The 55,524-nt window shown below is 42.9% G+C and carries 44 protein-coding genes; 20 read left to right on the top strand and 24 right to left on the bottom strand.

The window, feature by feature from the left end:
* Positions 1-113: 113 nt before the first annotated feature.
* Positions 114-1,352, top strand: coding sequence for a phosphoglycerate dehydrogenase (serA, locus tag QM738_RS24370; protein WP_462279382.1), 1,239 nt, complete (start codon positions 114-116; stop codon positions 1,350-1,352).
* Between the two features lie 141 nt (positions 1,353-1,493).
* Here the strand turns inward: serA and QM738_RS24365 are convergent, their stop codons facing one another.
* The 3 genes from QM738_RS24365 to QM738_RS24355 form a co-directional block, all read right to left on the bottom strand.
* Positions 1,494-4,511, bottom strand: coding sequence for an ATP-binding protein (locus QM738_RS24365; protein ID WP_462279381.1), 3,018 nt, complete (start codon positions 4,509-4,511; stop codon positions 1,494-1,496).
* Between the two features lie 108 nt (positions 4,512-4,619).
* Positions 4,620-5,228, bottom strand: coding sequence for a response regulator (locus tag QM738_RS24360; protein WP_462279380.1), 609 nt, complete (start codon positions 5,226-5,228; stop codon positions 4,620-4,622).
* Positions 5,229-5,294: 66 nt separating this feature from the next.
* Entirely contained in the window at positions 5,295-8,306 is a 3,012-nt protein-coding gene (locus QM738_RS24355) for a gliding motility-associated C-terminal domain-containing protein (RefSeq protein WP_462279379.1), read from the bottom strand.
* A 154-nt stretch (positions 8,307-8,460) separates the two neighbouring features.
* Here QM738_RS24355 and QM738_RS24350 point away from each other — a divergent pair, with 154 nt between their 5' ends.
* Both QM738_RS24350 and QM738_RS24345 read left to right on the top strand, forming a co-directional pair.
* Positions 8,461-11,733: a YCF48-related protein gene (locus QM738_RS24350; protein WP_462279378.1), complete on the top strand. Its 3,273-nt coding sequence runs from the start codon at positions 8,461-8,463 to the stop codon at positions 11,731-11,733.
* A 20-nt stretch (positions 11,734-11,753) separates the two neighbouring features.
* A complete protein-coding gene (locus tag QM738_RS24345) occupies positions 11,754-12,650 on the top strand; it encodes a PorP/SprF family type IX secretion system membrane protein (protein ID WP_462279377.1) in 897 nt (298 codons plus the stop codon).
* Positions 12,651-12,699: 49 nt separating this feature from the next.
* Here the strand turns inward: QM738_RS24345 and QM738_RS24340 are convergent, their stop codons facing one another.
* A complete protein-coding gene (locus tag QM738_RS24340; RefSeq protein WP_462279376.1) occupies positions 12,700-13,158 on the bottom strand; it encodes a c-type cytochrome in 459 nt (152 codons plus the stop codon).
* Positions 13,159-13,293: 135 nt separating this feature from the next.
* On the opposite strand from QM738_RS24340, the gene QM738_RS24335 reads away from it, so the two are divergent.
* Together QM738_RS24335 and QM738_RS24330 are read left to right on the top strand one after the other, a co-directional pair.
* Positions 13,294-14,577, top strand: a complete 1,284-nt coding sequence (locus QM738_RS24335; protein ID WP_462279375.1) for an NAD(P)/FAD-dependent oxidoreductase — start codon at positions 13,294-13,296, stop codon at positions 14,575-14,577.
* A gap of 7 nt (positions 14,578-14,584) precedes the next feature.
* On the top strand, positions 14,585-15,298 hold the full coding sequence (locus QM738_RS24330) for a YqjF family protein (protein ID WP_462279374.1): 714 nt from the start codon (positions 14,585-14,587) through the stop codon (positions 15,296-15,298).
* A gap of 8 nt (positions 15,299-15,306) precedes the next feature.
* Here QM738_RS24330 and QM738_RS24325 read toward each other — a convergent pair whose 3' ends face one another.
* Complete coding sequence (locus QM738_RS24325) at positions 15,307-15,828, bottom strand: hypothetical protein (protein WP_462279373.1); 522 nt, start codon at positions 15,826-15,828, stop codon at positions 15,307-15,309.
* Between the two features lie 129 nt (positions 15,829-15,957).
* The gene (locus QM738_RS24320; RefSeq protein ID WP_462279372.1) at positions 15,958-17,019 is read right to left on the bottom strand and encodes a DUF2279 domain-containing protein; all 1,062 of its coding nucleotides are present in this window, start codon (positions 17,017-17,019) and stop codon (positions 15,958-15,960) included.
* 207 nt (positions 17,020-17,226) lie between these two features.
* Between QM738_RS24320 and QM738_RS24315 the strand changes: the two genes are divergently transcribed.
* From QM738_RS24315 to QM738_RS24290, 6 genes are all read left to right on the top strand, one after another.
* Positions 17,227-18,951 (top strand): phospho-sugar mutase, encoded by a 1,725-nt coding sequence (locus tag QM738_RS24315; protein WP_462279371.1) that lies wholly within the window; start codon positions 17,227-17,229, stop codon positions 18,949-18,951.
* A 51-nt stretch (positions 18,952-19,002) separates the two neighbouring features.
* Positions 19,003-21,084: a carboxy terminal-processing peptidase gene (locus QM738_RS24310; RefSeq protein WP_462279370.1), complete on the top strand. Its 2,082-nt coding sequence runs from the start codon at positions 19,003-19,005 to the stop codon at positions 21,082-21,084.
* 122 nt (positions 21,085-21,206) lie between these two features.
* Complete coding sequence (locus QM738_RS24305; protein ID WP_462279369.1) at positions 21,207-22,235, top strand: LIC11966 family surface protein; 1,029 nt, start codon at positions 21,207-21,209, stop codon at positions 22,233-22,235.
* Positions 22,236-22,314: 79 nt separating this feature from the next.
* Positions 22,315-22,971, top strand: a complete 657-nt coding sequence (locus QM738_RS24300; protein ID WP_462279368.1) for a protein-L-isoaspartate(D-aspartate) O-methyltransferase — start codon at positions 22,315-22,317, stop codon at positions 22,969-22,971.
* 84 nt (positions 22,972-23,055) lie between these two features.
* Positions 23,056-23,304 (top strand): hypothetical protein, encoded by a 249-nt coding sequence (locus QM738_RS24295; protein ID WP_462279367.1) that lies wholly within the window; start codon positions 23,056-23,058, stop codon positions 23,302-23,304.
* On the top strand, positions 23,301-24,083 hold the full coding sequence (locus QM738_RS24290) for a queuosine precursor transporter (protein ID WP_462279366.1): 783 nt from the start codon (positions 23,301-23,303) through the stop codon (positions 24,081-24,083). Before QM738_RS24295 ends, QM738_RS24290 begins: the two co-directional genes overlap by 4 nt.
* A gap of 3 nt (positions 24,084-24,086) precedes the next feature.
* On the opposite strand, the gene QM738_RS24285 is transcribed toward QM738_RS24290, so the two are convergent.
* Positions 24,087-24,656 carry a DNA alkylation repair protein gene (locus tag QM738_RS24285; RefSeq protein WP_462279365.1) on the bottom strand — a complete coding sequence of 190 codons (570 nt, stop codon included), beginning with the start codon at positions 24,654-24,656 and terminating at the stop codon, positions 24,087-24,089.
* Complete coding sequence (locus QM738_RS24280; protein WP_462279364.1) at positions 24,653-25,540, bottom strand: radical SAM protein; 888 nt, start codon at positions 25,538-25,540, stop codon at positions 24,653-24,655. Before QM738_RS24280 ends, QM738_RS24285 begins: the two co-directional genes overlap by 4 nt.
* A gap of 176 nt (positions 25,541-25,716) precedes the next feature.
* On the opposite strand from QM738_RS24280, the gene QM738_RS24275 reads away from it, so the two are divergent.
* From QM738_RS24275 to QM738_RS24265, 3 genes are all read left to right on the top strand, one after another.
* Positions 25,717-28,686, top strand: coding sequence for a PKD domain-containing protein (locus QM738_RS24275; protein ID WP_462279363.1), 2,970 nt, complete (start codon positions 25,717-25,719; stop codon positions 28,684-28,686).
* Positions 28,687-28,731: 45 nt separating this feature from the next.
* A complete protein-coding gene (locus tag QM738_RS24270) occupies positions 28,732-30,678 on the top strand; it encodes a T9SS type B sorting domain-containing protein (RefSeq protein WP_462279362.1) in 1,947 nt (648 codons plus the stop codon).
* Positions 30,679-30,792: 114 nt separating this feature from the next.
* On the top strand, positions 30,793-33,171 hold the full coding sequence (locus tag QM738_RS24265) for a PKD domain-containing protein (protein WP_462279361.1): 2,379 nt from the start codon (positions 30,793-30,795) through the stop codon (positions 33,169-33,171).
* Positions 33,172-33,219: 48 nt separating this feature from the next.
* On the opposite strand, the gene QM738_RS24260 is transcribed toward QM738_RS24265, so the two are convergent.
* The 4 genes from QM738_RS24260 to QM738_RS24245 all read right to left on the bottom strand — a co-directional run bounded on the left by QM738_RS24260 (position 33,220) and on the right by QM738_RS24245 (position 35,928).
* A complete protein-coding gene (locus QM738_RS24260) occupies positions 33,220-33,993 on the bottom strand; it encodes a sulfite exporter TauE/SafE family protein (protein WP_462279360.1) in 774 nt (257 codons plus the stop codon).
* A complete protein-coding gene (locus QM738_RS24255; RefSeq protein WP_462279359.1) occupies positions 33,993-34,667 on the bottom strand; it encodes a YggS family pyridoxal phosphate-dependent enzyme in 675 nt (224 codons plus the stop codon). Before QM738_RS24255 ends, QM738_RS24260 begins: the two co-directional genes overlap by 1 nt.
* 105 nt (positions 34,668-34,772) lie before the next feature.
* Positions 34,773-35,411, bottom strand: a complete 639-nt coding sequence (locus QM738_RS24250; RefSeq protein WP_462279358.1) for an acyl-CoA dehydrogenase family protein — start codon at positions 35,409-35,411, stop codon at positions 34,773-34,775.
* A 19-nt stretch (positions 35,412-35,430) separates the two neighbouring features.
* Positions 35,431-35,928 carry an acyl-CoA dehydrogenase family protein gene (locus tag QM738_RS24245; protein ID WP_462279357.1) on the bottom strand — a complete coding sequence of 166 codons (498 nt, stop codon included), beginning with the start codon at positions 35,926-35,928 and terminating at the stop codon, positions 35,431-35,433.
* A 150-nt stretch (positions 35,929-36,078) separates the two neighbouring features.
* Between QM738_RS24245 and QM738_RS24240 the strand changes: the two genes are divergently transcribed.
* Positions 36,079-37,089 carry a cation diffusion facilitator family transporter gene (locus QM738_RS24240; protein ID WP_462279356.1) on the top strand — a complete coding sequence of 337 codons (1,011 nt, stop codon included), beginning with the start codon at positions 36,079-36,081 and terminating at the stop codon, positions 37,087-37,089.
* Positions 37,090-37,144: 55 nt separating this feature from the next.
* On the opposite strand, the gene QM738_RS24235 is transcribed toward QM738_RS24240, so the two are convergent.
* From QM738_RS24235 to rocD, 4 genes are all read right to left on the bottom strand, one after another.
* A complete protein-coding gene (locus tag QM738_RS24235) occupies positions 37,145-39,280 on the bottom strand; it encodes a T9SS type A sorting domain-containing protein (RefSeq protein ID WP_462279355.1) in 2,136 nt (711 codons plus the stop codon).
* A 640-nt stretch (positions 39,281-39,920) separates the two neighbouring features.
* Positions 39,921-40,622, bottom strand: coding sequence for a VIT1/CCC1 transporter family protein (locus QM738_RS24230; protein ID WP_462279354.1), 702 nt, complete (start codon positions 40,620-40,622; stop codon positions 39,921-39,923).
* A gap of 3 nt (positions 40,623-40,625) precedes the next feature.
* Complete coding sequence (locus tag QM738_RS24225) at positions 40,626-41,612, bottom strand: tetratricopeptide repeat protein (RefSeq protein ID WP_462279353.1); 987 nt, start codon at positions 41,610-41,612, stop codon at positions 40,626-40,628.
* A 53-nt stretch (positions 41,613-41,665) separates the two neighbouring features.
* A complete protein-coding gene (rocD, locus tag QM738_RS24220) occupies positions 41,666-42,898 on the bottom strand; it encodes an ornithine--oxo-acid transaminase (RefSeq protein WP_462279352.1) in 1,233 nt (410 codons plus the stop codon).
* Between the two features lie 175 nt (positions 42,899-43,073).
* Here rocD and QM738_RS24215 point away from each other — a divergent pair, with 175 nt between their 5' ends.
* Positions 43,074-43,559, top strand: coding sequence for a VOC family protein (locus tag QM738_RS24215; protein WP_462279351.1), 486 nt, complete (start codon positions 43,074-43,076; stop codon positions 43,557-43,559).
* Here QM738_RS24215 and ispE read toward each other — a convergent pair.
* The 5 genes from ispE to QM738_RS24190 all read right to left on the bottom strand — a co-directional run bounded on the left by ispE (position 43,556) and on the right by QM738_RS24190 (position 47,893).
* On the bottom strand, positions 43,556-44,383 hold the full coding sequence (gene ispE, locus QM738_RS24210) for a 4-(cytidine 5'-diphospho)-2-C-methyl-D-erythritol kinase (RefSeq protein WP_462279350.1): 828 nt from the start codon (positions 44,381-44,383) through the stop codon (positions 43,556-43,558). The two genes, QM738_RS24215 and ispE, sit on opposite strands and share 4 nt — an antisense overlap.
* Positions 44,384-44,489: 106 nt before the next feature.
* On the bottom strand, positions 44,490-45,074 hold the full coding sequence (locus tag QM738_RS24205; protein ID WP_462279349.1) for a bifunctional nuclease family protein: 585 nt from the start codon (positions 45,072-45,074) through the stop codon (positions 44,490-44,492).
* Between the two features lie 74 nt (positions 45,075-45,148).
* The gene (locus QM738_RS24200; protein WP_462279348.1) at positions 45,149-45,967 is read right to left on the bottom strand and encodes a hypothetical protein; all 819 of its coding nucleotides are present in this window, start codon (positions 45,965-45,967) and stop codon (positions 45,149-45,151) included.
* A gap of 74 nt (positions 45,968-46,041) precedes the next feature.
* The gene (locus QM738_RS24195; protein ID WP_462279347.1) at positions 46,042-47,004 is read right to left on the bottom strand and encodes an electron transfer flavoprotein subunit alpha/FixB family protein; all 963 of its coding nucleotides are present in this window, start codon (positions 47,002-47,004) and stop codon (positions 46,042-46,044) included.
* A 145-nt stretch (positions 47,005-47,149) separates the two neighbouring features.
* Entirely contained in the window at positions 47,150-47,893 is a 744-nt protein-coding gene (locus QM738_RS24190; RefSeq protein ID WP_462279346.1) for an electron transfer flavoprotein subunit beta/FixA family protein, read from the bottom strand.
* 53 nt (positions 47,894-47,946) lie between these two features.
* Between QM738_RS24190 and QM738_RS24185 the strand changes: the two genes are divergently transcribed.
* Positions 47,947-48,330: a tetratricopeptide repeat protein gene (locus QM738_RS24185; protein ID WP_462279345.1), complete on the top strand. Its 384-nt coding sequence runs from the start codon at positions 47,947-47,949 to the stop codon at positions 48,328-48,330.
* A gap of 89 nt (positions 48,331-48,419) precedes the next feature.
* Entirely contained in the window at positions 48,420-49,745 is a 1,326-nt protein-coding gene (gene tilS / locus QM738_RS24180) for a tRNA lysidine(34) synthetase TilS (protein WP_462279344.1), read from the top strand.
* Here the strand turns inward: tilS and QM738_RS24175 are convergent.
* The 3 genes from QM738_RS24175 to QM738_RS24165 all read right to left on the bottom strand — a co-directional run bounded on the left by QM738_RS24175 (position 49,735) and on the right by QM738_RS24165 (position 51,941).
* Positions 49,735-50,355, bottom strand: a complete 621-nt coding sequence (locus tag QM738_RS24175; RefSeq protein ID WP_462279343.1) for a rhomboid family intramembrane serine protease — start codon at positions 50,353-50,355, stop codon at positions 49,735-49,737. The genes tilS and QM738_RS24175 overlap by 11 nt on opposite strands.
* Positions 50,356-50,361: 6 nt before the next feature.
* The gene (locus QM738_RS24170) at positions 50,362-50,835 is read right to left on the bottom strand and encodes a 23S rRNA (pseudouridine(1915)-N(3))-methyltransferase RlmH (RefSeq protein ID WP_462279342.1); all 474 of its coding nucleotides are present in this window, start codon (positions 50,833-50,835) and stop codon (positions 50,362-50,364) included.
* Between the two features lie 62 nt (positions 50,836-50,897).
* On the bottom strand, positions 50,898-51,941 hold the full coding sequence (locus QM738_RS24165; RefSeq protein WP_462279341.1) for a LacI family DNA-binding transcriptional regulator: 1,044 nt from the start codon (positions 51,939-51,941) through the stop codon (positions 50,898-50,900).
* 232 nt (positions 51,942-52,173) lie between these two features.
* Between QM738_RS24165 and QM738_RS24160 the strand changes: the two genes are divergently transcribed.
* Both QM738_RS24160 and QM738_RS24155 read left to right on the top strand, forming a co-directional pair.
* Positions 52,174-53,361 carry a TonB-dependent receptor plug domain-containing protein gene (locus QM738_RS24160; RefSeq protein ID WP_462279340.1) on the top strand — a complete coding sequence of 396 codons (1,188 nt, stop codon included), beginning with the start codon at positions 52,174-52,176 and terminating at the stop codon, positions 53,359-53,361.
* Positions 53,309-55,510, top strand: a complete 2,202-nt coding sequence (locus tag QM738_RS24155; RefSeq protein WP_462279339.1) for a SusC/RagA family TonB-linked outer membrane protein — start codon at positions 53,309-53,311, stop codon at positions 55,508-55,510. The genes QM738_RS24160 and QM738_RS24155 overlap by 53 nt, the downstream gene beginning before the upstream one ends.
* Positions 55,511-55,524 lie beyond the last annotated feature (14 nt).

Here is a 55,524-nt window from a genome sequence, read left to right as displayed (position 1 = left end):
GTTGCCGAATAGCAATAAAGCTGCATTTATTGAATAAGGTCGAAAAAACTGGTATCATAAAAATATTAAGACTTAGATTCGAATATATTTGCACAAAATACGGCGTAAAACTCATGGCAGAAAAAAAAATCACCAGTTATCCCAAAGAAAAAATTAACATTCTGTTTTTAGAAAATATAAGTGATGTGGCAGTAAAATTCTTCAACACTGCAGGATATACAACGGTTAAAAAAATAGGCGGCGCTTTATCAGAAGATGAACTGGTAGCCGCGGTAAAAAATGTACACCTTTTAGGTATCAGGAGTAAAACACAGGTAACAAAAAGAGTGCTGGATGCGGCAGAAAAATTACAGGCCATTGGTTGCTTTTGCATTGGCACCAACCAGGTGGATCTTAGCTACGCTACCGAAAAAGGAGTGGCTGTGTTTAATGCACCTTACAGTAATACAAGAAGTGTGGCAGAACTGGTGATCGGCGCCTCCATCATGCTGATAAGAAAGATCGTGGACAAGAACCGGGCGGCGCACGAAGGCATCTGGAATAAAGATGCCAGCGGCAGTTACGAACTGCGTGGTAAAACTTTGGGCATTATCGGTTATGGTAATATCGGCAGCCAGTTGAGCGTACTGGCAGAAGGGCTGGGTATGAAAGTTATTTTTTATGATGTGGAGACCAAGTTGCCATTGGGTAATGCAGAAGACCGCAAAACTTTGAAAGAACTGGTGAGCCAGTCGGATATTGTAACACTGCATGTACCCGAGCTGCCCACCACAAAAAATCTTATCAACAAGAGCAATTTAAAATATTTTAAAAAAGGCAGCATACTCATCAACTATGCAAGGGGAGAAGTGGTGGACCTGGATGCGCTGGCAAAATCTTTGAAAGATGGTCAACTGGGCGGCGCTGCAATTGATGTGTTTCCATGGGAGCCTGAAAAGAACGGCGATAAATTCACCACACCATTGCAGGGATTGAGTAATGTGCTGCTGACACCTCATATTGGCGGCAGCACCCAGGAAGCACAACAGAATATCGGTGATGATGTGAGCAATAAACTGTTCAATTATTTAGAAAAAGGAATTACCTACGGTTCTCATACGGTGCCTGCACTAAGCCTGCCCCCGCAGGAAGGTACACACCGTATATTGCATATTCATAAAAATGTACCGGGTGTGTTGAGCGAGATCAATACGCAATTGAGCAAGCATCATATCAATATACTGGGCCAGTATTTAAAGACCAATGAAAGTATTGGTTACGTGGTACTGGATGTTGATAAAGGACTGAGCAAAAATGCGGTTGAGTTGCTGAAGAAAGTGAAAGCAACTATTAAAGTGAGAGTGCTGTATTAAGGGGAAGAAGGAATGTTCAATGATCAATTTTCAATGATCAATGTTCAAGGCGTAATGCTTCTTATAAGGGCAACTTTACTAAATACCGGGTTTGTTTTTTATTGAGCATTGAAAGTTGTGCGTTGAACATTGAGCATTTTATTATTGCTTAGTAATACTCATCTTTACAAACACCGTTGTGCCTTTTCCTTTTTCACTATTGATCTGCAGGGTGGCGCCCATCATCTTTACAAGGTCTTTGATAATCAGGTACCCGAGACCGTTACCTTTCCTGTTGTCGATATTTGCGGAGGATACAATGAACTGATCGGCCATGATGTTCTGTATCTGTTCTTTCGTCATGCCTGCACCTTTGTCGGATACTGAAACGGTCAATTGCGTATTGTCTTCTATGGCATCGATCACTATACTTCCTTCTTCAGAAAAATTGATGGCGTTGGCCACCAGGTTGTAGAGCAGTATTTTTAAGGGTTCATAATACTGGAAGATGACGGTGCCGGATTGAATATTATTTTCGAGTACCAATCCTTTTGCTTTGGCAAGTGAGTTGAGTACACTGAATACTTCGTTGCAGAGCTGGTGCAGGTTGAATGCTTCTTTTACCAGGTGCCGGTTCTCATTCTGGTACTTGATCCAGTTCAATATATTGGTGCTGAGTAACTGCAGTTCCCTTGTGGTGCTGGTTATTTCAAACAGGGTCTCATTTTGCAGTTCTTCGCTCATCAGGTGTTTTTTCTCCAACATCTTATTACCGGCAACCGTAACAAATTTCAGGGGTGTCACAATATCGTGGCTGATGATGGATATGAGCCTTGTTTTAATGGCGTCATTCTTTTCCAGTATATCGTTCTGTACTTTTAATTCTTTTGTTTTTTCATCTACCTGGCGTTCCAGCCTGGCCTGCCGTATCTTATACAATCTTGTTCTCAACCGCAGGAAGAGGAGCAGCAGCCCCGTAAAAGCCATTAAGCACAACAGGTAGAACCACCATTGGTTGTACCAGGGCGTACTGATAGTAAAACGGATGGTGGCATACGAAAAATTATTCTGACCATACCCGTTCATTTTTCTTATGCGTATGGTGTACTTACCCTGCGACAGGTTGATGAGCCGTATAGTACCATTGCTTTCGGGTGTTACCCAGTTCCAGTTAGTGGTATCATTTACCTGGTATTGCAGGTAAATGTTCTCACTATTGCACCAGGCTGCAAACTGCGGTTTAATGATTATTTCGCCGGTATGTGCATCCAGCATTATTTTAGAAATGGAATCGGCGGGTATTCTTTTATTGTCGGCGTATATCTCATCGATGTAGATATCACCTGTTGGTAACACTTCCTTTATCTCATCGGGCCGTACCCATATCAATCCATCCATTGAGGGAAAGGAAACGGTTTTATCCCGCATGTACAAAGCACAGGGGGTACAACCGCCATTCAGCTCCGTCATCTTCATGCCGTCTTTTTTACCAAAATAATGATAATATAACGGTTTCGGGTGTTCGCTTTCAAAATAATTCACAAGGTCGCTCAGCAGGCATTTGAATATGCCTTTATTGGTACTGATCCAGCAATAGCCTGCACTGTCGGGTGCAAAACAGTTGGTGAACAATAAAGACTTTTGTTTATCAAGGGGCATTGCTTTTACTTTATCGCCCTTGCACATAAAATAACCGGCGCCATTGCTGCCAAATAAAACATAATCTTTGTACAACCACACATTGCCCATGCAAAAACCCGGCCTTGATAAAAGCGTATCTATCTTTTGCAGGTGCATATTGTAGCGCAACAAGCCACCGCAATTCACAATATAAAAAATCCCTTTTTCATTACTTTCTATAAAGTCGTAGGATTCCAGCCCGGGTTTTGTTTGTGTTTTGAATTGAAAAAGATAATCTATGCTGTCTTCTTTCAGTAATCCAATACCAATATGATTTACCATATACAAGCGGTCGCTGTTATTGACCACCAGTTCGCTGTGCGATAATTTATTGTATATCGTTGTTTGCCCGGTAGCAGGATTGTATTGATGCAAAGTGGCAGTGGGTTGATGCGGCTCCTGCTTGCTGTACCAAAGACTGCCATCCGGGGTTTTGGTTACGTTGTATAAAAATTTCCCGGTAATCGGCAGGTCTGCGGGGGCCGTATTTGTTTTGCCGATGATATCGCCCTCGTTGGTCAATACATTGCCATTGCTTAATTCCACTTGCGAAAAATAACTATTGCGGTTTTTAGGATTACCATTTTTCCGTTGCAACGATTGCACTTTATTAAGGCTTGCCACCACCAATCCTGCTGATTCTGTGCCGATGAACAGCAGTTGTTTGGCTTTACTGTACTGCACCGATTTTATATAAGAATCTGTAGGCACCCCAACAAACTGCAGTTCGGCTTTTAAAAGCCCGTCTTCATATTTTAATATCCATACCTTATCATCTTCTATATATACTGTTTCGTGCATACCCGCCTGCCAGAATAATAAGTTGTTATCGCCGGCTGGTTTTAACAGGCTTTCATTAGGTGCGGCAATATTTATCGGGCTGATGCTGTTATCAGAGAAATTTATTTTGAAAATTTTTTCATGTTTATCAATGAAAAAATAATTTTTATCGATCTCGAAAATATAATTCACCTCTTTAAAAGGCAGCAGAACAGGCGCTGTTAAACTTTTGGAATGGTAATACAGGTTGTTCTTGTATAAAACAACTGTGGAGGTATCGCTCAGGCAAAATAGTTTGTCGATACCTACCGTAAAAGTGTTGTTATTTTTCTTTTGAAAAAAAGTATCAGCATCGGCGGCAAAATAAGGGAACGATGTACTGAGATTGCCTGCAGTTGTACTTCGCCAGGGCAGGGGAGCATTTTTTTGTACCACGTACATATTACCCAACTGGTCAGCTATATGTATATTACCACCATGATCGTGCAAAGTAAAGAGCATGCGGTTCATGGCCATCTGCGGTATAATGTCTTTGTCAAATACTTTAAAATCTATACCATTGAAACGCACAATGCCCACACCCGTGGCCATCCACAAAAAACCGGTTCCTTCATCCCATTGTAAGCCGCTGATAACATTGGAGGGCAAGCCGTTCTCAGTTGTAAACTGCTGTATATAGCAATTAGGTTCATTCTGTGCAACCGCTGATCTAAACGCCAAGGCCAATAAAAAAAGGAGTAAAGTTTTGTGCATGGTCAACTGCAAATTACACTGATTTGATGGGTAAGTTACACCAATTTATTATTGCAGTGCAGTAATGTGGGCTGCTTAATAATTTACATTGTACAGCGTAGCCATTTCCATCAACTCTTTTACATTACCGGCATTGGTCTTTTCAAAGATGCGGTTCTTGATAGTGGAGATGGTATTCATCTTTAAATTGAGTGTATCAGCAATTGATTTGGTGCCAATACCTTTTAACACGTAATGCAACACTTCCAGCTCACGCGGCGCCAGCGAAGAGAAAGGATTGTTGGTATGTGGCACGGGGCTGGACGATACCAGTGTTTCATTGAAAAGAAATTTCTGCATCACTTCGTTCATGTATTCCTCACCTGCAGATTTAGACAGGTAATGCATGATGCCGTACTGTTTTAAAGCCTCGCCATATACTTCGGCAGGCTGCATGGAAAAGATAAGGATATTTAAAGCGGGATATACTCTGCGGATATTCGGAATCACTTCCAGTGTGCTGCCGTCGGATAAAATGATATCCAGTACCAGGTGGGTGTATTTATTCTTCACCAGTTCCTTCATCAGCTCATTACATGAAGCTACTTCGTGGATATCGTTAAAGCCAAGTGTAAGCTGGATATGCAGTTTCAATCCTTTCCTGATCATGTTATGATCGTCTGCTAATAATATTTTCGGCTGCATGATTTCGTCTTCCTTTTATAATGCTAATTTCTGAATTTTATTTGTAGGGTCTTTATTTTTTATTCCTTAGCGTATAAGGATAAAACTGCCTTTCAGTTGTTTTGGCTGAGGATCAGTACTTTCTTTATACGTAAGAAAATATACAAATCCTCCGCCGGGTGATGGCTGGCCGTTCAGTCTTCCATCCCAGCCTTTATTTTTATCGGCTGTTTCAAAAACCACCTGTCCATAGCGGTTGAATATCTTCAGGTTGAATGTTGTTACCAGGTCGGTGCCAAAGACTTTGAACTCATCATTCCTTGCATCACCATTGGGTGTAAATGCGTTGGGAATATAAATACTGCATATCCCTTTCGTGATCTGTATGGCATCCGTGGTGCTTCCACAGGTATTGGTGGCAGTTAAACTATAGGTACCTGTTTGTGTGATGTTGTAGGTTGCAGCACGTGTTCCATCCTGCCACAGCAGTTGCCAGGAAGGATCGAGCACGGGCGCTAATGTGATGGTATTGGTCGGGCAGATCAATTGATCAGGTCCCAAAGTAAATACCGGTTTTAAATTGTAATTGATCTTTACAGTATCAGATCTTTTGCATCCATTCAGATCCAGTTTTACTGTATAGATACCCTGCTGTTTCACAGTGTAAATTGGATTGGCATTTCCATCCTGCCATTGATAAGTGGCGCCGGGATATGTTGCATTCAATGTTATAATAGTTCCTTCGCACACAGTTTGATCGGCGCCTAAATTTACGAGGGGAGAAGGCTTGACAGCTGTGATAATAAGGCTGTCTCGGAACGAACAAGTGCCACGGCTTACTTCGCACCAGTACAAACCTGCCTGGTAAGCTTTGATAGTTGCTGTGGCCGCACCGTTGCTCCATAAATAATTAGTTGCTCCATTTACAGCTGCGTTCAGCACTATTGTGTCGGCTGCGCAAATTGCAGTGTCGATCCCCAGATTAAAAACGGGCGCTGATGTGAATGCCACATTAATGCTGTCCCTTTTTTTACAGCCGCTGGTAGTATTGGTAACTTCTACCCAATATAAACCATTCAGGGTGGGATTGTAAACAGGGGTTGCCGCACCGTCCTGCCATTGGTATACCGCATTTGGATTGGTGGCATCCAGCGTTACAGGAACACCCTGGCACACCGTGATATCATTGCCAAGGTTTACAACCGGCGCCGGTTTTAAAGCGGTGATAGCAACGGTGTCACGGAAAGTGCAACCATCTTTTTTTACATCGCACCAATACATGCCTTGCAAAAATGCTTTGATGCTGGGGGTTACAGCACCGGTATTCCATGTATAACTGGTAGCACCAGTTACTGTTGCATTAAAAGTTAATGTGTCTCCGGAACAGATCGCAAGATCTGCCCCCAGGTTATAAACAGGCATCGGTTTAAAATCTACATTGATGCTGTCCCTTTTCAGGCAGCCGGCACTGTTAGTTGCTTCTACCCAATATAAACCGGGTGCGGTGGCTGTGAATGTAGGATTGGTGGAGCCGTCCTGCCACAGGAAATGATTGGTACTTCCGACACCCGCAGCGTTCAACAGCAGGCTGGTACTGCCACACACCAATGTATCGTTACCCAGGTTGATATTGATGGCATCTGTACTCACGGTCTTTTTTATCGTGTCTGTTCCGCAATTGGTGAATTTGATGAGCTGAACCATATAATTGCCCGGCGCAGAAAAAACATGCGTGGTATTGTTTTGCGTGGAAGTATTGTTTGCGCCTGATGCAGGATCCCCGAAATCCCATTTTACAGATACGACGTTAGACGCAGGTAAATAATTGAAAGTGCCGGTCAATGTCTGGCAACTAACGGTGTGGGTGAAACTATCCAAAGGATAAAAATAACTCTGGGTAAAAGTGGGTAAGCCAAACCTGGAACGTTGCGAAGCACCGGTCCATTGAATGGCATTGGATATAAAGTTGCAACCTGTTCCATATACGTTGGGATCATTAACCGCCGCCAGGTATTTCAATCCATTTAAAGCCATATACATTTTTCCATCCGGCGCAATCTGCAAAGCGCCATACTTTTCCCCCGGGTCAAATAGTGTTGAAATGATCTGCCTCGATGCTATCACAGCAGCAGGCGATCCCAGCGTAAGATCATTTTGCTGCAGTTCGGACCTGCTGAATGCATTGGTTGGATTATACCTTACCGTTGAGTATAGCAATTTACTGTCAGGAGAAAATTCCACACCATACGAGAGACAATATGGTTCGGTTGGTGGATGCAGGCTGATGGTATTGGAAACAATACCCGTTGCATTATCAAAATCACTTACGTCCACGTTCACATTCCAGTGCGCTGCTGCAATTTTTTTTCCGTCAGGGGATGCTTTAAGGCAACCGAGGAATGAAGAGTCGATCCGCGGCGTTGTTACACGGGGCAGGCCCGGCAGCACGGAACCTGTATGACTGATAACAGGAGTGGCATTGACGCCGGCTGCAGTTACAAGGAATGCATAGTAACCGTTGGATGCAGTATCGTGGCCCAGTACCCATACATCTTTGTTATTGCAATGCCTTACAGCGGTGATCTTTTCCACGCTGTTACCGGTAAGCGGCACATTCTTCAACTCCACGTCACCGTTACCGTTATCCAACGTCATATTCACTACTGAATAATTGATGCCTTTGGTAGGAGTGAATGTTGCGGGACTAAAAACAAACTGCACTGCGTCTACGGTAAATACATAATACCGGTCCGGGTCGCCTACTTTCGGTACAATCACGGCGGACTGTGTTGCAGAGATATTACCGAATAAACCCGTGCCGTTCGGCATCAGCTGATGGAGCCTGTTGCGGATCGTTCTGCCATCTGTATAAAAAAGCAGGTTGCCATTGGCATCGCTTATGGTGGCCACACCTTCGTCGGTGGAGATTTGCCCGTCATTCAAAGGCACTGCTGTTCCGCTGTTAAAATCAATGCCGATATATTCTCCCATGTACCACACGTTCGCTTCCTTCTGCATATTCTGCGCCTGCAGCTCTTTTTGTGCAAACAGTACCAGGAGGAAAAGGCTTATGATATAACGCAGCATAGAACCAGGCATGAAATGGTGTGTATTAATTGTACCTCAAAAGAACTTCAAATTAAATTCTGCGCCAGTAGAGTTAATTCTACAACCACCTGCAAAAGGAGTGAATAACATTGCACTTCGATTTTATTTCAGCCCTCATTCACCAAAACATAAAATGCTTTTAAAAATGGTAAAACAGTTTTTCAAAACAAAATTCGGTTTCCTGGCAGTTGTCTTTTTTTTGATGACAACCCTGGGTACAAAGGCGCAATTAAATCCTGTGATGGGAACCAGTCCCTGGAAATACGTGGTTCCTTTTCAGCATGGTTTTAACCTGAATGATATGTCATTCATTGACAGCAAAACCGGCCTGGCTGTTGGTAATAATGGTGCTATCGCAAAAACAACTGATAGCGGCCGTAACTGGCAGTACATTCCTTTTAAATTCATTAATGCATCCAATACAGTTGCATTGGCAACTTTGAATGATGTGCAGTTTGTAACACCTTCTATAGCGTATGCAGTAGGTGGAAGCGGGCTGATGATAAAAAGTACAGATGGCGGCGATACCTGGAGCCAGGTTACCACACCGCTTACCGCATTGAGCAAAAATATCAACGGCCTGCATTTCTTAAATAAAGACACCGGTTATATTGGAGGGGCTGCCATCAGCACCACCAATACCACCAGCATCAATGATGCACCAAAAGTATATTTTACAAAGAATGGTGGTGCTACATGGGATTCTTTGGTTACCCCTTTCCGGCCTCAGCAAAACGCGGTTACATTGAACGGGTTCAATTCCGGCGAGATACAGCGTATTGTTTTTTTGAATGATTCAGTGGGCTATATCAGTGGCTCTTGCGGACAGGCAAGCCCCAACTACAGTTCTATAGTATGGAAATTTGAAAAAGGTATTTTAAAAGATTATAGTTTACACCGTACCAAATTTGGTGTTTCAATAACCAGCGGTGCAGGAAGTAACCCTACCCAGTGTACGCAAACATACAAAGGATTGGTGGCAGTGAATGATTCCACTGTCATTATATCCAGTAACAGTAATGGTATTGCTGTAAGAGTAAGGACCGGTAAGAACGACAGCACAGCCAATGCGGTACCTGCTATCTATGGCGCTTATGAAAAAGGTAAATACGAGCTCATTCTGCAATTAAATAGCAATCCTACAATCCCTGCAGGCTCTACATTAAGTTCGGGGCCAATGTGGCATATCAAAAAAGCGCCGAACGGAACACTCGTAATGTCGGACGGAAATAAAATTGCATTTTCAACTGATGCAGGAACTACCTGGACGAGTACACAAATTTTACCTGTTACATCCAATATCGCACACTGGGCATTTACAGCGATAGATGTTTTACCAAACGGAAGAATAGTGACTGCTGGTTATAATGGTATGACCTATGATTCTATTGCAGGGTCACCATGGCGCACTGTGTATAATAATATCAGGCCATTATTCTATAGCTATAGTGATATGGACTGGGCAGATTATTGCAATGGTATTGCAGTGGGCGCCAACGGAACCATTTCCAAAACAAGTGATGGTGGTAAAACATGGGTGGATGCTTCCAATGCAACATTTGACGCAAACCAGATCAGCTTGACCAATGTGTTCTATCCTGCAGTCAACAATATGTTCTTTAGTACAAATACCTATGGTTTTATTGGTATACACAAATCTACCGACCAGGGCCAGAGCTATACACCCATATTTATCGATGCCAATCCAAATACTGGTGGTATCACCAATTTTACTATGCAGGGAACGAGGGCGTGGGCTGTTGGTTACAGGTTCAGCCCCGAAGTACAAAGGACTGTGATCTTCCGCAGCCTGAATGTGAATGCAGCTACACCTGTTTGGGATACTGTAAAAACTTTCCCCTTAGGAACATTTGCACCGCAATTAAAAACCATCAGGTTTGCCAACCAGGATACGGGTTATACCAGTGGCAGCAGGGGTAAAGTATACCGCACTGTTGATGGTGGTAACACCTGGACAGACGTGAGCCCGGATACCACTGCAACGGGTAATGCTACGGCAACATATAATTCCATCAGCATCATCAATGGTAAAACTTTGTACGTAGGTGGTACCAGCAGAAAATTATTCCGCTCAACCGATGCAGGCGCTACCTGGACCGATTTTACACTGGTGCAAACCACCAACCCCATTACCATTTCTTCTTTAGCATCCATCAGCGTGATTATTATGAATGATGTGAATAATGGTTATATCAGTTCAGGCTCTTATTTATTAACCACTACAGATGGCTGGGCAACATGGAAATATGATATGTCGCCTCAATCTGCTGCTAATATGTCCATTTATCCAAAAACGGCCGCACCTATACAAAATAAAAAATTGTACCTGATGCCATTGATCGCCGGTTTTGGTGGCCCGATCAGTACACAATCTGCTGCATTGATAGAATATGGCAATACAGCTTTCACTACTGTTAATAGCAGCGAAACAATTGTGAATGCAAGCTGTACCAATCCTAACGGAGGCAGTATCACCATAAATACTGCCGGTGGTATCGCACCTTATACTTATACCATCAATGGTAGTGCTGTACAGTCTTCCAATGTTTTTTCAGGATTGACACAAGGCGTGAAAACAATTGTAATAAGAGATGCTGCCTGCCAGGTAGTTACAAAAAACATCACCGTAGGCTTTACAGATAATTTAACGCTGAGCACAACACCGGCAATTGATACTGCGGTATGTGCCAATGCTCCTGTACCACTGGTTGCTGTTGCAACCACCGGTGCTACCTATGCATGGACACCGGCTACCGGTTTAAGCAATGCTGCTATCAGTAATCCTATTGCAACAACTGCCAGCAATACTGCTTATACAGTAACTGCCAGCCTGAACGGTTGTGTAAAAACAAAAACAATCCCTGTTTCAGTAAAAGCAAGCCCGGCGGTGAACGCAGGTCCAGATAAGACCATTGTAAATGGCGATGTGGTACAACTGCAGGGAACCGGCAGCACCAATACACAAAGTATATTGTGGACACCGGCTGCTTCTATCACCAGCGGCGGCAATACTTACAGTGCTGTTGCAAAACCAACTGTAACTACTACGTATACACTAACGGTAAAAGATAATAACAATTGTGTATCTACGGATGATGCGGTGATAACGGTGATCCCTTACTGTGTAAAGATCATGGACGCCTTTACTCCCAATGGTGATGGTATCAATGATAAATGGATCGTGACCAGCGGCGGTGCCTGCACCAACCAGGTGACGGTAAAAGTATTCAACCGTTACGGTGATCTGGTATATACTAATGAGAATTACCAGAACGACTGGAATGGTACTTACAAAGGCAAGCCGGTGGCAGATGGTACTTATTACTATGCCATTGTATTCCGCCTGATAAACGGTAACGTGGTAACATTAAAAGGCGACGTAACAATTTTAAGATAACTGATCCAAATAAAAATATTATGAAGTATACAGTATTAACAGCATTGTTTACCGCAGCCATTGCAGTTACCAATGCACAGCAATTGCAGACATCTTCCATGTACGACATGCAGGGTATTTTACACAACCCTTCTATGGCGGGCACACAGGAAAACAATATGATCGGCGTTACTTACCGCAGCCAGTGGGCGGCTATCAGCGGCAGTCCCAGGACAACCACGGTGTTCGGTAGTTTTGATCTGCCCAAACAGGCCATTGGTGTAGGCGGTTATATTTACAATGATAAAACAGGCCCAACATCAAGAACAGGATTGAACCTGTCGCTTGCAAAGCATATCGTGATGGGAGATAAGGGTGTATTCTCTTTAGGTCTTGAAACAAGATTACAGCAATATGCCATCGATAAAGGCAAACTGTCTGCAACACTGGGTTCCGATCCTGTATTAGGCAGCAGTGATAATAAATTTAAATACGATGCAGGATTCGGGATATCTTATACCGGTAAAAAATTGCAGATCGGTGCATCGGTATCGCAACTGGTGCAATCCAAACTGAATTTTTACAGCGGCAATTATACCCGTGATGAAGAAGCGATGTTGTACAGGCATTATTATGCACATGCGGCCTATGCCTGGGATGTGGATGGTGTAACGACCATTACGCCTAACAGCTTGTTCATTTACCTGCCTAATGCGCCGCTCAACTACCAGGTGGGTGTAAGAGTGGAACACAATAAATTATTGTGGTGGGGTATAGGCTACAGGGCCCGCCAGAGCTTTATGTTGTCAGCAGGTTTGCACATCGGTAAAAAGCTCACTGTTGGTTATGCCTATGATGATTATACCAGCCCTATCAGCAACTTTGATAATGGCGCCAGCGCACACGAAGTATTACTGCGCTTTAATTTACCTAAATAGTAGTTTGGTTTTGTTTTGATATTAACGGTAGCCGAAAGGCTGCCGTTTTTTATTTTTGAACGGGCACCAAATAACTGTCACAATAATCCAGGATCGCATTTAATTCTTTTTTAGACAGTTTAAATACCAGGTGCCGTGACTTATATTTTTTTAATAAGGCCTTTGCATAAGGGTCATTTTCTTGCATATAGTAGGCATTATTGATAAACCTGTATGCCCAGTCTTTATCAGGCTCTCTTTGCCTGCAACCGGCCAGCATAGGTCCTACAAAATCTTTTTTGGGAAAATGGCAACTGGCACAATTCATCTTATACATTTTTTCACCTGAAAGTGTTTTTTGGGCAGTGTCCTTGGTATACAAAATTGTTGAATTTTTCCGGCTAACGGGAGCAGCAGGGAAGTAGGCCGTATTTATGCCCGGTACAAATGCAGTATTTGAGTTAACGCCTGTATAACAACCGGTTAGAAAAGTAAATGATAATAAGGAAACTGTAATGATCGGTTTCATTGGTGTGATTTACAATACGGAACGCTTTTGTTATTTAAATATACTGGTATAAAATAGGGCTGTAAAATAATTTATTTCCTAAATTTTCAAAAATTATTGAAAACTCCGTATCTTTGTAGGGTAAAATACAAAAACATGAGACTCATAATAATCGGGGGAGGATTTGGTGGTTTAAGGCTGGCCCGTAACCTCAGTAATAAACCAGGATTTGATATCACGCTGATAGACAGGTTCAATTTTCACCAGTTTCAGCCATTGTTTTACCAGGTGGCTACCGCGGGGCTGGATGCCAGTAATATTTCTTTCCCGCTGCGCAAGGTTTTTCACAAAAGCAAAAATGTACGGTTTAAAATAGCTGTGGTACAAAAGATATTGAGTGAGCAAAAGAAGATCATCACTAATATTGGCGAATTTGAATACGATGCCCTGGTGATCGCCACCGGTGCAGATACCAATTTTTTTGGCAATCAAAACCTGGTGGACCATGCACTGCCCATGAAAAGTACGGTAGAAGCATTACAGCTACGTTATAAACTATTACAGAATTTTGAAAAGGCGGCGGGAACAAAAGATGAACAGCAATTGCAGCAGTTGATGAATATTGTGATCGTTGGCGGCGGACCCACAGGCGTGGAGCTGAGCGGCGCCATTGCCGATATGAAGAAATATGTATTGCCCAAAGATTATCCCGAACTGGATTTTGGCAAAATGAAAATATACCTGCTGGAAGGCAGCCCCAAAACGCTTGCGGCCATGAGTGAAAAAAGCAGTGCCGATTCCCGTAAATATTTAGAGCATTTAGGCGTAACCGTTTTAACCGGTGCTTTGCTGAAAGATTATGATGGCGAAAAGATCAGCCTGCAGAACGGCGAGACCATTCCTGCCAAAGTGGTGATATGGGCTGCGGGTATCAAAGGCAATGTGCCGGAGGGCATCAATAAAGAGCTGATCGCAAGAGGCAACCGTATCAAGATCGACCGGCATTGCAGGGTAGTAGGTATGGAAGATATTTATGCCATTGGTGATGTGGCTTATATGGAAGAACCTGCCTGGCCCAACGGTCACCCGCAGGTGGCGCCGGTAGCCATGCAGATGGCAGATACCATTGCAAAGAATTTACGCAGTATAGAAATGAAAAGCAGTAATAAAGCGCTGGAAGAATTTGTGTACAACGACAAAGGCAGCATGGCCACCGTAGGCAGGAACCTGGCTGTAGTGGATATGCCCAAACCCAAATTGCACTTCCGTGGTTTTTTTGCCTGGATGATATGGATGGGATTGCACCTGATGCTGATACTGGGCGTAAAGAACCGTTTCTTTGTATTCTGTAACTGGCTGTACAATTATTTTACCTACGATCAGAACCTGCGCCTGATATTTGCACGGCCCGGGGAAGAGGACAATACAAAAAAACAATAACTGTATAATGGGCGCCACTTTTTTAACTGCGGAATGGAACAATCTTATCATGGCCAATTACGTGGTGGATCCTGTTGTTTTAAAACCTTACCTGCCCTGTAAGACAGAGCTGGATGTATATAACGGTAACGTGTATGTCAGTTTAGTGGGTTTTATGTTCCGCAATACAAAATTACTCGGTTTTAAAATTCCCTTCCATGTGAATTTTGAGGAAGTGAACCTGCGCTTTTATGTCCGCTATAATGATAACGGTAACTGGAAAAGGGGCACTGTTTTTATAAAAGAGATCGTGCCAAAGCCTGCCATCAGCTTTGTGGCCAACACCGTTTACCGCGAAAAATATATCACCCGCAGCATGACGCATTTTTATACGGAAAAAGAAAATGATATTTCGCTCGGTTATCATTGGAAACATGCAGGTAAATGGAACAAACTGGAAGCGTTGGTAGCCAATACGCCCAGGCCCATGCAGCCCGGCAGCGAAGCGGCATTCATTGCTGAACATTACTGGGGCTATTCCAGGTACAACGATACCACTACTTTTGAATACGAAGTGCAGCATCCTTCCTGGAATATATTTGAAACAAAAGAGTACAAAATTGATTGCGATTTTGGCGCATTGTATGGGCAGGAGTTTGCAGGATTACAAAAAGCTCAACCGCAATCCGTTTTTGTTGCCGAAGGTTCTGCCATAGCCGTATTAAAAAAGAGAAAATTATAACTGCAGCTCTATTTACCTGCGCTGATCCTTTTCAAAAATACTTTAGCCCTGCTGTAAAAAGCAGCAGTCTGATGCGGTAATTGTTCTTCTATCAATAATTTTATTTCCGGTATGATCTCGGGGTATTGTTGTGCAAGGTTGGTCAATACCGTTAATGAAAATGCTTTTACTGCAACGGGTTCAGTGGGACTTTCGAGATATTTAAAACAAATGTCCATTACCGGTCCCTGGTATTTTTTGGGTATGGCAATATCCTGTAACAAACGGATGCTGTTGCGCTTTACTGCATTGTGCAGCCCGGGTTTTTGTAAATTCTTTATTAAGTTGTTCCAGTGTTTTTTAATCAATTCCGGTTGTGCTATCACACAATAACTTACCGGCCATGCAGCCCTTTGCACCACCCGGTATTCATCCTTCAAAAAAAGTAGAAACAATTCGTCAAAGCGCTGCTGCGATGCGCCTACCCAATTGACTATCCTGGTGCATTGAGCTTTGGAGTGTTCTTTTAAAATTTCTTGTCTTAGATCCATGATTACACGAATTAAAACGAATTACACGAATTGGGGAAATTAATTAATAACACGAATTATTACGAATTGCACGAATTGATCAGCGTTATCAGCGCAATCTGTCCAAAGGACTCCCTTGGAGCGGGCAATCTAAAATGTGATCGCGTTGAGTTTGAACCTGCCATTGGAATATTCCAGCGATGGCATGGGAAACTTTACTATGTTCAGAATATTGAGCGCTACTTTAATTCCTTTTTTGCTGGTTTTTATTTTACTGAGATCAATATCCGGCGCCAGGTACCATTGGCGGTAACGCTTGATATCGGTACGGTTGAAAATGATATTGCCATTGGCATCTTTACCAATATTATCATTGGCGCCAAACATGCCTTCTGCACCCGTGCCTACAGCTACCATCAGCCAGGCAGGTAATTTACTGGCGGGAAAAAATGATTTGAGATTAGCACTCAGCCAATAGGTTTGCCCGTTATAATCTTTTAAAAAACGTTCTGCCGTACTATTGCCGAATATCTTATCACTCCGCTGGTTCAAACTGGGGTCGCTGTAAGATTTGCGGTGAAAAGAGAACTTGAATTGTATGCGTTGTTCATTCCAGGCCAGTTCCTGCGATACCAGCATACCGCTGCCCACGATGTTGGCGCAGAAATCGCCCCAGCTCCATCCCCATTCGCTGCTGAAGCCATCCAGCGTTTCTATCACTGTTTGATAAAAAGCGCCGCTCATACCACCCAGCCAGATCCTTTTTTTGCGGTCCACACCCGTCCAGCGCCACAATTCCATGCTGGCCTTGCTTTCGGCATAAGCGCTGTAAGCATGCCCGATCTTATCAATGCCTTTCCATTCACCAATATCATTAAAAGCATGAAAATTGGTTTGCGGGTAGTTCTTGTACCAGGCGGAATACAATGCAACCATAGCGCCGCTGTAACCGACAATATTGGTGGCAGCAATTATTTTTACCCGGTTGTTGACCTGTTTTTTAGTAAGCGAAAAATGATAGGGATCGGTAATGCGTTCCTTCATTTCTTTTGCATTGGGTGGCTCGGGGCAATAGACCATATTGCTGTCGGGCGAAAGCTTTTTATTGACTGCAGTATCCTGTGCATGCGACTGCATAAAATATACCGATAAACAGCCAGTGAGCAAAACTGTTTTTATAGTGTGTAAATTCCTGTTGATTGTATTGACCATGTGGTATAATAAAACAAAAATAACCTTATCTCTTGTTAATTACTTACGAAATACTGTTACGGGGAGATGCAGCTGCCGGGAAAAATCTGTCATAAGCAGTCGTAGCGGCTGGGTATACGGACCCTTTAAAATTCGTGAAACAAATTTACAAAAATTGTCCTAATAAAGCGGTAAACATTTACTTTTGGATTATATAAAAAATACAACATGGAAGCATCTACCCTTAAAAGGATCAACGATTGGTTGAATGGAAATTATGAACCATCCGTTAAAGACGAAATAAAGAAATTACAAAATGATAACCCTGCCGAACTGGAAGACGCTTTTTACCGCAACCTGGAATTTGGAACGGGCGGTTTAAGGGGCATTATGGGCATTGGTACCAACCGCATGAATAAATACACAGTGGGTATGGCCACCCAGGGTTTTGCCAATTACCTTAAAAAATCTTTTACCGAACAGGTGAGTGTTGCTATTGCACACGATTGCCGCAATAACAGCCGCTTTTTTGCCGAAACCACCGCGAATATTTTCGCTGCCAACGGCATCAAGGTTTTTTTATTTGAAGCATTGCGCCCTACACCTGAATTGAGTTTTGCTATCCGCACACTGGGTTGCAAGGCCGGTGTGGTATGTACCGCATCGCACAATCCTAAAGAATATAATGGCTATAAAGCTTACTGGGATGATGGCGCACAACTGGTGCCGCCACACGATAAGAATGTAATTACCGAAGTGGAAAAAATTGCCGGTGTGGATGATGTGAAATGGAGTGGGGGAGAAAGCAATATCTCCATCATTGGTAAGGACATGGACAATACTTACATGGATATGGTGAAAACATTATCGGTGTACCCGGATGTTTGTGCAGCGCAGCATGATCTTAAAATTGTTTACACACCCATACATGGTACAGGCATTACACTGGTGCCGGAAACATTGAAACGCTTTGGTTTTACCAACGTGAATATTGTGGAAGAACAAAGCACGCCGGATGGCAATTTTCCAACGGTGGTATATCCTAATCCTGAAGAAAGAGAAGCGATGAGCATTGGTTTAAAAAAGGCCAAAGAGCTGGATGCTGATATATTACTGGGTACGGACCCGGACAGTGACCGTGTTGCCATTGGTATCAAGAACAAACATGGCGAATGGGTTTTAATGAACGGTAACCAAACGGCCGTACTTGCTTTTAACTATATGATAGAAGCAAGAAAAGTAAAAGGCATTGCGCAGCCCAACGATATGGTGATAAAGACCATTGTTACTACAGATATGATCGACACCATTGCCAAAGCCAATAATATAGCCTGCTACAATGTATTGACCGGTTTTAAATGGATCGCATCCATGATCAAGGAAAAAGAAGGCAAAGAAAATTATGTGATCGGTGGTGAAGAAAGTTTTGGTTTGATGATCGGTGATAAAGTGAGGGATAAAGATGCCATCAGTGCTGTGGCATTACTGTGCGAAATGGCCGCTTATGAAAAGAACAAAGGACGCACTTTGTTTGATAAGATGATAGACATGTACCTGCAATATGGTTTGTATAAAGAAGACCTGGTGAGCATTACCAAAAAAGGTATGAACGGAGCTGCAGAAATTGCGGATATGATGAAAGGCTACCGTGATAATCCACCCACAAATTTAGATGGTGTGGCCGTAACAGAATTACTGGATTATGATATGCAGGTAGGCAAGAATTTAAGCACCGGCAAAAGCTGGAAGATCGACCTGCCCAAAAGCAATGTATTGCAGTTTGTGCTGGCAGACGGCAGCAAGATATCTGCAAGGCCCAGCGGTACGGAGCCTAAGATCAAATTTTACTTCAGTGTAAAAGGCGAATTGAAAAATGCGGCTGATTTTGATGCAGCACAAAAAGCGCTGGATGATAAGATCGCAAGAATTGTAACGGAAATGAAATTGAAATAATCTTTATGATCAGCAGGCGGGTTTATCCCGCCTGTTTTAAATAAGATGCTAATGAAAAAAATCTCTACCCTTTTACTACTTTCTTTACCGGTATGGGCCTTTTCGCAGGTAAACCTGCATGCCAAAGCTATTACCCTGCGCCGTTTTTTAGAGCAGCAGCATTATAAACCTGTTGACTGGAATGATACATCTTCTGCCATGCTCTACAACAAATGGATGGAAGAACTGGACGACGAAAAGATGTTCTTTACCCAAAAAGAGATCAGCGTACTGGAGACCTACAAGAACAAACTGGATGATGAACTGCTGAATAAAACAGCATTTGTTGTAGGGAAGGATTTTTTCAGTGTTTCCGTGGCAGCTTATAAACTGCGTGTACAGAAGACCGATAGTATCATAAAAGCGATCACTGCCAAGCCACTTGACTTTTCTAAACCGGATAATATTACCTGGCCATTTACCACTTATGCTGCGACAGAACAGGAAGTGGCACAACGTTGGCAGAAGTACATCAAATGGCGGGTGCTGAACCAGGTGGCAGAAAAACAATCCGACTCTACGGGGCTAAGCACAAAATTGCCGGCAACCTTCACAGCGCTGGAAGCAGAAGCAAGGGAAAAGATCAAAAGAAAAGAATTGTCCTATATCAGTAATATTCTCTCTACACCGGAACTTTTTATCAGCAACCTGCAGGATGAATACCTGAACAGTATTGCATGGTGCTACGATCCGCATACCAATTACATGAGCCTGAAAGAAAAAAAGGAATTCGATACCGAACTCAGCGGAACGGAATACAGTGCGGGACTGGACCTGGATGAAGATGAGAAAGGAGATAAAAAGATCACTTACCTGCAACCCGGTGGCAGTGCCTGGCGCAGCGGGCAATTGCACAAGGGCGATGTGATCATTTCCATAAAGGCCGAAGGAAAAGAAAAGAATGTAACAGACATGTCAGAAGGAGAATTGAACCGCTACCTGAATGGTAACAGCGAAAGCGATGTGGAGATCACAGTAAGAACATCCGCCGGCGAAACCAAAACTGCAGTGCTGCACAAAGAAAAAGTAACCGATGATGAAGGCATTGTAAAAAGTTATGTACTGCATGGCAAACAGAATATTGGGTATATCAATTTGCCCGGTTTTTACAGCCGTGAGGACGATAATGCGAAATACGAAGAGGATATCAAATATGATGGATGTGCCAATGATGTGAGTAAGGAGATTGTAAAGCTTAAAAAAGATACCATCGGCGGATTGATACTCGACCTGCGCTACAATGGTGGCGGCAGCATGTGGGAAGCAACACAGCTGGCCGGCATTTTTATTGATATCGGCCCTGTGGCATCTGTAAAAGAAAAAGACAGTAAAGTACATTTCCTGAAAGATCCCAATCGTGGTACGATCTACGATGGTCCGTTGATAGTACTGGTGAACGGCGCCAGCGCCAGTGCCAGCGAATTTGTAAGCGCTGTATTGCAGGATTATAACCGTGCGCTGATAGTAGGCGGCACTACTTACGGTAAGGGCACAGCGCAGCAGGTATTACCGATGGATACCGTGCGGCTGGATGCATCAAAAACCTATGAAGATTATGTAAAAGTTACCGTGGAAAAATTTTACCGCGTAAATGGCAGCACCACGCAATGGAAGGGAGTGGTGCCGGATATATTATTACCCGATGTGTATTCCGATGATGAATACAAGGAAAGGAGCAATGCCAGTGCATTGCAGCCCGATAACAGCAGGCAGGGCATGTACCAGCCATTGCCGGCATTGCCTGTTGCAACACTGGCTGCAAAAAGCAAACAACGTACTGATGCCAGCGCTTACTTTAAAGGCATCAACAGTTTCATCAACTGGATGCAGCAATATAAAAAGGAGCGGACCATCAACCTGCAATGGAGCGGTTATGCAACACAGTACAGTGAAGCAATGAAAATGTATAAATTATTTGACGATGATGCAACTAATAACGGCATTCGCATAACTAATAATGGGTTCGACTGGCAGCGCATTGTACAGTCAACACAAAGAAGCAAGGATATCAACAGCACTTATTTAAAGAACCTGCAACAGGATGAAACCCTTGCAGAAGCTTACCGCATCTTAATGGACTGGAACGGGAAGTAGTTGAAAGTTTAAAGTTGAAAGTTGAAGGTTGAAAGTTGTTGGTTGTGAATGATATGGAAAATAGTTTACGGTATATTAAATATATTTCTATCTTCATTAAAATAAATTAAAAATTACCCGGTATGAAACAATTCGCCAGCTTTATGTTTTTACTTACAGTATGTTCTGTAAGCCTTGCCCAAAATTTTGATAACCCCGGAGAATATATGGGGTACATCAGCAAACAACAGGAAAATATTGCCAAGAAATTTTTAAGCTATACCAGTGCTTCTGCACACGGCAAAAAAGAAAAAAAGGTGGAAGCGCTCCGCAGCAAGCTCATTAACGAAGTGGAAGAATCAAGAATGAATATCTCATCCATGCCTTCTTTTAAAAATGATAAGAGCTACCGCGATACCGCTGTTAACTTCATGAAACTATATTACAATGTACTGAACGAAGATTACAGTAAGATCGTGAATATGGAAGAGATAGCCGAGCAAAGCTATGATGCCATGGAAGCCTACTTGCTGGCGCAGGAAAAAGTGAATGAAAAACTGGAAGAAGCCAATGAGAGAATGAAACTGGCACAGAAAACATTTGCTGCAAAAAATAATGTGAACCTCGTAGACAATAAGAACGAACTGGATGATATGATGGACCAGGTGGGAGAGATGAATGTATACTATCACCAGGTATACCTGATTTTTTTTAAACCTTACAAACAGGAAGCTTATTTGATGGATGCTATCCAGAAAGGCAATATCACCGGTATTGAACAGAACAAAAGTTCATTATTGAAATATGCACAGGAAGGTTTGGAAAAACTCAACAGTATCAAACCCTTTAAAGGTGATAACAGCATTGCCGCGGCCTGCAAAACCATGCTTAGTTTTTATGTAAAAGAAGTGAATGATAAAATGGGTGCTATCAGCGATTTCTATCTTACCAAAGAGCGTTTTGCAGGTATTAAAAAAGAATTCGACAAAAAAAGCAGTCCTACCAAAGAAGAAGTGGATAATTATAACAAGGCGGTGAATGACATCAACAAGGCATCCAACGCTTTTAATCAAACCAGCCAGGCGCTGAACCAGCAACGCAAGGAAGCGCTGGATAACTGGAACAGTACAGAAAAAACTTTCTTTGACGAACATACACCGCACTATAAATAAACGGTACAAATAATTTAAACTATAATGTCAGGATTAACTCCTGACATTTTTTTATCTTGCAGCCTACCTTATTGGGTTTATGAGAAAATACGAAGACAGTTACCGCCACAAGGGGCTCCGCAAAAAACTGATCGGGGTGCTGAAAGAAAAAGGCATTACCGATAATAATGTGCTGGAAGCCATTAATAATATCCCCCGGCATTATTTTTTAGACAGCGCATTTGACGAGATCGCTTACGAGGACAGGGCTTTCCCTATCAGTGACGGGCAAACCATTTCGCAACCTTATACGGTGGCTTATCAAACACAATTACTGCAGGTAAAGCCCAACGAAAAAGTGTTGGAGATCGGCACCGGCAGTATTTACCAGGCGTCGGTACTGGCTGAAATAGGAGCGAAAGTGTTTACGATCGAAAGGCAGAAAAATTTGTTTGAAAAAACAAAGACCTTTGTGCTTAAGTCAAAGTACAATAACATCAAATTCTTTTACGGTGATGGTTTTGAAGGGCTGCCCACCTTTGCGCCCTTTGATAAAGTGATCATTACAGCTGCAGCGCCTTTTGTGCCGCCCAAATTAATTGAGCAGTTAAAAACAGGGGGCAAAATGGTGATACCGGTTGATGAAGGGCCGCACCAGCGCATGCTGCGCCTTACAAAAAATGCAGATGGCAGTTACAGTGAAGAAGCGTTTGAAAATTTTTCATTTGTGCCCATGCTTACCGGGCGCAATGGCTGATGATAAAAACAGAATGCAATACTTATGCGGATATTCTCAAAATTTGTTTTCATTTGTAATTGTTGCTTTTTGGTGATGGTGCTGATGAACAAACTACACCTTACCACTACGGCGTCAGGAAAAACGGACCAGATGAACCCATTGCCTTTTTTAGAAGGTAGTGCTGCCGTGCTGGGCCTGCTGTCATTCCTCTTCAACGCACTGTTTTGCCTGCTGGTAATGCTGATGATACGGACAAGCAAAGTAAAACAGCTGCCGGTTTGGCTGGTAATAGTTAACTTTATTCTTTTACTGGCACAGATATATTGGTTCATTTTCGATAAAAGCAAATGATACATAAAATACTAAAAGACCGGCCGACAAAACTCTTCGTGATCTTCTCGGCATTTTTTGTAGCCAATGCTCTGATAGCAGAATGCATCGGTACAAAAATATTTTCGCTGGAAAAATTATTTGGCCTGCAGCCATCCAACTTTAGCCTGTTTGGCGAAAAAGGGCTTTCTGTAAACCTTACCTGCGGGGTATTGCTTTGGCCGCTGGAATTTATTATGACGGATATTGTAAATGAATATTACGGGCCCAAGGCAGTGCGCCGTATTTCGTATACGGCAGTAGCATTGATCGGCTATGCCTTTATAATGTTCTACCTTGCCATGGGCGTGCCTGCTGCCGATTTCTGGTATGGTACCGGCTCACAGGATGGCATACCCGATATGTCAAAAGCCTTCAACGGAATATTCGGACAGGGCATGTGGATCATTTTCGGAAGTTTAACCGCATTCCTGGTAAGCCAGATAGTGGATGTTACTGTATTTCATAAGATCAAAAAAGCCACTGGCGAAAAGAAAGTGTGGTTAAGAGCAACGGGCTCCACATTGGTATCGCAATTGGTAGATAGTTTTATTGTGCTCTTCATCGCCTTTAAAATAGGGAAGGGCTGGAGCTGGCAACTGGTATTTGCCATATGCGTGGTGAATTACATCTATAAATCCTGCATGGCGATCATTCTTACGCCGGTCATTTATTTTATAGAAGGAAGGATAGAAAAATATTTTGGTCACGAAACAGCCGCCAAAATGAAAGCTGCCGCCATGGGCAAGGAAGAAGCGTAAAATTTATTTTCCCTTGGCAAAATTCTTGTTGATCCACACCACTGCTTTTTTTACATAGTATTCGGCGTCATTTTCCAAAGGCTGCACCAGTTTTTTTATTTCGGGGTGCAGGGTTTTATCCCTGGTATACCATTCCACCAGTACCAGGCTCAATCTTCTTTCCCAAAGATTTTTGGAACGATTGTATTTTTTTGCCAAAGCAAAAATTTCCTGCTGTTTTGTTGTACGGATGGTTTGCAAAGCCTGCATGCCTACTGCATCGCATACAGCCCAGTTATCAATGCCGGATGCAAAATATTGTATCAATTGCAGGGACTGTACGGCATCGTTTTTTGCGGTCTTCTGTAAAATTTTTACAGCCACTAATTTTTCTTCCAGTGCACCGGCATCCCACAATTCTTTTATCAATGCAAATCCCCCTTCCTTAAATTGTTTGGCTATTGCATCCAGTACAGGAGTGCGTACACCATATATTTTCATATTGCCGGGCACAAATTTTTTATGGGCAGCCAATGCCTCGGGAATACTTTTTTCTGAAAGTAGTTTTTGTATGTGTTGGAGATCAGCGCTCATAAAATGCTTGTTCTTATGTTCAATGTTGCAGCAATTTTTTCAGCCCTTGCTTTTAATTGCTGCTGGTATTGCCAGGGCGGATAAAAATTACCCTGGTACAATGCATCGTATCTTTTTATCAATGCAGCATCATACCGCTGCAAAAATTGATAGTATAAAGTTTTGCTGTCAGCCTTGTCACTGCCAAATAAAGTCAATCCACCAGTTAAAACATAATCTGCATCATGTTGCCTGGCGGCTGCTATTATCTTTTGCAGTTCTTTTTCTGTATCACTTATGAAAGGTAAAACAGGAATGGCATTTACACCGGCCAAAAAACCTGCGGCTTTCAATTCTTTTAAAATATTCAGGCGCTCTGCCGGAAGGGCGGCACCGGGTTCCAGCATGTTGCAAATATTTTCATCCATGGTGCTGATGGAAACAGACAATATCACACCCCGCTGCAAACTGCCCTGCAGGTCGGCAGGTAGTATCGCTGTTTTATCAATTTGCTGCAAAAGATCCATATCCCGGGTTATTAACGTAGACTTGGTGCTTATAAAAACAGGGAAGCGGTATTTTAATAATAAGCGCAAAAATGCTTCGGTGATTTTATAGCTGGCCTCGTGCGGCATATAGGCATCGGTGGCGCTGCCAACAGCAACAATACCGTAATCGCCTTTTTTAGCCCTTGCGTGTAATTGCTTTTCCAGTATGGCCAGGGCATTCTCTTTTACTGCCAGCCGATCGTTCATGTTTTCCCCATATTTGCTGCCACGGATATAGCAGTACAGGCAGTTGCAGCTGCAACCATCGTAAGGATTAACGGAGTAATCGTCTAAAAACCAGTTATCCCGCTTTTTATGCTTGTTAAGAATCGATTTTACCGGTTTGGTGGATAACATCAGGCTGCATTTTATTCGAAATTATAGTTTTTTAGGCGCCAGGCAGCATATATAAAATAATTGTAATCATAAGCGTTTGAAGCCCAGCAGGCGCAGGGATTGTGGATTTCGGGGCTTTTATTTATAGTTTTTTTAACGTAACTTGAAGCCTGATTTCCACCAACCACTACTAAAGCATGAAGCACTTGTACCAATCAACCTTATTTTTGGGACTGCAACTTATTTTCCGTCCTTTCATCATTTCCTGTTTTTTGTGCCTGGCGTTCATAACTGCCTCTGCACAATGTCCGCAAAATATTGATTTTGAGATGGGTGATTTTACCGGCTGGAAATGCTGGAGCGGCAGCTATGTGTCTGGTGTTTTAACCGTTAACCAAACCCCTCCCACACCGGGCAGGCATGATATTGTTTCGGCAGCCTATACACCTGCGCTCGATCCTTATGGTTCTTTTCCAACACTTTGCCCCAATGGCAGTAACTACTCCATCAGGATAGGTATACAATCGGGTGGTCATACTGCAGACGGGGTTTCTTACACTTTTACAATACCACCGGGTCAAAATAAATTCAACCTGATCTATAACTATGCAATTGTTATCAATAATGGTGGAGGTCACTCAGCAATTGACCAACCACGTTTAATGGTAACTGTTAAGAACCTCACCGATGGTACTACCAATACCTGTAGCTCATTTGATATCGCTTATTCCAATTCCAATCCATTGCCTGGTTTTCAGCCAGAAGGCGCTGCCACATTCAAATGGAAGCCCTGGGCAGCTAACTCCATTAACCTGGATGGAAATGCGGGTAAAACAATTGAGCTGACATTTATGGCTACAGGTTGCGGCCTTGCTACCGGTACGCATTTTGGCTATGCGTATGTGGATGTGAACTCTCAATGCAGCAGCGCTTTTTCCGGCGCTACCTTCTGTCCTGATGATACATCTGTAACCGTTACAGCTCCATTCGGATACCAGGCTTATCAATGGTACAGCCTTACCAATCCCAACCTGGGACAAACACAAACCATTACACTCAACCCTCCGCCATTATCGGGTGATTCTATATTCGTGGATATGACACCTTTTAACGGTTATGGTTGCCCGACCACTTTAAAAGCTTATTTATACGATACACTCACGGTGCATTCTATTGCAGGACCTGATAAGAATATTTGTTATGGTAACTCCGTGCAGCTGGGCGTACCGCCGGAGCCGGGCAGGGTATATAAGTGGACGCCTGTCACGGGACTGAGTGATCCTAATATTTCCAACCCCATTGCCACCCCGGCAGTGTCTACAACTTACACACTAACGGTAACGAATAGTGGCGGAGGATGCTCCACGCCTGATGCTGTTGATGTAAAAGTGGCAAACCTGAGTGACCAGTTAACACTGGATGGGGTAGACAGTTACTGTATCGGTAGTGGACAGCATGCCACGCTCATCCTGAATCCTGTGGATGCAGATAGTATACAATGGTACCAGGATGGTAACCCTATACCGGGAGCACTCGGTCACCAGCCGCAAATTACAGTTACACAAACAGGCGCCTATTACGCCACGCTTTTCAGTTATTCAGGTTGTGATAAATCCACCATCGTTAAGCAAATAAATATTTACGAAACGCCTGTTGCAGGATTTGCTGTGAATACGGTTTCTCAATGCCAGACTGGTAACCAGTTTGTATTTACCAATAGCAGTACGCTTACTACCGGGGCGTTGCAATATTCATGGGACCTGGGTGATAATACCACCGAAACTACCAGAGATGTGACGCATGTTTATACGGCGCCGGGCAATTATACCGTCAAGCTGCTGGTAACAGCACCGGGAGGCTGTACAGATTCCAGGACGCTGGAGGTGGTTGTAAAACCAAGCGCCAATTCATCCTTCTCTGTTAATAGCAATGCAGCATGTTTTAAAGATAACCGCTTTGTATTTACCAATAACAGTACTACTACCGGCGGCACTTTGCAATACAGTTGGGATATGGGCAATACTGTTACCTTCAACACCAAAGATGTTACCTATAGCTACCCGGTTCCCGGAACCTATACTGTAAAACTTACTGCCACTGCAGAAGGTGGTTGCCAGGATGATAGTACGTTTAATGTAACAGTGGAGTCGAGCCCTGTAGCAGCATTTGCTGTAAATAATGCTGCACAATGTTTGCCGGTACAGCAGTTTGTACTCACCAATGGCAGCACCATCTATTCGGGCAATATGCAGTATGCGTGGGATATGGGCGATGGCACCGCAATACAAACCACTCCTGACGTAAACTATGCTTATGCAAATGCCGGGCAGTATACCGTTAAATTACTCACCTATACTACTTTTGGTTGTAAAGACAGTATATCAAAAACACTTACCGTACACCCGGTACCGTTAGCTGACTTCACCATCAGGCCGGTTTGCGAAAACCTGCCGGTGCCGGTCATCAACCGTACGTATAACAATACCACTTCCACCATTAATTACCTGTGGGACTTTGGCGACGGACATACCGATAATGTAAAAACACCTGTATACAGTTATCCTTCAGGCGGCACTTATCCTGTTAAGCTTTCTGTGAACACAGTACAGTGCCCTGCCACTTACGATACCAAGACCATTATGGTGACCATTGATATTCCGGCACGTGGTATCACTTACCCGGATAAGGATGCGGCTTTCAACTTCCCTGAACCTTTGCAGGCACGGCAATTCGGAACCAGCGTAACCTGGACGCCTCCAACAAGTTTAAGCAACCGCTTCAGCTATACACCTGTATTTACCGGTATAGATCCGCAATTGTATACCATTGAAATAAAAACTGCCACCGGTTGCCTTACTGTAGATACGCAGATGGTGAAAACGCACAAGAAGATCGAGATCTATGTGCCAACAGGCTTTACGCCCAATGACGATGGTAATAACGACCGCTTACGCCCTGTGCTGATCGGTTTTAGTAAAGTAAATTATTTCAGGATCTACAACCGTTGGGGACAATTGCTGTTTACCATGAACAGTGATCAACCGGGATGGGATGGCAAGATCAATAACAAACCTGCCGAAACACAAACCGTGGTATGGATGATAGAAGCGGTGGATGTAGATGGCAAAGTGCATAACAAACAGGGAACAACCGTATTGTTCAGGTAGTAAGAGCTGTATATTTGCAGGTTCACAGATAGCAAAGAACAAGGTATGAAGAAAAGCAGCAGAGATATTTTATACAGAACAGGCGGTTATATTTTCTTGCTTGCTTTGTTGTTATTCAATAACAGGTTATTGGCCCAATGCCCTGCAAATATTGATTTTGAAGCCGGTAATTTTAATGGATGGCAATGCTGGTCTGGAAGCGTGGAGGAAGTGAACATGACCAACGTGATGACATTGCTGCCGGTATCTGTACCAGATCCAGCCATGCATATAATGATGTCTGCCAATCCCGGCGACGGGGTGGATAAATATGGTTTGTTCCCCAAGAATTGTCCTAATGGCAGTGGCCATTCTGTACAGCTTGGTAATGAACTGAACGGTCACCTGGCGCAGGGGCTTTCTTACCAGTTTACTATTCCGGCCACCGCAAACAAATTCCGGCTGCTCGTTAACTATGCCATCGTTTGGCAGGACCCTGATCATTCTGTTACCCAGCAGCCACGTTTTGAAGTGGAGACCACCAATCTTACCGACAATGTTACCATGACCTGTCCATCGGGCTCTTTAGTATCAGGCAATACACCTGGCTTTACACTCTCTGCCACCAGGCTCAATAATATACAGGTCTATTACAGGAACTGGTCGGGCTTTTCCGTTAACCTGGATGGTAATGCAGGCAAGACCTTCCGAATTTTTTTCAGAACTGCGGGCTGCACTTTTGTGGATCATTTTTGTTACGCCTATCTTGATATTAACTCACTTTGCGATGGCACATTTGAAACCAGCGCTTATTGTCCCGGCGATACTGCTGTAAATTTAAAAGGCCCTGTTGGGTATAAGAATTATACCTGGTTCAGCAATAATTTTGCGCAGGTATTGGGTACAGAACAAACACTGCACCTTAACCCGCCGCCGGCAGCCGGCAGTGTGGTGGCATTGGAAATAAAACCGGTGAATGGTATTGGCTGTACAGATACGCTGACCACTAAAATATCAGATACACTTTCAGTAAAAGGCAATGCCGGACCGGATTTCACTATTTGTAACTCGCAGTCGGTACAGATAGGAACGCTCCCATTGCCCGGGCGTACCTATAGTTGGGCCCCCGTGACCTATTTGAGTGATCCGAACATTTCCAACCCTGTTGCATCGCCACCCATCGCCACGCAATATGTGCTCACTGTAAGAAGTGAGGGGGGAGGTTGCTCTGCCACCGATACCATGAAGGTATTTACAAAGATCGTGGGCAATGATGTAACGCTTACCGGCAGTACCACGCTTTGTATCGGTTTTGGAACTTTACCTTTTTTAAGGATCAATGCGGCAGACAGCGTACAATGGTTCCGCGATTCAGTGGCCATCACCGGTGCAACGCAACCACTATACACCGTAAATCAGTCGGGTAAATATTATGCATTACTTTTCGATTACTCCTGTCCGTTACCATTCAATACAAAGGAAACGGCCTTTTTTATAGATGTTCCAACGCCGGGTATCACGTATCCCACCGTTGATGCCGTATTCAACTTCCAGGAACCTTTGCACGCAAGGCAGTTTGGCAATAGCGTAACGTGGAGCCCTGCCACCAGCTTAAGTGACGCCCACAGTTATTCACCGGTATTTACCGGAGTGAACCCTCAGTTATATACGATAGAGATAAAAACACTGTCTGGTTGTATCACCGTGGATACGCAAATGGTAAAGACCCATAAAAAGATAGCCGTGTATGTGCCTACTGCTTTTACGCCCGATGGTAATGGTGTGAACGACTATTTGCGGCCATTGTTAATGGGTTTTGCAAAGGTCAATTATTTCAGGATCTATGACCGATGGGGGAGGTTATTGTTTAGTATGAACAGCGACCAGCCCGGTTGGGATGGAAAGGTCAATAACCAGCCTGTAGAAACGCAAACGGTGGTATGGATGCTGGAAGCGGTGGACCTGGATGGTAAAACGCATACAGAAAAGGGCACGACAGTTCTTTTCAGGTAAATACTTATATTGTCGCAAATTATAAGGCCACTGATGATAAAAAAGGCTGCTTGCATATTATCTCATAAAATTTTCAACAGGTTCTTTAGATTATCTTTTTTAACCCTCCTGGTATTGTCCTGCATTGTCGTACAGCGGGCAAATGCACAATGTCCCCCCAATATTGATTTTGAAAACGGCGATTTTAGTGGCTGGCAATGTTATACAGGTACGGTTGCTTTAGGCAGTGGTGCGCTTTCATTAAATCTATCGGGCCCTGTTCCTGACCGCCACACGATGTTATCATCAACATTTCCCGGCAATGGATTGGATTATTGGGGAAATTTTCCCCAGAACTGCCCTAACGGTAGCGGGCACTCGATAAGGCTCGGTAACAGTGCTACAGGGAGAATGGCTGAAAGGATCTCTTACACTTTTACCATACCACCTACACAAAATAAATTCAGTTTAATTTATTATTACGCCATTGTATTGCAGGATTTTGGTCATAGCCCTGCACAGCAGCCCAGGCTTACGATACAGGTGCTGAACCTGACAGATAATATTGTTGATCCCTGCTCGTCTTTTGATTTTGTGGTAGGTGCCAATTTGCCCGGCTTTTACGATTCTCCACTGAGCCCGGCCGATGCCCCGGTAAGATGCAAGGACTGGTCGGCAGCAACCATCAATTTAGATGGCAACGCCGGTAAAACGATCCAGATATCTTTTACAACCACCGATTGTTCGCAGGGTGTACATTTTGGCTATGCTTACATCGATATCAATGCACAATGTTCCAGCGCCTTTACAGGAGCTTCGTTTTGCCCGGGTGATACCGCGGTAAATGTTACGGCGCCATTCGGCTACCAGGGCTATAAATGGTTTGATAACAGCAACCAGGTATTGGGAACACAACAAACATTGACCATCAAACCACCACCACCGGCCGGTACCACTGTTTCGGTGGAGTTAACTCCTTATAACGGTTACGGCTGTGTGACGACGATGGTGGCAGAGTTGCTGGATACATTAACGGTAAGTGCCGATGCAGGACCGGATAACTGCGATGTTTTTCCTGTACAGCTGGGCGTACCGCCGCGACCGGAACTTGTATATAAATGGACACCTGCCACAGGATTGAGTGATCCCAATATTTCCAACCCTGTTGCATCACCGACGGTAAACACGCAATACACTTTAACGGTGTCGAGTGCGGGTGGCGGCTGTACTGCCACCGATGTGGTAAATGTTACTGCCCAGCTTTTAAGTGACGCGATACAGGTGATCGGCCCGCAGGATCTTTGTATCGGCAGTGGGCAAACCACCAGTTTAAAAGTATCTCCTGCAGATAATATACAATGGTATAAAGATTTTGTACAGATCCCCGGCGCCAATCAAACAATACTGAACGTAACACAAACCGGCGCCTACTATGCTGTATTATCTAACAATGCCGGATGTACGAAAACAACTGCCACCAGGCAGATCAATGTTTTTGATGCACCGCTAGTGGGCTTCTCGGTAAACCTCGCCAGCCAATGTTACCAGGGCAACCAGTTTGTATTCAGCAACAACAGTACGATCAATGCAGGAACGATCGATTACTTATGGAATTTAGGAGATGGTACTACTGTCACCACAAAAGATGTGACACACAATTATGCAACAGCAGGTAATTACAAAGTAAAATTGCTGGGAACAGGATCGGGCGGATGTAAGGATAGTGCCACGATGGATGTGGTGGTCATCCCAACGCCGGTGGCTGATTTTACAGTAAAAAATGTTTGCGAAAACCTGTCATTGCCTTTATTGAATACCACCATTAATAATACCGCATCAACTGTAAATTATTCCTGGGATTTTGGCAATGGTCATATTGATAATGTACGATCGCCTGTATACAGTTATCCTGCTGCGGGAACTTATGATATCAAACTAACGGTAAGTACAGCGCAATGTCCTGCAAGTTTAAATACAAAAACGGCTTCGGTATTTATTGAGCACCAGTTGCCGGGCACCAGGTATGCGGATAAAGATGCAGCTTATAATTTTCCGGAAGCATTAAATGCAAGGACTATTGGTAACAGCGTAATATGGACACCTGCCACGAGTTTAAGTAGCACTACCAGCTTTACGCCTTATTTTGCGGGACTCAATCCGCAATTGTATACCATCGAGATCAGGACTGCAACGGGTTGTGTCACGATAGATACGCAATTGGTAAAGACGCACAAGAAGATCGCTATATATGTGCCTACTGGATTTACACCTGATGATAATGGCGTAAATGACCGATTGCGGCCTGTGTTGCTGGGTTTTACTAAAGTAAATTATTTCAGGATCTACGATCGCTGGGGAAAATTATTATTCAGTATGAACAGCGATCAGCCGGGCTGGGATGGAAAGATCAATAACCAGCCTGCCGAAACACAAACCGTGATATGGATGCTGGAAGCGGTGGATGTGGATGGTAAAACGCATTTTGAAAAAGGCACCACGGTATTGTTCCATTAAAACTATTACTCCGATCATCGATAGCAATGCTTTTAAATCGTTGCTTTTTTATTTATAGTGCTTAAAAAAGATATCGTATCCAAAACGGATGATGGTGCCCAAGACCACGATAAGAAAGAAGATGCGGATGAATTTATTGCCTTTTAAAATTGCCAGCCTGGAACCCACGAGCGATCCTGCAAAATTCATAACAGCCATGGGTATGGCATAATGGTAAATGATATGTCCCCGCTGGCTGAAATAAAGTATAGAACCGAGGTTAGTAGATACGTTGAGCAATTTAGAGTGGGCACTCGCTTTTAAAAAATCGAAACCAAGTGTGCTGATAAAGAACAATACCATAAAGCTGCCGGCGCCGGGGCCAATAAAGCCGTCATAAAATCCAATGAGCAATGCAAATGATATGGCGTATATATTTTGCCTTTTCCTGGAATGATTGACCGTGGTGGCCAAACCAAAATTCTTTTTTGAATACGTGTAAATAGCAACGATGATCAATACGGTAAATATCACCGGCTTCATAAAGCTGTTGCTGATGGAAGATACGGTTGCGGAGCCTGCATAAGCCGCCACCAATGCAATGCTGCACATCAGCGCCAGTAATTTCCATTGCAATGCCACCCTTCTGCTGTATTGCACAGCAGCGATCGATGCGCCGAATATGGAAGGGATCTTTGTGGTGCCTAAAAGCGTGGACAGGGGATGCTGTGGTAATGTAACCAGTACGGCGGGTGTTTGTACCAAGCCACCACCACCCACAATAGAATCGATAAAACCGGCTGCAAATGCTGCTGCACAAAGTATAATGATCTCCTGGCTCATTATTGAGGATAATTTCTTTCGCCGAATAATAAGCTGCCGATGCGTACCATATTGCTGCCTTCCTCCAATGCAATTTTATAGTCGCCGCTCATACCCATGCTTAAGGTTGAAAGTTGAAAATTAAAAGTTGAATATTGAGCATGCTGTTCGAAAATATTTTTTAATTGCCGGAATTCATTACTTACCAATTCTGTGTCATCAGAAAAGGAGGCCATACCCATCAAACCGGTCACACGGATATTGTTTAATTCGGATTTTGCAAGCATTTGAACTAATTCATTTAATTCCTTTTCGTCTAAGCCAAATTTTGTTTCTTCTTTTGCAATATGCACCTGCAGCAGGCAATCGATCATGCGGTTATTTTTTAAAGCCTGCTTGTTGATCTCTTTCAATAAATTAAAACTATCCACGCCATGTATCAAATGCACGAATGGGGCAATGTATTTTACTTTATTGCTTTGCAGGTGGCCTATAAAATGCCAGTGGATATCTTTAGGAAGTACAGCTTCTTTCTCTGCAAGTTCCTGTACATAATTTTCGCCAAAATCACGCTGGCCAAGATCGTACAAAGCCTGGATGTCTTCGGCAGGTTTTGTTTTGCTTACCGCAACTAAAGTGGCTTTGCCATGCAACTCTTCTTTAATAGCGGTATAGTTTTCTAAATTAATGCTCATTGTAATTTATGCGCTGCAAAGTTATTGTAAAACATTTAAGAACAGCCGTAATAAAAAATGTGCAAACAGGTGAGGTTTGCACATTGATCATTCAAGCAAGTAAAATTATTTTAAAATAGTCCTGCTGATCACGATGCGCTGTACCTCGCTGGTGCCTTCGTATATCTGTGTGATCTTGGCATCCCTCATTAATCTTTCCACATGATATTCTTTTACAAAACCATAACCACCGTGTATCTGTACGGCTTCTGTAGCGGTCCACATGGCTGTTTCGCTGGAATATACTTTAGCCATACTCCCGCTTAAAGTATAGTCCAGGTGATTGTCTTTTTCCCATGCCGCTTTTAAACACAGCATTCTTGCACATTCAATTTTAGTGGCCATATCTGCCAGCTTGAATTGTATGGCCTGGTGGTGCATGATCTCTTTGCCAAATGCTTTGCGTTGCTTGCTGTAAGCCAAGGCCCTTTCATAAGCGCCGCTTGCAATGCCCAGCGCCTGTGATGCAATACCGATCCTGCCGCCTGCCAATGTTTTCATAGCGAATTTAAAACCAAAACCATCTGCGCCGATGCGGTTCTCCTTTGGCACTTTTACATCGTTGAATAAAATGCTGTGCGTATCGCTGCCACGAATGCCGAGTTTATTTTCTTTGGCACCTACTGTTACACCCGGCCAGCTTTTTTCCACAATAAAAGCATTAATACCATGGCTGCCTTTGCTGATATCTGTTTGTGCGATCACTAAATAAACGGAAGCGGTATTACCATTGGTGATCCAGTTTCTTGGTACCGTTCAGTAAATAATGATCGCCCTTATCTTCAGCAGTGGTTTGTTGCGAAGTAGCATCGCTACCAGCTTCGGGTTCGCTCAATAAAAATGCGCCGATATATAATTCACCATTCTTTTTGCCCTGGGCAAGAGGAGTGAGGTATTTTTGTTTTTGTTCTTCTGTGCCGTATTCCTGCAGGCCATAACAAACCAGGCTGTTGTTCACACTCATGCACACACTTACACTGGCATCTACTTTACTGATCTCTTCCATGGCCAGTACATAACTCACGGTGTCCATTCCGCTGCCGCCATATTCAGGTTTTACCATCATGCCCATAAAACCAAGGTCGGCGAGTTTTTCCACCTGGTCTTTAGGAAATTTTTGTAATTCGTCCCTTTCAATAACACCGGGCAGGCATTCATTCATGGCAAAATCCCTTGCCGCCTGTTTGATCATTAATTGTTCTTCGGAAAATTGAAAATCCATAGCAGTCTCGTTTTAGTTAGTTGCAAAAATACGGGTTGGGGGCTGTGGAAGGAAGGAATGAAGTGGATATTTTTACTCCCGTAACTGGGTAGTTTTCAACATCTTTGCCCTGCAACGGGCAACTGCATAACTTTGCCGTAAGAAAATAATATGCAAACAGCGCAACAGAACCTGCGGCTTCAAAAGATCGTGACCGCGATCGGGATCATTCTTTTCCTGGCAAAGATCGCTGCCTGGTACCTTACCAATTCGGTAGCCATATTGACCGATGCACTGGAAAGTATTGTGAATGTGATCGCAGGCTTGATTGGTTTGTACAGCCTGTATGTTTCAGCCAAGCCAAAAGATTATGATCACCCTTATGGTCATGGTAAAGCCGAATTTCTTTCTGCTGCAGTGGAAGGTACTTTGATAAGTGTGGCAGGATTTGTAATTATTTACGAAGCAATAAATAATTTACGGCATCCGCATGTAGTGGCAAAACTCGATTACGGTATCATCATGGTTGCTGCAACAGCGATCGTTAATTATATAGCGGGTGTTTTTTGTATCAATACCGGTAAAAAAAATAATTCGCTTGCGTTGGTGGCAAGTGGTAAACATTTACAAACAGATACCTGGAGTACTGCAGGTATTGTTATCGGCCTTTTGCTGATGCTGTTTTTTCCTAAACAATACTGGATCGATAGTGCAGTGGCATTGTTATTTTCCGTGATCATCATTTTTACAGGTTACAAGATCATCCGCAGTTCTATTGCCGGTATTATGGATGAGGCCGATGAAACATTATTGAAAAAAATGGTGGCCATGTTAAATGCCAACCGTAAAGAGAACTGGGTGGACCTGCACAATCTCCGCATCATAAAATATGGCACCACTATTCATGTCGATTGTCATTTGACAGTACCCTGGTATTTGAATGTGCACGAAGCACACCGCGAAATTGATTCCCTTTCTGCATTGGTAAAAGATGAATATGGTGAAGCGGTGGAACTGTTCGTGCATTCGGATGGCTGCCTTGATTTTAGTTGCCCCTTATGCTTAAAAGAAAACTGCCCGGTACGTAAACATCCTTTTGTAAAAAAAGTGGAGTGGACGATGGAAAATATTTCGAGTAATCAAAAGCATACACTTAATAATGGTGATGATAAAGCATCCTAATAAAAAACTCCCTTATTACAAGGGAGTTTTTATATAAACAGGGAGTTTTGTTTTGTTAATCGGCGATCACGTTCTTCACCAGTTTCTCTCCGCCTGTATCTAACTTGATATAATAAATACCTTTAGAAATTGCAGGTGTGTTCTTGCTTACCACTGTGATACCTTTCTGCAACTGCACCGGCTCGCTGATATATACACGGCCAGACTGATCAAATACACTTAACAGCGCTTTTACTGATTCATCAGAGTTGATAGATACCAGCATGCTCCTGTTGGCAGAAGATAATTTGGTATTGATCATCGCCAGTGTTTTATCTAATTTGTTGGTAATAGCAACGATATTGCTGTAACCTGCAGTGTTATCTTTATCCAGCATTACCAGGCGATAGTAATTGATACCTGCCGGTGGCGCTGCATCATTGTATTGATAATTTAATACGCTGGAGCTGAAGCCTGCTGAATTTACCCTGCCTATTTCTGTGAAATGCTGACCATCATTACTTCTTTCGATGCTGAAGTAACTGCTGTTGCTTTCTGTTACTGTTTTCCATTGTAAAAGATTATCTCCTTTATTGGCAGTCACATCAAAGTCGATCAGTTTTACCGGCAATATCAGGTTGGCTTCTGCATAACCTTTATCAGGCGCAGAACCTGCATAAGGTAAACCTACATTGATACCTGCATCGATCAATGGCGAGCCTACCACTAAAGTATAGTTAGTGCCATAAGTTGGTGTTACCATCAGGTTACCGGTATAAGTGTAATTGGTGGGTGCAGCACCAACATAAGAAGTAATGCTGGTATAAGTATAGAAGTTGTTATTCTTTACAGTAAAATAATTCAATGGTACTGAACCGCCATGGCGCAGGAAGTTGGTGGCATTACCGCAGTTGTTATTGATAAAATCAAAATGGGTAAAAGGACCACCGGATGAAGTATAAGGGAAATCCACTGCATACATTGGTTTGTTGGATGGATTACCGATCATGGTGTTATTGTATATTTTAATGCTGTCAAAAACCAGTCCTGCATCACCATTGCTCATAGTAATATAATAACCACCATTTACATTGCTCATCAGGTTACGTTGAATGCTCACATTCTTAACAGTGTCGTTGGGCCTTGGTGTAAAGATGATACCATTGCGGTAGTTGGTCATTTTGTTGTTCTCAACAATGGCATTCTCTGTATGAAATTCCAGTGTAACTGCACTTTCACCATAAGAAGAAATTGTATTCAGCTGCAGATCATTATCGTGTATCCATACACTATAGGCATAATTGCCTTTGCGCTGGTGGTTACAATCAATACCGCCATCACGGATGGTGTTGTGATCAATTTCCAAACCCTGTTCGTCAAATAATTCAATACAGAAATCCCAGTTATAAGCACCATTACCGTTCGCTAATGGTTTTTTAGTAAGTGTGTTATTGTAAATTCTGCCGCCACGGATAAAACCATTTAAATAACCTTTGATAGGCCAGCCATTGTAACCTTCTGCACGGCTGTTTTGTGTGATAGTATTATTATATATCTGTATACCCATCTGGCCACCGATGTTCAAGCATCCAGCGCCATAATCCCTTGTATGATCATATTCAGAACAGTTGATAACAGTGTTGTTGTAAAAGCTGTTGCCTGTTGCGTAAACTGCAGGAGGATTATTGGTATTGTCGGTACGACCGCTGAAGATGATACCACGGTTGATGTAATTGGTAATATAGCAATCGTGGATCGCTACATTTTTACGGCCGATCACTTTAATGCCCTGGTAAGTGATCATCTGGCCATCGAATTTTAAATTACTGATCTGCTGGTTACCATCGGTACCTTCGGCAGCAGAGTAGAGGGAAAGCAATTCGCTGAATTCGGTGTTGATAGCAGTGGAAGTGATGATAGAAGTTACCCCATCACCTTCCAGGCTTACACCAGTGGCAAGATTACTTTTTTGTGTTTCATTATACGTACCTGCATTTACGTGAATGATGTTACCAACACCGGTAACTGCGCTGCAGGCCTTATACAATGTTTTCCAGGGGTTTGCAGCAGTACCTGTACCGGTCGCATCATTACCCGTGGTACTGACGTAATAGGTAGTGGCAAAAGCAGCAGTGGAAAAAGCGAAGGAAAATACTAAAAGAGCGAAAATAGAGAGCATACCTCTCCTGAGAGAAAAGTCAATAGTTTTCATTGGGTTGAATTTAGTTTTTACGGATATTGATTACAGGATTCTGATTTGAAAGAACAAACCAAAAACCTGGTTGTAAAACTACACAAAGGTGAAAAAGTAAATTGTAGTACTATATACTAATTATATGTAGAACGCTTTTTAAACCGGTTGTAAAAATATTTGATAACAGATTATTTGATAACAGATATTGATGCATGGCCAGTTTTCAATTTCAGGTTTGTGCTGTTTGCGGAGTAGGATAGTAAAAGGGTAATCGGAAAATAATATTTAAATAATACAATGTCTTGAAGATACATTTCAACAGGTATCTTTAAAATAGCCACTGTATTTAAATTCTTGGATTTGGTGCAAAGCAAAACAGGATGCCTTGCTTACTGCAGGTGAGTAGAGTTTGGTTTTCATTAGATTTTTCATTTAGATTTTAAAGCGGGAACACGTTGCAAAAAGTTTCAAAAATTATACCAACATTAAAAAAAGGTTAAAAAGTGTACGATATACACAAAGAAAAACTTTTTCGGTTAGGCGCTGTCTTTATTATTTACGATGTACTACGGAAATACTACAAATCCGTACTACGGAGATGTACTAATAGCGTAAAAATTAATATTAGAAAAAGCTGATGTGAGGTAAAATACAAAAATCAATGTTCAAACAACTTTGCCACACCAAAGGCAGCTGCAGCAGCTACTGCACCTATTAATGTTACCCTTATTGCACCCCACAAAGGATTAACACCGGTCATCCTGCTTTTAAAAAAACCGAATATGAAAAGGCATAACAATGTTGCAACAACAGATATTTTTAAAGCATCATTTGATTGGCTGATAAAGAAGTAGGGGCTAAGGGGAATGATGCCGCCTGCTATATAAGAAAGCCCGATATTCAGGGCGCTTTTGGTAGCTCTTTTAGGATCGGGTTTTTCAAGACCAAGTTCGTATTTCATCATAAAATCCACCCAGCGGTCTTTGTCTTTTGCGATCTCTTCGGTGGCCTGGTCCTGCAGTTGCGGGCTTAAGCCGATGTTGGCAAAGAATTCTTTTGTTTCCTGTATCTCCACATGGCGCAGGTGCTCCACCTCATCGTATTCTTTTTTCTGTTCGCTTTTATAATGGTCCTGTTCTGTTTTTCCTGCCAGGTAACCACCCAGGCCCATCGCAATACTGCCTGCGGCGATCTCGGCAATACCGGCAATTACAATAATGGCACTGCTGCTTACAGCACCACTCAATCCTGCTGCCAATGCAAAGGGAACAGTGAGGCCATCGCTCATACCAATTACAATATCTCTTAAAGCTTCAGAACTTTTTAAATGGGTTTCATTGTGTTGCTTAACCTCTTCCATAGTTTACTTTGCGTTGATCTTATTGTCTTTGAGAATGGCATAGAACCTTTCTTCTTTACCCTGGTCTTTCATTTTGCGGTAATAGATACTGATATTATTTTCTGCATCTGTACGGTAAGGCGAATTAACTGCAATATAAGCGTTGTAAGCTTTGCACATATAATCCAATGCTTTTTCAATATCTCCTTTTAATTCATACATCCTGCCCGATCCATAATAAGCCTCGGGATCATCAGGATAAGCTGCTGAAAGTTGTTGGTATGCTTCCAGCGCTTTATCATATTTTTTCTGGAATTCATATACTACAGGAATATTCTGCAAAGGCAATCTTCCTTTCGGATCAAGCTGTAACGATTTCTGGTACGCTTCCAATGCGCCATCAAGGTCGCCGAGTTTTCTTCTGCAGATACCGACATTATCCCATGCAAATGCAAAATGCTCATCCTGCTTCACTGCTTTTTCAAACCATGGCAAAGCATCTTTATAGTTTTCATCATTCATTTCCTTTACACCTTTGTTATAAAGGTCCCTTGCTTTTTTATCTGAAGAAGTAGAGGCTTCAGACTCTTTATTATCAGAAGCAGCGGCTCTTTTAATCGATGGACAACTATCGGTAAGCCATCTTTCTATTTCAAAATAGTATTGTTGGTATTCATTGGACTCTTTGTCGACATTCAGGGTGAGTGTATTGTTAGTGCCTTCGTCCACCATGCTGTGGTATAGTTTCAGCGCAAGCTGGTAACTGCCCACATTTTTATCAATACATTTAAATATCTCGTTACTGATCTCTTTAGAACTTTTATTTGTGAGAGATATCGAGTCGATGCATTTGCAGGCCATGTCGCCGGTGGCGCTTAAAAATTTTGTCGTATCCATTTTTATCTGCCTCATCAACTTCTTCGCATCCTCACCTTTTAGGGTATCAACCTGTGCAAAAGAAAAGGAATAGATAAAACAAAAGCAGGAAATCAGGAGCAGTATTTTTTTCATAAAAGGTATTTTAATTATTAGGTAAATAAAAATAACTAAAATATTTCATGAGATCATAATACGGCCAAACTCTTTTCTATGATACCAACGCATTCCATCACCTGCTCTTTGCTGATGAGCAGGGGCGGGGCAAAGCGGATCTTATCTCCATGGGTTGGCTTTGCCAATAACCCGTTTTCTTTTAAGGCCAGGCATAGCTCCCAGGCTGCATCCGGGTTGGAGTGTTTAATAACAATGGCATTCAGCAGCCCTTTGCCTCTTATGGTTTCAATAAAGGGGCTATTTATTTTTTGCAGTTCACTTCGCAACAGTTCGCCCATGGCTTCGGCATTGTCCGCCAGTTTTTCCTGCTGCAATACTTCCAGCGCTGTAATGGCTACCTTGCAGGCGAGCGGATTGCCCCCATACGTACTGCCATGTTCGCCGGGTTGTATGGTCATCATAATTTCATCATCGCACAGTACGGCACTTACAGGCAAAATGCCACCGCTGAGCGCTTTACCCAGTATCAAAATATCCGGCCGTACATTTTCATGATCGCAGGCCAGCATTTTGCCGGTACGTGCAAGGCCGGTCTGTATCTCGTCGGCCACCATCAATACATTGTATTCAGTACACAGGGTTCTTACTTTTGTATAATAACCACTGTCCGGTACCACCACGCCGGCTTCGCCCTGTATGGGTTCAAATAAGAAGGCCGCCACATTTTTATTCTGAAATGCTTTTTCCAGTGCAGCAAGATCATTGAATGGAATAGCAATATAACCGGGTGCATAGGGGCCAAAATTCTTTGTTGCAGAAGGGTCGCTGCTGAAAGAGATCACACCGGTAGTTCTTCCATGAAAGTTTCCTTCGCATACCACAATGGTTGCATTGTTTTCTGCAATGCCTTTAACCTGGTAAGCCCATTTGCGGCTGAGTTTGATCGCTGTTTCAACAGCTTCCACACCGGTGTTCATGGGCAATACTTTATTGTAACCAAATAGCTGCGTGATGTAGGCTTCATATTCGCCCAGCAGGTTATTATAAAAAGCCCTGGAAGTTAAAGTAAGTTTTTGCGCCTGCTCCGTAAGTGCAGCTACAATTTTGGGATGGCAATGTCCCTGGTTAACGGCGGAGTAACCACTGAGAAAATCGTAATAACGTTTACCATCCACATCATATAAAAAAACGCCTTCGCCCCGATCCAGCACCACGGGTAATGGATGATAATTATGGGCGCCGTATTTTTCTTCAAGATCTAAATAATGTTGGGTAGCTGCTGATAAAGCAATGGATGTTTGCATAAAAAACGAATAAAATGTATAAAAGAAAAAAAAGAAAGATCACGCCGCCTGTAAGGCAGCGCACACGGATCAGATACTTCGATGATTCAGCAGGTCGAGGTTGTTACCCAGGAAAGATACTATGTTGAATAAATTGCTGATAGTTGTAAATTTGATGCAAAGATAAAAATTTTTTATGAGTTATACAATTCCGGCGCAAACACATATCGGGCATGTGCATTTGAAAGTTGCAGACCTTAACAGGGCCCTGGGTTTTTATAAAGAGCTGCTGGGCTTTGAAATAACGCAACGTTATGGCGACAGTGCTGTATTTATTTCCGCCGGAGGCTATCATCATCATATTGGTTTAAATACCTGGCACAGTAAAAATGCTGGACCTGCACCGGTACGTGCCGCAGGTTTATATCATCTTGCGATCGTTTATCCCACCCGTAAAGACCTGGCTGCAATTTTACAAAGATTGATGGAAGCAGGCTACCCGCTTACCGGTGCATCGGATCATGGTGTATCGGAAGCTATTTACCTGAATGACCCCGACGGTAATGGTGTGGAATTGTACTGGGACAGGCCCAAAGAACAATGGCCGGTGAATACCGAAGGCAAATTGTGGATGGGCACTTCGGCCCTGGATATTGATTCGTTGCTGAAAGAATTGAATTAAGACAGGATCTTTACAAATGTTTCTTTTTGCGGGTAGTCTATCAGCGCATGCTTTTCAAAAATACCAAATACCGTACTGCCACTGCCGCTCATGGCTGCATAGATCGCTCCCCGGTTATATAGATCCTCTTTTATTTTTTTGATGGCAGGATATTTTTCAAATACGGGTATTTCAAAATCGTTGAGCAGTGTGTCTTTCCAGGTGGAAAGAGACTGCTGAATGATGTTTCTTAAATATGGTTCAGATCGCTTAAAGCGCTCCGACTCAAGTTGAGAGAAGGCCCAACCGGTATTAACGTGAATACCGGGATTGATCAATATTATTTTGTATGCTGAAAGATCAACATTGATCGCTTCCATTATTTCGCCGCGGCCGGTAGCATAGCAGGGCTTATTAAGCATGAAAAAAGCACAATCACTGCCCAGTTGCGCAGCATAATGTATCAGCTGTGCATCATCAATACCAAGGTCGAATTTATTGTTCAGCAACTGCAGCGTAAATGCAGCATCCGCCGAACCGCCGCCCAGGCCTGCACCCATTGGTATAGCCTTATGCAGGTGCATTTTTATAGAGGGTAAACCGGGAAAATCTTTTTTTATAAGATGGAAAGCCTTTATGCAGATATTATCTTCCACATTGCCTTCCACTGTTAATCCACTGCTGCTGAATGCAACCGCATCTTTATTATTGGGCGCTGCAATTATTTCCAGCGCATCTTTTAAAGCAATGGGATAAAAAACGGTTTCGAGGTTATGAAAACCATCTTCTCTTTTATTAAGAATACGAAGGCCGAGGTTGAGCTTACAATTAGGGAAAACAACCATAATAGTGGATAATGTAAAAATTGATAATGGATAATTTCAGGGTCGTATGAGTTGATGAGAATTGCAACAATTATTAATTATTCATTAACCCATTATTCATTATTAATTACTTCGTCTTCCTGCTTTTTATCTCGTCGCGTATTGCAATGGCGCGGATATAATCTTCGCTGTCGAGTACTTCACTTAAAAGTGCATTCAGTTCTTCCAGGCTCATGGTCTTAAGGTCGTCACTGCCGCCGCCTTCGCTGGTCACGGGCTGTGTCTTTTTCTTTTTACCATCATCTTCCATTAAAATGCCTGCCTGGTCCAGTATAGAATCGTAGGTATACACGGGGCAGCCAAAACGCACTGCGAGGGCCAGCGCATCCGAAGTGCGGGAATCTATTTCTACCGTATCGTTGGCCGAACTGCACACCAGCTTGCTGTAAAAAATGCCTTCCTGCAGGTCGTTGATCACTACCTCGTGCAATTCAACATTAAAAGCCATCATGAAATTCTTCATCAGGTCGTGTGTGAGCGGGCGGCTGGGGCTCATGCGTTCCAGCGCCACAGCAATGGCCTGTGCTTCAAAACCACCAATTACGATGGGCAGCCTGCGAAGACCATTCACTTCTCCCAAAACCACGGCATAGGAATGCGTTTGTGTAATGCTGTGCGATAATGCTACTATTTCCAGTTCTATTTTCTTCATATGATCCTGTCCCTTGGGTTGGAAGGTGAATATTTAAAAAGCAAATATAAAAACAAAAGGGTGTAAAAATGTATTTAGTGTTCTTTTCTTGCCACAGGCTTTACAGTAGCAGAAGTTTTTGATTTAGCGGGTTTTACAGGCGCCTTTTTAACTGGTTTTTTAGGTTTGGGGGCAGGCATCGCGGTATCTGCCATTGCCGGTAACACTGCAGTGGTATCCACCATGGGCATATCGTAATTCACTGTTTTACTGTCAACATAATCTGCAGGGATGATAAATGCCGATTCATCGATCGCACCCGGTTTAATGGAGATCGCTTCTGCCGTAACGATCTTTGCTTTGGAGCTGTCAACCGCTCCTCCATCAGAAAAAGGGTTGGAGAACTGCAGTTCCGCACCCAACACGATCCTGTTTTTCTGAACAATTACAAATTCCATATTGCCGCGGAATTTATCGGGTATATGGTACTGTAAACTATCGGCCAGGTAAAAAACAGTATTGGTGGCGCCAAACATGCCTCCCAGCAAACTGCCCAGTCCGTTGTTTTCCGGTATCATCGGGAGCGCTGTATACCCGGCGATCATTCTTTTTTGTGGTGCATCCATGGGCGTTTTGATGCTCAGTAATTTCTTTTTAAAAGTTTTATGATCAGCATTGAGTGTAAAAGTTGCAGCAGAATCCAAAATGATAAGAAGGGCATCATTATCATATTCCGCTTTTTCTTTGAACAGCAGTTTTATTTTCCTGTTGCCAAAAAAAGCTTTCAGTTCAGCATCGGGTTTATCTTCTTCCGAAGCGTGTAGTTTATAAACGATCTCCCCCTGGAAATCCTGTTGCGCTTTTGCAAAAACTGCCAGGCAGATAATAACAGTTGATAAGAATAATTTTTTCATATTGGTGGTTTATGAAACAAATATAAAAAATAAAGCCTCCCGAATGGAAGGCTTTGCTTTAAACTATAATTTGTTTATGCTCCTTTTAATTTCTTTACTGCTTCAATGATCTTTGGCATTACTTCAAAAGCATCGCCTACAATACCATAATCAGCTGCTTTAAAGAAAGGCGCTTCGGGATCTTTATTGATCACCACGATCACCTTACTGCGGTTTACACCGGCCAGGTGCTGGATAGCGCCGCTGATACCGATGGCAAAATAAAGATTGGGTGCAATGGCCAGGCCCGTTTGTCCCACATGCTCATGATGCGGACGCCAGTGAATATCTGCTACAGGACGGCTGCAGGCGGTTGCAGCACCTAATAATTTTGCAAGATCGGTAACCAATCCCCAGTTCTCAGGACCTTTTAAACCACGGCCACCACTTACCACTATTTCTGCTTCGCTCAATGGTACTTCGCCTACAATTTTATCAACTGATGATACCGTTACTTTTGGCGTGCCCACCGTTGCTGATAATGCAGCTACTTCGGCAGTGCCGTCCTGTGTGGAGATGGAATAGGAGTTGGGGTTGAGCGCAATTATTTTTACCGCAGTATTGATGGCCACATTTGCAAATGCCTTACCACTGAAAACATTTTTCTTTACCACGAAGCCGTTGCCGGTATCGGGTAATGCAACAGCGCCACTTACCAAACCTGCTTTTAATTTGGCGCTTAACCTTGGTGCAATGGCCTTGCCACTGATATTGTTGGAAAAGATCACCACCGTAGCACCTGTTGCAGCAACCGCTTCGGCCAGCACAGCAGTAAATACCTGCGCATCCAGGTGATCGAGCGTATCATTCTTTACGGTATGAATTTTTTTCAAACCATATTTTCCCAATGAAGGCAGGTCTTCGGTAACATTTCCTAAAACAATACCTTCCGCTGCAACGCCCAATTGTGCTGCAACCTTAGCACCGTAGCTTGCTGCTTCCAAAGATGATTTTTTTATGTGACCTTCTGATTGGTCAAGAAAAACTAAAACTGACATAATTTATAAGTTTTACTGTTGACAAATTTGTAAACAGTTGTTACTAATTTTTTAATAAAACAAAACCGGGACCTGATAAAATTAAAAGAACTAAAAATTATATAATAATGATCCCACCTTAGTTCCCCTTCAGGGGACAGGGGCATTAAAATACTTTGGCTTCTTCGTGTAATAAACGAACTAATTCCTCAGGAGTTTCAGGCGAAACTAACTTTACACCGGCTTTTGCAGGCGGAAGATCAAAAGAAACAATAGAGGTCAAAGCATCCACCGCAACTGGTTCCACCACTTTTAATGGTTTGCTCCTGGCGCCCATAATGCCTTTCATATTAGGAATGCGTTGTTCGGCCATCCCTTTCTGGCAACTAACTACTACGGGTAGACTAACTTTATCTGTTTCTTCGCCACCTTCAATTTCACGTACAATGGTGGCAGCGCCTGCAGCCACATCAAATTTAATTGCAAGTGATACATAAGGCATATCCAGCAATTCGGCCACCATGCCACCAATGGATGAACCATTATAGTCGATGGTTTCTTTACCGGTGAACACCAGGTCGTAACCGCCCTGTTTGGCCACTTCGGCAATCTGCGAAGCGATATAAAAACTATCATGGCTATCTGCATTGATGCGGATGGCTTCATCACCGCCCAGCGCCAATGCTTTGCGGATGATGGGCTCAGCATCAGCTGCGCCTACAGTTACCAAATGAATTACAGTGGAAGGATCTGCTTCTTTTAATTCGATGGCCCTCACTAAGGCATACCATTCATCGTAAGGGTTGATGATCCATTGAACACCATCAGCAGCAAATTTCGTATTGTTATCGCTGAAAGCTATTTTTGCCGTTGTGTCCGGCGTTTTTGAAATGCAAACGAGTATCTTCATATTACAATCTGTTTTTACCCTGTTTTAAAGGGGATTATGTCAATTGGTTGTTTATGCAACTATTTACAAAGATAAGAGAAGAAGGTGATACGCTTACACAAAAAACTAAAAATATTTTTAATACTATGAGCAGGATAGAAAAATTGCTGGAGTACATGAAAACATCGGATAAGGATAGTTTTCTGCAACATGCGCTGGCGCTGGAATACATTAAAGTAGATAAGGATGAGGAAGCCCGCAAACTTTTTAACGAGATATTGCTGCGGGAGCCTACTTATATCGGTTCTTATTATCATTTAGCTAAGCTGCTGGAACGTGCCGGAGAATTTGAAAAAGCGATAAAAGTATATGAACGCGGCATGTGGGAAGCAAAAAGGGCAGGGGATAACCATTCGTATAATGAGTTGCAGGGAGCGAAGGAAGACCTGGAAGAGTAGCCCCCCTAACCCCCCTAAAGGGGGGAATCATTATGTAGAAGATTTTTGCGAAAAAATATTTTTATCATTGTCGAACTGGAAACAGCAATATGGATCTTTTTGGAAAATTTAAACAATACATTCAACAACAAAATCTTTTTAATCCAAAAGATAGATTGCTGCTGGCTGTAAGTGGAGGCGTGGATAGTGTGGTGTTGTGTGAACTGTGTAAGCAGATGGGGTACGATCTTGCTATTGCGCATTGTAATTTTCAATTGAGAGGCGAGGACAGTGTAAGAGATGAATTGTTTGTAAAAGAACTGGCAGCAAAATGCAAGGTTCCTTTTTTTTCAACCAGCTTTGATACTAAAGCGATCGCAGCAAAAGAAAGAACGTCCATTGAAGAAACAGCAAGAAACCTGCGCTATGCATGGTTTGAGCAAATAAGGAAAGAAAAAGATTATGCGTTTGTCGTAACAGCTCATCATGCAGGTGATAATATAGAAACAATGCTGATGAATTTTTTCCGCGGTACGGGTATTAAAGGTCTGCACGGCATTTTACCGAAACAAAATCATATTGTAAGGCCCTTGCTTTTTGCTGCTAAAAAAGATATTCTTGATTTTGCAACAGCAAACAATATCGCTTTTGTTACCGATCATACTAACGAAGAAGATGATTTTACCCGTAATTATTTCCGTAACCAGCTGATACCTGCAGTAAAAAAAGTATTTCCGGCGGTAGAAGAAAATCTTTTGAACAATATTGAAAGAATGGGAGCGGCGGAACAATTATACAACCAGGCAGTAGAGCTGCATAAAAAGAAACTACTGGAACATAAAGGGAATGAAGTGCATATTCCTGTTTTAAAAATGCAAAAGCTGCAGCCGCTTTCCACCATTGTGTACGAGATCATCAAAGATTTTGGTTTTACAGCACATCAAACAGCGGACGTGCTGGGATTATTACAAAGCAGTTCGGGAAAATATGTACAGTCTGCCACACACCGCATTATCCGCAACAGGGCCTGGCTCATCATTTCGCCCAACAAAACGATCGATGCTTCCAATATACTTATTGAAGAAGAAGATAAGACCATGCTTTTTGAAAATGGCACATTGCAAATAGAAAAACATTCCACATTCGATATTTCAAATTCGCCATTCACCGTACAACTGGATATCAAAGAAATACAATTCCCTTTATTACTACGCAAATGGAAACAGGGTGATTATTTTTATCCCTTAGGCATGCAGAAAAAAAAGAAGCTCAGCCGTTTTTTTATTGACCAGAAATTATCACTTACCCAAAAAGAAAATGTTTGGGTGATTGAAAGCAATAAAAAAATATTGTGGGTGATCGGTCTGCGTATGGATGACCGCTTTAAGATAACCGCTAATACCCAGCAGGTATTGCAGCTAACGCTTAAAACGTAGGATGCAGCAGCTTTTCGATAAAACCTTTGAACAGTTCGGGTTTTAAAATAGCCGTATATGCAAAACCGTACACGCTACCCCAGAAGTGCGCATTGTGCCCGATATTATCTCCGCCGCGTTTGCTCATATAAGCACAGTACCATAAATATAGCACGCCGAATACGATATTAGGAAGCGCCAGCACACCAAATAATGCAACGCCTTTTACCCAGGGGTCGAATATCATGGAAGCAAATATTACTGCAGAAACAGCGCCGGAAGCACCCAGTGCTGCATAAGATGAGTTGTTACGGTTCTTTATAAAATCAAAAACAGAGGCTGCGATCAAAGAGGTAAAGTATAATACAATGTACTCGGTTTTGTTGAACAGGTACATTTCTATAAAGCTGCCAAAAGAATACAATGCAAACATGTTAAAGAACAGGTGAATGAAATCCGCATGAATAAAACCATGACTGATGAATCGGTAATATTCCGAAGGGGAAGACATACCATAAGGATAAAAAAGCGCCTTGTTCTTTACCTCAGTATTGGAAAATGCTATTAAAGAAATTACAACGGTGAGCGCTATGATACCAAAAGTTAACGGGTATTGCTGAATATCCTCCATGTGGTTTTATTTATGATGATAGTTTTCGTTTTTTATAATAGTACAGGCCCGGTACACCTGCTCGGCCAAAATTAATCTTACCAACTGGTGCGGAAATACCAAAGGAGATAAGCTCCATTTATAATTGGCCCGCTTCATCACATCTTCACTTACGCCATAAGCGCCACCAATTAAAAATACCATTTTCTTTACACTTTCATTGGCCCTTGTTTCGATGAACTTTGCCAGCTCTTCGCTTTTGATCAGCTTGCCTCTTTCATCCAGCAATACCAGGTAATCATCTTTTTGTAAAATGCCTGTAATGCTTTCGCCTTCTTTCTTCTTCAGATCCATTTCGCTCAGCGTGCCGCTGTTTTTTGGAACAGGTATGATATGCCATTCCACCGGGTAATAATGTGAGATGCGCTTGGTGAACATTTCCACAGCCTCCTTTACATGGGCTTCGTGCGCTTTACCAACCGACCAGAATTGTATTTTCATGAGCGTGAATCGTGACGAGTGAGTGGTGAGTAGTGAATGGAATGGTGAGTAAAACTGTATGGTTATTTTATGGGTTTGTTTTTCCCGGAAGATTCGCGGATGATGAGTTCTGTCTGCAATGCTTTCGATTCAAAATCAGTAACCGGCCGTTTGCTTTCTATCATGCTGATCAACAATTCGGTGGCCACCTGGCCGATTTCAAATGCAGGTTGTCTTACTACTGATAAAGGCGGATTGAACATTTCGCCCAGGTTGGTATTGGTAAAACCAATGATGGCAATATCATCGGGTATCCGCTTGCCCAGTTTTTGTAAAGATTGCATGCTGGCAGTTGTAAGGCGGTCGCCGGCGGTAAAAAAAGCATCTACTTTTGGTTTCAGCTTCACGATCTTTTTCACGGCATCTTCCACCTCATCATATATCATACCGCCGTGATGGCAAAAATGTACCAGCTTATCGTCGTATTCAATATTATGTTTGCGCAGGGCTTCTTTATAGCCTTCCAGTCTTTCCACTGAAATAGAAAGATAGGGTGCGCTGGTAACATGGGCGATCCTTTTAAAACCATTATTGATCAGGTGTTCCGTAGCATCAAAAGCCCCTTTAAAATTGTCGGCAATTACTTTATGGGTGTTTATTTCATTTACGATACGATCGAAAAAAACAATGGGCAGGCCTTTTTCGTACAACTGGCTGAAATGGCCATAATCCTTTGTTTCGCTGGATACCGAAACCAGTAATCCATCCACCGACCTGGAGGCAAGGTGATCCAGTATCACCGATTCCCTTTCGTACGATTCGTGGCTTTGTGATATAATAACATGGTAACCCCGGTTGTAGGCAATGGATTCGATGCCGTTGATGGCCTGGGAAAAGAAATTATTGGCAATTTCGCAAACAATGATGCCCAGCGAATGGTTGCGGCGCTCCTTCAGGCTTAAGGCAATAGGATTGGGGCGGTAGTTGATCTTTTCTGCATATTCCAATACCAGTTTCTTGGTCTCCGAACTTATTTCATAACTGCCCCTTAAAGCCCTGCTCACTGTTGATGTAGATAATCCTAATGCTTTTCCTATATCCTTGATTGTTACCGGTTCAAACTTCATTTTTTGTTTTTTGGCAAGTGCAAATCACCGTTATTTTTTTCAAGTTACAGCTTTTTAAGGGGATAAAATAATGTGGCAACGTTATCGGGAACGTTTGCGTAAAAATAGTGGCGGCTGCTAATTATCTGAGCAAAAAAAAAGTTCTAACATTGGTCATTGATTGCTGCCGCAGCCCGGCTTTTCTCCCCGAAAAGCAAGCTGTTTTTTAAACTAGTAAACTAAATACTGCTATATGAATAAGTTGTTAGTACTGCTCACAATCTTTTTTATGTTGCCTTTTGCCCTGTCGGCTCAAAACAGGACGATCAAGGGTAAGGTGACGGATGAGACGGGCGCACCCATTGCCGGGGCGAACATCATCTCCAAAAGCTCCAAAAAGGGCGTTCAGACCGACAAGAACGGTAATTTTTCTATGGAAGTGACCGGCAACGGCCCCGTGGAACTGATCGTTTCTTCCGTTGGTTTTACGGTAAAACCGGTAACTGTAACCGGCAGCGACCCGGTAACTGTTCAGCTGGCGAAAGCTGTGGTTACCCAGGACGATGTGGTGATAGTGGGGTATTCCAGTGTAAGGCGAAAGGACCTTACCGCCTCTGTATCCACCATTGGTTCCAAAGATCTTAAAGACAACCCCGCCAACTCGGCTGCAGAAGCCCTGGCCGGTAAACTGGCCGGTGTGCAGGTAAGTGTATCGGAAGGTACACCCGGCGCCGATGTGGACATCTTTGTAAGGGGTAGGGGTTCTATCACCCAAAGCGGTGCGCCGCTGTATGTGGTGGATGGTATACAGATTGAGAATGCACTCTCTGTATTATCTCCACAGGATATTGAAAGTGTTACCGTATTGAAAGATGCGGCTTCCACAGCTATCTATGGCGCAAGAGGTGCCAACGGTGTATTTTTGATCACTACCAAAGGTGGCAGGAACACACAGGGTAAAACATCTGTTACCTACAACGCATTCTTTGGTTTCAACACCATCACCAGGAAACTGGATATGATGGATCCTTACAATTTTGTACTATATGCTTATGAAAGGGCCAAGTACACAGAGAATGCTACTGATACTGCCGTGGCAGCACAGTATATTAAAAGGATGAGCAACTTTGATACGATCGCTCCTACTTACAGCAATTACGTAAACCCAATGGACTGGCAGGAGCGCATCATGGGCCGCAATGCCAAACAATCCACACACAATATTTCTGTATCAGGTGGTACTGCTGCTACGCAGTATAATTTAAGCGCCACCTGGAACAAGCAGGAAGGTTTGTTACTGAATTCGGATTACGACAGGAAACTGGCGAGCTTTAAATTCGATCATAAAGTAAGCAATGCTTTAAAAGTTGGTTTCAACGTACGTTATAATGTTACAGTCGGTGGATGGCGCCGGTACATCGGATGTGGGAGGTGCAGGTAGCAACAGGTTGCGCCAGTTCACCCGTTATCGTCCGTTGATACTGCCGGGCCAGACAGAAGATTTTTATGATGCTGACCTGGATGCCCGCAACCCCGGTAATGGTTTAAATGAATTGAATCCATTAAAAGTGCTGGATGCAGAATACAGGAAACGTACGATCACTGCTTACAACTTCAATGGCTATTTTAATTTGAATATTATAAAGAACCTGACCTTCAGGAGCACGTATGGTTATGATGTGAACAAGGCGGAGTCAAAAGCATTTGATGATACCTTGACTGCCACTTCAAGAACCTATAACAAGTTGCCGATATTAACACTCAGCAATAACGATCGTTATACATTGAACAACTCCAATGTATTTACTTACAGCAACCAGTCGCTGTTTAAATCCAAACATGGCCTGGATATCTTGATCGGTCACGAGATCTATCAAACTATCAATAAGATAAACTCGATGGAAGTAAGATATTTCCCTGTGGGTATCAAACCAGAAGTTGCTTTTGCCAACATCGGCCTCGCTTCGGCGCCGGCTGGTTTCTCGCAGCCTAAGCCGGCTTCTTCGGAAGTTACCACCAGGCAGGTATCATTCTTTACCAGTTTGAAATATAATTTCAACAGGAAATACCTCCTTACTTTTAACTTAAGGGCGGATGGTTCTTCTTTATTCGGACCTAACTATTCCAGTGCAATTCCTTTAACCGATTCCACCAACCGCAAATGGGGTTACTTCCCTTCTGTGGCACTGGCATGGAGGTTGTCGCAGGAAAATTTCATGAAGTCGCTTAACTTCCTGAATGATGCAAAAGTAAGGCTGAGCTTTGGACAGGCTGGTAATAACAGGATCAACGCTTACGGATACACGACGGGCTTTACCACTCCTTCAAATGGTGGTTATGGTTTGAACGATGCGTTGGCTTATACTCTGGTTACACCCGGCAGATTGGGTAATCCCAACATCACCTGGGAAACACTGGAATCAAAGAACGTTGGTCTTGACCTGAGCTTCTTTAAGAACAGGATCACACTGACCGCGGATTATTATTCGAATACTACCAAAGATCTGCTGATCGAAAATAAATTTCCTGCAACATCAGGTTATACCACCCAGTACCAGAACGTAGGTTCTGTACGCAACCAGGGTCTTGAACTGCAATTGGGCGCTACCGTAATGCAGAAGAAAGATTTTCAATGGGATGCTAATTTCAACATCTCTTTCAACAGGAATAAGATACTCAGCCTGGGTACCAATACACAATTTACCGCTAACTCCGGCTGGTTCACTACAGCTAACGCTGACGACTACCTGCTGAAAGTAGGCGAGAGTGTGGGTACCATGTATGGCCTTGTGGTGGATGGTTTTTATAACGTGGATGATTTTACCACCAGCGCTTACAGCAATGCGTCTTATCCACTGCTGACTACACAATACAAATTAAAATCAGGATTGGCTGATCCAATTTCAGTACTGGCTGACCTGGTTGCTCCGGGCCAGATCAAATACCGCGATGTGAATGGTGATGGCAAAATAACACTGGATGGCGACAGGGCCGTTATTGGTAATGCACTGCCTAAATTTACCGGTGGTTTCAACCAGACCTTTTCTTTCAAAGGTTTTGATCTGAACATCTTTACCAACTTCTCTTATGGTAATGATATCTTTAATGCCAACAACCTGGAATATTCCAATGCTTATGGTGTAGATGCCAACATGCTGTCTGTAATGAACGGCAGGTGGAAAGTGATCGACAGCAAGGGCAACCTGGTGCAAAAACAGATCAACGCCACCACTACAGTAGGTATTGCACCGGCTGATCTTGCGGCACTGAATGCAGGAGCCACCATCTGGCAGCCGATCAGGACCACTACCGGTTTCTACCCGATGTCTTACGCAGTGGAAGACGGTTCTTTCTTAAGAATAAATAATATAACTTTAGGATATAATTTACCGAAGAACATCATCAGCAGGGCCAAAATATCGAGCCTGAGGGTGTATGGCACTATCTACAATGTGGCCACTATCACCGGTTACAAAGGCTACGACCCTGATGTGAACGCAAAACGCAGCAACCCGTTAACACCGGGTGTTGATTACTCTGCTTATCCAAGGGGCCGCACTATTCTTGTAGGTTTAAATCTATCATTCTAAAACACTAAAACGAT

It is taken from the genome of Ferruginibacter sp., assembly GCF_049840995.1.
Lineage (GTDB): Bacteria > Bacteroidota > Bacteroidia > Chitinophagales > Chitinophagaceae > Ferruginibacter.
The sequence above is the reverse complement of the archived record's forward strand: the minus strand, read 5'-3'. Positions and strand labels throughout refer to the sequence as shown.

Excerpts from the sequence above, each read along its gene's own strand:
- QM738_RS24325 (WP_462279373.1), bottom strand. The coding sequence starts at position 15,828 with ATGGATCTAAGACAAGAAATTTTAAAAGAACACTCCAAAGCTCAATGC.
- QM738_RS24330 (WP_462279374.1), top strand. The coding sequence starts at position 14,585 with ATGGGCGCCACTTTTTTAACTGCGGAATGGAACAATCTTATCATGGCC.
- QM738_RS24310 (WP_462279370.1), top strand. The coding sequence starts at position 19,003 with ATGAAAAAAATCTCTACCCTTTTACTACTTTCTTTACCGGTATGGGCC.
- QM738_RS24230 (WP_462279354.1), bottom strand. The coding sequence starts at position 40,622 with ATGGAAGAGGTTAAGCAACACAATGAAACCCATTTAAAAAGTTCTGAA.
- QM738_RS24295 (WP_462279367.1), top strand. The coding sequence starts at position 23,056 with ATGAACAAACTACACCTTACCACTACGGCGTCAGGAAAAACGGACCAG.
- QM738_RS24345 (WP_462279377.1), top strand. The coding sequence starts at position 11,754 with ATGAAGTATACAGTATTAACAGCATTGTTTACCGCAGCCATTGCAGTT.
- QM738_RS24175 (WP_462279343.1), bottom strand. The coding sequence starts at position 50,355 with ATGGAGGATATTCAGCAATACCCGTTAACTTTTGGTATCATAGCGCTC.
- QM738_RS24305 (WP_462279369.1), top strand. The coding sequence starts at position 21,207 with ATGAAACAATTCGCCAGCTTTATGTTTTTACTTACAGTATGTTCTGTA.
- QM738_RS24360 (WP_462279380.1), bottom strand. The coding sequence starts at position 5,228 with ATGCAGCCGAAAATATTATTAGCAGACGATCATAACATGATCAGGAAA.
- QM738_RS24200 (WP_462279348.1), bottom strand. The coding sequence starts at position 45,967 with ATGAAAAAATTATTCTTATCAACTGTTATTATCTGCCTGGCAGTTTTT.
- QM738_RS24290 (WP_462279366.1), top strand. The coding sequence starts at position 23,301 with ATGATACATAAAATACTAAAAGACCGGCCGACAAAACTCTTCGTGATC.
- QM738_RS24185 (WP_462279345.1), top strand. The coding sequence starts at position 47,947 with ATGCAACTATTTACAAAGATAAGAGAAGAAGGTGATACGCTTACACAA.
- QM738_RS24260 (WP_462279360.1), bottom strand. The coding sequence starts at position 33,993 with ATGAGCCAGGAGATCATTATACTTTGTGCAGCAGCATTTGCAGCCGGT.
- rocD (WP_462279352.1), bottom strand. The coding sequence starts at position 42,898 with ATGCAAACATCCATTGCTTTATCAGCAGCTACCCAACATTATTTAGAT.
- QM738_RS24155 (WP_462279339.1), top strand. The coding sequence starts at position 53,309 with ATGTTACAGTCGGTGGATGGCGCCGGTACATCGGATGTGGGAGGTGCA.
- QM738_RS24300 (WP_462279368.1), top strand. The coding sequence starts at position 22,315 with ATGAGAAAATACGAAGACAGTTACCGCCACAAGGGGCTCCGCAAAAAA.
- QM738_RS24315 (WP_462279371.1), top strand. The coding sequence starts at position 17,227 with ATGGAAGCATCTACCCTTAAAAGGATCAACGATTGGTTGAATGGAAAT.
- QM738_RS24285 (WP_462279365.1), bottom strand. The coding sequence starts at position 24,656 with ATGAGCGCTGATCTCCAACACATACAAAAACTACTTTCAGAAAAAAGT.
- QM738_RS24340 (WP_462279376.1), bottom strand. The coding sequence starts at position 13,158 with ATGAAACCGATCATTACAGTTTCCTTATTATCATTTACTTTTCTAACC.
- QM738_RS24245 (WP_462279357.1), bottom strand. The coding sequence starts at position 35,928 with ATGGATTTTCAATTTTCCGAAGAACAATTAATGATCAAACAGGCGGCA.
- QM738_RS24280 (WP_462279364.1), bottom strand. The coding sequence starts at position 25,540 with ATGTTATCCACCAAACCGGTAAAATCGATTCTTAACAAGCATAAAAAG.
- QM738_RS24320 (WP_462279372.1), bottom strand. The coding sequence starts at position 17,019 with ATGGTCAATACAATCAACAGGAATTTACACACTATAAAAACAGTTTTG.
- QM738_RS24225 (WP_462279353.1), bottom strand. The coding sequence starts at position 41,612 with ATGAAAAAAATACTGCTCCTGATTTCCTGCTTTTGTTTTATCTATTCC.
- QM738_RS24270 (WP_462279362.1), top strand. The coding sequence starts at position 28,732 with ATGAAGAAAAGCAGCAGAGATATTTTATACAGAACAGGCGGTTATATT.
- QM738_RS24205 (WP_462279349.1), bottom strand. The coding sequence starts at position 45,074 with ATGAAGAAAATAGAACTGGAAATAGTAGCATTATCGCACAGCATTACA.
- serA (WP_462279382.1), top strand. The coding sequence starts at position 114 with ATGGCAGAAAAAAAAATCACCAGTTATCCCAAAGAAAAAATTAACATT.
- tilS (WP_462279344.1), top strand. The coding sequence starts at position 48,420 with ATGGATCTTTTTGGAAAATTTAAACAATACATTCAACAACAAAATCTT.
- ispE (WP_462279350.1), bottom strand. The coding sequence starts at position 44,383 with ATGGTTGTTTTCCCTAATTGTAAGCTCAACCTCGGCCTTCGTATTCTT.
- QM738_RS24355 (WP_462279379.1), bottom strand. The coding sequence starts at position 8,306 with ATGCCTGGTTCTATGCTGCGTTATATCATAAGCCTTTTCCTCCTGGTA.
- QM738_RS24160 (WP_462279340.1), top strand. The coding sequence starts at position 52,174 with ATGAATAAGTTGTTAGTACTGCTCACAATCTTTTTTATGTTGCCTTTT.
- QM738_RS24240 (WP_462279356.1), top strand. The coding sequence starts at position 36,079 with ATGCAAACAGCGCAACAGAACCTGCGGCTTCAAAAGATCGTGACCGCG.
- QM738_RS24195 (WP_462279347.1), bottom strand. The coding sequence starts at position 47,004 with ATGTCAGTTTTAGTTTTTCTTGACCAATCAGAAGGTCACATAAAAAAA.
- QM738_RS24215 (WP_462279351.1), top strand. The coding sequence starts at position 43,074 with ATGAGTTATACAATTCCGGCGCAAACACATATCGGGCATGTGCATTTG.
- QM738_RS24350 (WP_462279378.1), top strand. The coding sequence starts at position 8,461 with ATGGTAAAACAGTTTTTCAAAACAAAATTCGGTTTCCTGGCAGTTGTC.
- QM738_RS24235 (WP_462279355.1), bottom strand. The coding sequence starts at position 39,280 with ATGAAAACTATTGACTTTTCTCTCAGGAGAGGTATGCTCTCTATTTTC.
- QM738_RS24255 (WP_462279359.1), bottom strand. The coding sequence starts at position 34,667 with ATGAGCATTAATTTAGAAAACTATACCGCTATTAAAGAAGAGTTGCAT.
- QM738_RS24335 (WP_462279375.1), top strand. The coding sequence starts at position 13,294 with ATGAGACTCATAATAATCGGGGGAGGATTTGGTGGTTTAAGGCTGGCC.
- QM738_RS24275 (WP_462279363.1), top strand. The coding sequence starts at position 25,717 with ATGAAGCACTTGTACCAATCAACCTTATTTTTGGGACTGCAACTTATT.
- QM738_RS24165 (WP_462279341.1), bottom strand. The coding sequence starts at position 51,941 with ATGAAGTTTGAACCGGTAACAATCAAGGATATAGGAAAAGCATTAGGA.
- QM738_RS24170 (WP_462279342.1), bottom strand. The coding sequence starts at position 50,835 with ATGAAAATACAATTCTGGTCGGTTGGTAAAGCGCACGAAGCCCATGTA.
- QM738_RS24190 (WP_462279346.1), bottom strand. The coding sequence starts at position 47,893 with ATGAAGATACTCGTTTGCATTTCAAAAACGCCGGACACAACGGCAAAA.